Below are 51,681 nucleotides of genomic sequence, written 5' to 3' on the forward strand. Positions count from 1 at the left end.
AGCTCTTTGTTGGTGTGCCCTACTGGGTCAGCAAACACCTGCTCGGTGATGTAATCCGGCACAAGGTCGCGATAATGAACGGGCGTCAGACCTTTTTTCTCTCGCAGGGAAAAGCAGTCCTTACGTTGGTAGTCGACATACATATCGTCGGGATACGGGATTGGTCGCAAGTCAAAGCTCTTAGGCTTAAAGATATTCACTTTCTCGCCACCACTGCCGCCGCTCCCCGTATCCAGCGCGAGCACGTATTCAGTCAGTCGCTCTACTTTGTTCACAGAGCTACCTTCACCAATGATTTGGAGAATCTTTGCTGCAATTTCTGTTTCAATCATTAGTAACAATCCATAACGTAAGCGCTATCGGTCGCCGCGCCTGTTAGCTCAACGACACCCGAGTATTCAAGCTCAATGGTCTCGCTTGGTGACAATGGGTAAGCACCATTCACAATCACATCACCGGTGTTATTCGCATCCGCTTTGATGGTGATTTTGATACGAGTCGAGCGGTAAGGAATGGACATTGGCAAGTTACCGCCACTCGCCCGAGCTCGGCTCGCTTTCTTCAACGTTACAGGTCGAGTACCGAGTGAAACCGCCATGTATTGATTCGATGCAATCTCAACTGGCGGTAGCGATTCGATTTTTACCGACTGACCGGACTCCAATGTCAAAGCAGGTACGCTCCCCAAATCGACGCTTTGGTTTGGCGCTATCTCCAAAGGTGGCGCTGATTCAATCACGACTCTTTGACCGTCCGTTGGTGGCTGAAAGTCGCCCTTACCAAATTGAATATCAATGATTTGGTCTTGCGGTGAATGAAGAAGAACACGCCCCAAGAGCGCATCGTTTTTCACCACTGAACCTTTAGGAATGGAAACGCGCTCACCGCTATTGGTTTCCATCACGATTTCAGCCGTTGCGAACTTAAGCCACACCCACGTGCCCGAAATGGTCACTGGATAAGGCTGATTTGCTTTCAACTCAAAGTTCATCGTTTCTTCAGTGCCATCATGGCCACCGCTCCTAGAATCAAGGCAATGACCACCAACATGATGAGCTGCTCTTGGCGCGTCTTGCTTTGGCCGTTGTCTTGTTTGAATTTCGCCAGTTCCATAACGGAATCGAGGCTTTGTTTGTTTTGCTCGGCTTGGTTACCCGCAAGCCCTGCCAACATTTGCAGGTTCTCCGAGTTGGCCGAGCTCATATCGTCTAAGGCATCCCCCGCAAACGACAGCGAGCCATTCATTGCATTTTCAGCAAATAACAGGCTTTTCTCGATGGCCCCGTGGTCGGTCGCCGTGACATTAATCGTTGATTCGTTAATGCCACTGATGGCCGTGCCAAGGTTATTGCCTGAAATGGCATTTTGACCGCTGACGTTACTGGTCGAGGTGACGTTCTTAGAGCTGGATTGACCACCCATAGTTACACTCTCATCGTTAGGTGCGTGGTTTTAGTAAGGGCTTTTTCTGTGGTGTTCAGGCGCTTAACCAAGCGTGCTAACGCAGGGAAATACGTCTCAGCAGAAATACTGGTCAGCCCTACGTTTTTCACATACTCAGTTAATTCTTTGATGCCTTTCACCACACCCACACCAGACACGCCCCATAGGTAATAGCTCTCTCCAATGATTTGTCCTGCCACTGTGATGTCGTAGCCCTCCCCCGTTAATTGATAGAGGCTCACGCGCCCTGTCTGGACTTCGGCTTTTAGCTCCTCAAAGTCCTGCGGACAGGCACGAAAGGCGACTTTCAATCGGGCTAGGGCTTCGGGGCTCTTAGTGACACAAACAATCATTTCTTACGCAGCACCAGAAAAGCCAAGACGATAACTACGCCACCAATCAACCAAGGGTTAACCCCTGTCGGGCTCCCCATGTTGATAGCGCCCACGCTCTGACCACTGTTATGGGAACACCCCAAAAACAAAAAAGCCGGATACATAAGGTATCCGGCTGGCGGGTATTCCGTTTCGTTTTACTGGAATGCGCTGTCCAGAATACGGCGGGTAACCTCAGGTGTTATGGCCTGGTGTTCGCCAATCGCCACCATTCCGTTCTCCTCCAGTTTGGTAATAACCGCATCAATCGCCTGCGCTTTTGTCATATCCGGTGCGACAAACTGGGTATCCACGCCCAGTGATTGGTAGAAACTTTCAATCGCATCAATGGTCTTGGCAGCCAGATCGTCAGCGTCGGCAAATCCAAACACATTGCGACCCATTTGTTCGAGCTTGGCGCGTTTGGCGTCAAGTTGGTCACGCAGTAGTGAGGGCTGGACGATGGCGAGGGAACGCGCGTGGTCAACATTCCAAAGCGCCGTGAGTTCATGGCCAATCATATGGGTTGCCCAGTCATGTGGAATACCGGAAGCCAGCATGCCATTGAGCGCCTGGTTGGCTGTCCACATCAGGTTTGCACGCCACGCATCATTGTCGCGCTCACCGAACTGTGCGCCCAGTACCAAGAGGTTTTTAAGCAGGCTTTCAGCGTATCCTTCCTGCACCATATTGCCCGTTGGATAGGTCAGGTACTGCTCACAGATATGCACCCAGGCATCAACAATGCCATTGAGCAATTGATGCTCTGGCAGGGTTTTCATCACGTCAGGGTCAAGCACGGCAAATTTGGGCTGTACCGCTGGCGAGAAAAAGCCACGCTTTGATTGCTCTGCGGCATAGGTCACTACCGCTGCACTGTTTGATTCAGAGCCTGTCGCCGGCAACGTCAGAATTGCACCAACTGGCAAAGCTTCAGACACCGTGTGTTTACCGGTCATGATGTCCCAACTGTCACCGTCATATTTCGCCGCTGCCGCGACAAATTTGGAACCATCAATCACTGAGCCGCCGCCCACGGCAAGAATAAAATCCACGCCTTGTTCTTTGACGATAGCAACAGCTTTGTCCATGGTTTCGCGGGTCGGGTTTGGTTCTACCCCGGAAAACTCCAGCCATTGATGGCCTTCCAACGCTTTGGCAAGTTGCTCATACACGCCGTTGCGTTTGATCGAGCCACCACCGTAAATCACCAGCACTTTGCTGCTGGCTGGAATGGCACTTTGGATTGCACTGATTTGGCCTTTGCCAAAATGAATTACAGTTGGATTGACGAATGTAAAATGCATGTCCTTTCCTAACAAGTCGACCCTTGAACAGTAGGTACTACCTTAGACCCATCCAGTTTGTGATACCAGAGCGGTTAAACCCGAAGTCTCTTTCGCAATACAACTACTGCACAGTTTTTGCTTCGCTGCGTTCCCATTAGCAGGCTTTAAACATACCAAACACCGACGTTAAAACCGTCAAAATGAGTGACGCGAATCGCAGACATCCTGGGCGTGCCGCACCTTTTCTCATGCATTTATTTAACCCCATCAACCTTGTTTTCCCGCCACCTGAGTAAATGACAAACCCATAGATTCAGCATAAACAGCTGAAAGGTAACGCATTTATTGTATTTTTTGTTCTTTTTATATTGTTTCATGAAATAAATCAGTGAGTTATGGAATACATTCGAGGCGAGCCTGTTAACAAGTAATGAGCGTTTTCAACGCTTTTGGCTGTTTTGGACCTAACAGACGATTTATTAAATGGAAATAAAAACAATGAATAAAAACTTACTCGCTATTGCTATCGCCTCTTCTGTTTTCACTTCTCAAGCGGTTGCAGTCGAGCTTTATAATGCAGACGGTTCTACATTCGCGATTGGTGGCCACGTCTCTGTCGCGCTTCACGACTCAGAAAACGGTGAACTGGAAGTAATTTCAGCGTCGCCACGTCTGAACTTCAACGCAACCCACGACATGGGCAATGGTTTTGTTGCTGATGCCAAAGGCGAATGGGCACTGAACTACCTGACCAACGGCGCAAACGCATTCACTACCCGTCTGGGTTACATCGGTCTGACGCATGAAGATGCTGGCCGAGTTGTTGTAGGTACCCAGTGGGCTCCTTACTACAACGCCGTTGCGCCAACCGATAAGCCTATCGCGTACGCCAACGACTTCACCTACAACGACCACGCGAACCTGGGTACTGGCCGCGCGGATAAAATGGTGAGCTACACCAATACGTTGGAACTGGGTGAGTCACAATCACTGACACTGGCAGCGGGTTGGCAGGGTCAGCACGTAGTCGAGAAAGAAAAAGTTAAAACAATTTACGACACGCGCCTGCAGGCAGCGATCAGCTACAACGTATCAGCGATTGGCCTGAACTACGCCTTCACTACAGGTGATGTGGGCATCCACACTGCAGAATCTCACATCTTCAGTGCAAGCTACGGTTCATGGGGCAAAGGCCTGTACCTGGCAGGTGTGTACTCCATGGGTGAGTACATGATTGAAGATCTGGCAGAAACCAATGCAATGGAGTTTCTGGCAGGCTACGCACTGAGCAACGGTGTCAACCTGAGCGTGAACTACGAAGCCGTGACTGACGAAGTGAAAGACAGCACTGTTTACGCAACCTCTGCAATCCAGGCTGAATACAAGTTCACACCTAAGTTTGTTACTTTCGCAGGTTACCAGTTCGGTCTGGACGGCACCCAGGAAGACAACAACGAGTGGAAACTGGGCGTACGTTACTACCTGTAACCTGACCGGTTTTTTAAGCAGACACGCTTAACAGACAAAAATCCCTGAGCCAGGCTCAGGGATTTTTTTATTTCAGGCGGCTTAGCCATTTGGGAAATCCATCGTGGGCACCAAAACCGCAAAGCCTTTGTGTGTTTCGGCGTGTCGGGCTATTTGCCCAGTGATTTGATAAGCACCGAGGTATCCATACGGCCAAGTCCCTGCTGCTGCAGATCTGCATAACGGCTGTCCACACTTTCGGTTAGCGACAGGGATAACCCATGCTTTTTTGCCTCTTCAAGACAAATCCCCAGATCCTTTCGCATCCAGTCGATAGCAAAACCAAAATCGAACTTACCCTCAGCCATGGTGACTGCACGGTTTTCCATTTGCCAGGAACCCGCGGCACCATGCTTAAGCACATCCACTACCTGCGCCACATCAAGGCCGGACTCTTTCGCCAGCAACACAGCTTCACCCAGGCCACTCAAGATCCCGGCGATGCAGATTTGGTTGACCATCTTGCAACGTTGTCCCTGGCCATGCGTGCCCATCAGGGTCGCCTGCTTGCCATAGGCTTTCAGCAGCGGGGCAATTTGCCCGAAAATATCAGCATCACCACCACACATAATGGTCAGGGCACCGTTCACGGCGCCTGCCTGACCACCGGAAACCGGCGCATCAATAAAGTGAATGCCTTTTTCCTGACAGGCTGCTGCCAGCTCTTCAGCCAGTTCAGCTGACGTGGTAGTGTGATCCACCAGCACACTGCCAGCCACCATGCCTGCCAAAACGCCCTCTTCTCCGTATACCACGCTGCGCACGTCATTATCGTTACCCACGCACATTGCGACTACCTGCGCGCCCCGAGCCGCCGCTTTCGGGGTAATGCCAACATCACCGCCATATTCCTGTACCCACTGCTGCGCCTTGGCTGTGGTTCGGTTGTACACGCGGGTACTGAACCCGGCATTGGCGAGATGTCCTGCCATGGGATACCCCATCACGCCCAGACCAATAAACGCAACCTGACTGACTTCCATGATATTTCTCCGTAATTTTTGGCGTATTATCCGATATGTTACTTGGAAGGCGGACAGCTTGAAAGCAAGTAAAACGAGCGGGAAAGATGCGGGATCAACACAGCATCCCAACACCGTCCCATCTCATTTTCTCCCGGCCGCGGACTACCCAGGTCACGCTTTGTGGTGAAAAAAGCTCAAAAAATCAGCAAGTGCACGGAAATTCATATCGACCTTCCACTACAATGGTAGAAAGGCGAACCGTGGTCACGGGCTTGCGGGTGCTTGTTTTGTTTGCTGTGATAGAATGACGGCTTCAGCCTGATTTTTGAGGTCTTATGGCCAATCTTTCACAACTCATTGCCCGGGCCCAGTCGCTCTGTGAGCAACGCGGTGTGCGTCTGACGGCACAGCGTGAGAGGGTGTACGAAATCATCGTCCAGAGTAAGCGTGCGATCAGCGCCTATGATCTGCTGGACGTGTTAAGAGAGACTGAGCCACAGGCTAAACCCCCGACGGTTTACCGTGCGCTCGATTTTTTGCTTTCTCAGGGGTTTGTGCACAAAGTAGAGTCAACCAACAGTTTTATCGCCTGTTGTTTGCCGGGGCATGAGCAACATTGCTCCCAGTTGTTGGTATGCGATACCTGTGGCACTGTGGAAGAGTGTCACGTTGATACACTCTCAGCAGCCCTTGAGATTGCCGCTCATCAGGCTGGCTTTGCAGTGAATCATCACGTTATTGAAACACATGGAATTTGTCACGCCTGTCAGGTGGCGACACAAAAAATGTAGTAGGACGGAAAATAACAATTATGCGCGCTGAATTCGTAAATCCTTTTTTAACGTCGCTGGTGAATGTTCTGACCACCATGGCACAACTGGAAGTGACGCCTAAAAAGCCTCAACTCAAAAAGACCGAAGTCGCCAAAGGTGATGTTTCCGGTCTGATCGGGATGATTGGCCCACAAACCAAGGGCTCTTTTTCTATTACGTTTGAAGAAGAGCTGGCGCTTGAAATCATGAGCCGCATGCTGGGCGAGCGCCCTTCCGGTATTGATGCTGACGTGACGGACATGGTCGGCGAGATCACCAACATGGTTACCGGCGGTGCTAAGCGCATTCTGGCCGATAAAGGTTTCGACTTTGATATGGCGACCCCGATTGTGGTTTCCGGCCGTGAGCACACCATTACCCACAAAAGCGAAGGCCAAATCATTCTCATGCCATTCGAATCTGAATACGGCCGCGCCTACATCGAAATCTGCTTCGACGACTGATCGTCGAATTCTGGATACAAAAAACGCCGCTATCGCGGCGTTTTTTTCATTTATTCAACAACTTATGCACGCCATTGTTTGAACGTGTTGATCAGACCGTTGGTTGAGCTGTCGTGGCTCGTCACTTCGTCCTGATCTGCCAGTTCAGGCAGGATTTGGTTCGCCAGTTGTTTGCCCAGCTCAACGCCCCACTGATCGAAGCTGTAGATGTTCCAAATCACGCCCTGTACGAAGATCTTGTGTTCGTACATAGCAATCAGCGCACCCAGGGTGCGTGGGGTGATTTGTTTCACCAGAATGGAGTTGGTTGGACGGTTACCTTCAAACACTTTGAACGATGCCAGCTCGGCGATTTCTTCTGCCGACTTACCAGCAGCCACAAATTCTGCTTCAACCTGCTCACGGGTCTTACCGAATGCCAGTGCTTCGGTTTGCGCGAAGAAGTTCGCCATCAGTTTTGGATGGTGATCGCTCAGCGGGTTGTGGCTGATCGCAGGCGCAATGAAGTCACATGGGATCAGTTTGGTGCCTTGGTGGATCAGCTGGTAGAACGCGTGCTGGCCGTTGGTGCCCGGCTCGCCCCAGATGATTGGGCCAGTCTGGTAATCAACAGGGTTGCCGTCACGGTCAACATACTTACCGTTAGATTCCATGTTGCCTTGCTGGAAGTACGCTGCGAAACGGTGCAGGTACTGATCGTAAGGCAGGATAGCTTCCGATTCTGCGCCGTGGAAGTTGTTGTACCACACGCCAATCAGTGCCAGCAGCACAGGCAGGTTTTCGGTGAACGGTGCGCTCTGGAAGTGGTTGTCCATGTCGTGTGCACCGGCCAGCAGCTCAATGAAGTTGTCGTAGCCAATAGACAGACAGATAGACAGACCAATCGCAGACCACAGTGAGTAGCGGCCGCCAACCCAGTCCCAGAACTCGAACATGTTGTCGGTGTCGATACCGAACTCAGACACAGCCTGACCGTTGGTAGACAGGGCAGCGAAGTGCTTCGCCACGTGCGCCTGATCTTCTGCCGTTGCCAGGAACCAGTCACGCGCAGACAGTGCGTTGGTCATGGTTTCCTGGGTGGTGAAGGTTTTTGATGCGATCAGGAACAGGGTGGTTTCCGGGTTCAGACCTTTCAGGGTTTCTGCAATATGGGTACCGTCAACGTTGGACACGAAGTGCAGGTTAAGACGGGTTTTGTACGCCGCCAGCGCTTCGCTCACCATGTAAGGGCCCAGGTCAGAGCCACCGATACCGATGTTCACTACGTCAGTGATTTCTTTGCCGGTGTAACCTTTCCACTCGCCGCCAATCACACGGTCAGAGAAGCTCTTCATCTTCGCCAGTACCGCGTTAACCGCTGGCATTACGTCTTCGCCATCAACCACGATTGGGCTGTTGCTGCGGTTGCGCAGAGCAACGTGAAGTACTGAACGGCCTTCAGTGTGGTTGATTTTGTCACCGCGGAACATCGCTTCAATCGCGCTTTTCACTTCGGTTTCATCCGCCAGCGCGAACAGTTTGTCCAGCGTCTGCTCACTGATCAGGTTTTTCGAGTAATCCAGCAGGATATCGTCACCGAACTGAACCGAGAATTTGTCAAAACGGTTTTCGTCGTTGGCAAACAGCGAGGTTAGGGTCAAATCCTGCGCATCTTCAAAGTGAGCGGTCAGTGCTTTCCATGCCGCGGTTTGCGTCGGATTGATGGACTTCAACATAGTTATTGTTCCTTTGTAGACAGAGTCTGTTATCGCGGGCACTGCCCTCCCGCGTCTTACAGAGGTCGGCAGCCACAGGGCTACCTCCAGAATTGCGTCATGTTACGACGTTGATCGCATCAACGCTAGGGCGTGACATGTTGTCATGTTTATATCGCTACTATTTTGCGCTAGGTCAGTGTTCGAGAGATAACCAGTTATTGCGTTGCCCAGCATTTGGCTATCATGGTTGTCCTGAACTTTACGCAATTTCCGTGAGGATGGTTGTTTTAAATGTGGACACAAAAAAACATTACCCTTCGCGCCCGTCCGCGCGGCTTTCACCTTGTGACAGATGAGCTGTTACAGCAGCTTCCCGAGCTTAAATCCTTGTCAGTGGGACTGGCGAATTTCTTTATCCAGCACACCTCGGCCAGCCTGACCATTAATGAGAATGCGGACCCGACAGTGCGCAGTGATATGGATGCCCATTTCGACCGCGCTGTGCCTGAGCGAGCGCCGTATTACCAACACACCTACGAAGGCGACGATGACATGCCGGCGCATATCAAAGCCTCACTGCTCGGCGCCAGCGTAACGGTTCCCATCACCAATGGGCGATTGGCATTGGGCACCTGGCAGGGCATTTACCTTGGGGAGCACCGTGACCATGGTGGGTCGCGGCGCATTGTTGTCACGCTGCAGGGCGAATAAAGAAAGGGCGGGATGGACAGTCCCGCCTTCATATTCAGAAGGGCTGGTTTATCATCACCCGGAACATGCCCTCTTCACTGCCGACGGCCATTTCCGATCGCACAACGATCCCTTCTACCTGGAAACGCATCGCCGCCCCGGCGCTCCATTTCATGTCCTGATGCAGTGTCGCCAAATCGTAGTCGTCGGCCACACGCCCCACATCCGCAAACAGTACCCATTGCCACCATGGCACCTGATACCAGTTAAACACCGGCAGGTCGCCCAGCGGTTGCCATTCCGGGATGACCCGGTATTCCGCACTGTAGCTCAGTGCGGAACGGTCGGCGTAGCGGCCGGACTGGAAGCTGCGTAGGCGGTACAATCCACCAAGCCGTGCTGCAGCAAACTCCGGCGGACGGCGGAATTCAAGCTGGCCGTTGATTGTCGAGGTGTCGTTCCAGCTTGGGGTATCTGCCGTGTAAACATTGAGTGCAAGCACCTGCTCTTTTGCGATACTGTCCCACTCGCCCACATCCCAGAACCAACTCTGGTTTGCTTCCCACTTCCACCAGCTCACACTGTCATCACTACCAGGGTCAAATGACACGATCAGTTCACTCGCACTGCCTGTCGTCGGACGGTTGCTGCTGTCTCGGTTGTCCCATTTAAAGCGGGTTTCCAGGCCACGAACCGACGTCGCATCTGAAAACGCACTGGGTGCATTCACGCCCTCTCCGGTCAGGGTGCGGGAATGATAGAAAGGGCGGAACTCAACTGAGGAAACCCCGCTTTCCCGCGGTGCTGAGCCAGTCACCTCTCGTACTGGCGATAACGCAGCACGGATAGGGTTTTCGGTTGCGGCGCCCCACGGCAGGATGTAACGGAACGACAGGTGATGCTGGGCATCCCGGCTGTCTGCGGTTGTCCGCCCATTGTAAGGGGAGTCATTGGCCGCGGCATGGCCGAGGTAGAAATCAAACTGTTTGAAATCCGCCTCGTAAAACTGCCCTCCGAGCAACCAGCGGCTGTCTGCCGACAACTGGTAGTTATTCGCGGCCACAAAGCCCATCCAGGTGCCTTTGGTGGTACCAAGACCGGCAGCAAACAGGGAGGCCTGGGGCTGTCCTGCTCCTTTCCAAAGCCCGGCCATGCCGGCAGAAAAGCCCATCACTTCAGTGGAAAATGCCAGAGGCACCACTTCGATATCCGGTGGCGCATCGGAACGGTTATCGGCAAATGCAGGCTTCCCTGCAAGCGCACAAAAAAAAGCCGCAACCAAGGTTGCGGCCTTAGAATTCAATGTTCTTTTCACTACCTACAACTTACTTCAGGTCGTTTGGGTATATACAATCTCAACGCGTGAGGTCAGGTTGGTCACCAGCTCATAGCCGATGGTACCGACATGTTGCGCAATTTCCTCCACTGGGAGGTCTTCTCCCCAGAGGATCACTTCATCACCGACACGGTCTGTTGCCTCCGGCCCCAGATCCACGGTCAGCATGTCCATGGAAACGCGGCCAGCTATGGTCACGCGGCGGCCGTTGACCAGCACAGGCGTACCATTCGGCGCCACGCGCGGATAACCATCCCCATAACCAATCGCGACAACGCCAAGCTTAGTATCACGCTCCGCTGTCCAGCGCGCGCCATAACCAATCGACTCGCCCTTTTTCGCTTCACGGACGGCGATAAGGCTGGATGTCATGGTCATCACCGGCTTGAGGCCAAACGATTTCCCCGTACGTTCAGCCATTGGCGAAATGCCATACAGGCTGATCCCCGGACGGACAAAATCAAAGTGACTGGCTGGAATGGTAAGGCTACCTGAAGAGGCAGCCAGAGACTTGAACCCAGGCTGACCGTCTGTCAGTTGTGCAAACAAATCGATTTGCTGTTGGGTCAGCGGCTTTTCCGGTTCATCGGCACATCCAAAGTGGCTCATAAAATGCAGCGGTTTTGCCACGTTAGGACAGGCATTGAGGCGCTCGATAAACTCATGCGCCTGCTCTGGACGAACCCCAAGGCGATGCATGCCTGTATCGAATTTGAGCCAGACCTGAAGCGGATGCTCAAGATGCGCTTTTTCAAGTGCCTCAAGCTGTTCAATACAATGCACTGCCGTTTGCAGGTTGTGGGTACTGACGGCTGGCAGGTCGCTGGCAGAATAAAACCCTTCCAGCAACAGGATGGGCTTCGTAATTCCGCCTGCCCGTAGGGCTACGGCTTCCTCCAACCGGGCAACGCCAAAGCCATCCGCCTGTGAAGACAAGGCCTTGGCAACCGGTACCAGACCATGGCCGTAACCATTGGCTTTCACGGCTGCCCAGACACGACTGTTTGGAGCCAGGGCGCGGATAACGTCAATGTTATGGTTCAGCGCCGCTGTATGGATGATGGCCGTGGCCGCTTTCATACTACCTCGCGGTTATTCTTCATCAAACGCAGGACCTGCGTAGTTATCGAAGCGGGAGTATTGTCCCTGGAAGGTGAGGCGCACGCTGCCGATAGGGCCGTTACGCTGCTTACCGATAATGATTTCCGCTATTCCCTTAAGCGGGCTTTCCGGATGATATACCTCATCACGATAGATGAACATGATAAGGTCGGCATCCTGCTCGATCGCCCCCGATTCACGCAAGTCAGAGTTAACTGGGCGTTTGTCGGCACGTTGCTCCAGCGAGCGGTTAAGCTGCGACAGGGCAACCACGGGCACATTCAATTCTTTCGCCAGCGCTTTAAGCGAGCGGCTGATCTCGGCGATTTCCAGGGTACGGTTATCTTGAAGGCCAGGCACACGCATCAGCTGGAGGTAGTCGACCATGATCATCGACAGACCACCGTGCTCACGCGCCACACGGCGGGCACGGGAGCGCACGTCCGTTGGGGTCAGGCCGGAGCTGTCATCGATGTACATATTCTTCTTCTGCATCAGAATACCCATGGTCGACGAAATACGCGCCCAGTCCTCGTCATCAAGCTGACCGGTACGGATTTTGGTCTGATCAACGCGGGAAAGCGATGCCAGCATACGCATCATCAGCTGTTCAGCAGGCATCTCAAGGGAGAAAATCAGGACTGGCTTTTCCTGATCCATGGCGGCATTTTCACACAGGTTCATCGCAAAAGTGGTTTTACCCATCGACGGACGCGCCGCCACAATGATGAGATCCGAGCCCTGCAGACCGGCGGTTTTCTTGTTCAAGTCGGCAAAACCGGTGGACACACCCGTCACACCGTCCTGTGGCGATTTGAACAGGATTTCAATACGTTCAAGGGTTTTGGACAGCACGCTGTCAATGTTCTGCGGGCCTTCGTTTTCCGAGGTACGCGATTCGGCAATGGCGAATACCTTGCTTTCCGCCATGTCGAGCAAATCTTCTGAGGTACGGCCATCTGGCTCGTAACCGGCATCGGCAATCTCGTTCGCCACGCTGATCAGGTTACGCACCATGGCGCGCTCGCGGACAATATCCGCATAAGCCACAATGTTTGCCGCACTCGGGGTATTTTTCGCCAGCTCAGCCAGGTAGGCAAAACCGCCCACTTCATCCAGTTGGCTGTGCTTTTCAAGGTGCTCAGAAAGAGTGATAAGGTCAAGCGGTTGACCGGATTCCAGCAGTTGTTTGGTGCCTTCAAAAATCAGGCGGTGCGGACGGCTGTAAAAGTCGGACGCGACCACTTTTTCTGCGACGCTGTCCCAGCGCTCGTTATCCAGCATCAAGCCACCGATCACCGACTGCTCGGCTTCGAGCGAATGCGGCGGTACCTTGAGGGCATCCACCTGACGGTCTCTGGGTTTGCTGGAGTTAAATTGCTTGCTGCGTTGCTCTGCCATATCACTTATTACCTTGTCATTTCGCCCGCCATTATACCCAGAACCTTTCCAGAATAACTATCGGTACGACGGGTGCGGAAGCGACAACTTTTTACCTGCCAATTTAACTTGTTGCTGACCATTTTCAGGCGGTTTCCGCTAGAATGCGCGTCTTGTTGTTGTAATGGTAACCCATATGACGTCGTCGCAGTTAAACGCGTCTCTGTTTTGTCTGGTCATACTGCCTTTGTTTGCCCATGCGGAAGTGGATGATCCGTGGCAGTCTCAGGTAGAACTCGGGCTTCAGGCGCTTGCCGGTAACTCGGACTCCCTAACCCTGAACAGCCGCCTTGGGGTGAATTATACCGAAGGCCCTTACCGTCATACCTCCGAGGCAAAATTCCTTCTGGTTGAAAAAGACGGCGAGGAAGACAAGCGCAAAAGCGAACTGGAAAGCCAGGCCAACTACAAGTTTGACCCTAAACGCTATGTGTGGGGAAACATCACCTTTACCGACGACAAATATGGCCCTTATTTCGAGGACATGATTGTTGCGGTCGGCTTGGGTTATCAAGCTTTGTGGCGGGAAGATTTGTCTTTGCTGCTGGAGCTTGGCCCTGGTTTTCGTTACCAGACCCCCAACCTCGACGAAATCGATGACGATGATCTGATCCTGCCCAACGACGTGCGCGAATTCATTGCCCGCGGACAGGCTGCGCTGACGTGGCAGATGACAGACTCTGCTTTGTTTGAAGGACGTATTACAGCGATTTACGGCCCCAGCAACACCAGCTTTGAAGCACGGGCTGCGGTGTCTACCCGTTTGATTGGCGATCTGGCCATCAAGGTCAGCACCACCCAAAACTACATCAATGAAGTGCCACCCGGGCTGAAAAACCGCGATTCAATTTTCACTGTGAGTATGGTGTACAAGTTCTAGGTCCTGGGTACTGGGTACTGGGTACTGGGTACTGGGTACTGGGTACTGGGTACTGGGTACTGCAAGATTTTGGATGGTATCCGCATAGAGGCAGCTAATTGCTCTTTCCTAGGACCTTCTTGTCCTAGGAACCAGGGCCGCTTTTGCTTTTCCTAGGCTCACTTTCCCAAATTCCAGGCACAAAAAAACCGGCCATAAGGCCGGTCTTTTCAAAGCTACGTGCTTCTGAATTACTCAGCAACAACGTTAACTTTAACAGTAGCGAATACTTCAGAGTGCAGTTGCAGGCTGATTTCGTATTCACCAGTGTTACGCAGTGCACCTTCTGGCAGGCGAACTTCGCTCTTCGCTACAGCAACGCCAGCTGCAGTTACAGCGTCAGCGATGTCACGAGTACCGATAGAACCGAACAGTTTACCTTCGTCACCAGCTTTAGAAGCGATTTCAACCACTTCCAGTGCAGCAACTTTCTCTGCGCGTGCTTCTGCAGCAGCCAGAGCTTCAGCTACTTTCGCTTCCAGATCCGCACGACGTGCTTCAAAGTGCTCAACGTTAGCTTTAGTTGCCATTACTGCCTTACCTTGTGGGATAAGGAAGTTACGTGCGTAACCAGACTTAACAGTTACCTGATCACCCAGACCACCCAGGTTAGCGATTTTATCAAGCAGAATAACTTGCATTATCTATTCCTCTATTAACTTGGACAGTGCCGATTACTGATGTTTGTCAGTGTATGGCAGCAGAGCCAGGTAACGTGAACGCTTGATAGCGCGTGCCAGCTGACGCTGGTACTTAGCACGGGTACCAGTGATACGGCTAGGTACGATTTTACCAGCTTCGGTGATGTAGTTTTTCAGAGTCGCTACGTCTTTGTAATCGATCTCTTGTACGCCTTCTGCAGTGAAACGGCAGAATTTACGACGACGGAAGAAACGTGCCATGGGCTTATCTCCTGATCTAAATATCTATGATGTTGTCGGCATGTAACACTAATTTACCTGCGCCATTTCGGCCGGTCTGATAAGCGAGAAAACCACTTACCTTAATGTTACTGCCAAGAGCTAAATGCTGTGTTTTGCTTTGCGACCCTTGCCCGCTCACTACTACCGGTAACCGGCAGTAGACTTGCCGCGACAATCCAGCTTCCTGTTGTTCCGAACGATGCTCAAGCACAAAGTGACAATGAGGTATTCCGGCAGGACTCTGTTTTCGAATCGGGCCTTGGGTGAGAACACCGGCCAGCTCAATCCGATTGGTCATCAAATCAAATTACTCAGCTGCTGCTTCGTCTTCAGATTGTGCTTCAGCACGCTCTTCGCGACGTGGTGCGCGCTCTTCTTTAGCCTTCATCATTACAGATGGCTCAGTGATAGCGCCTTTGGTACGCATGATCATGTTACGGATCACAGCGTCGTTGAAGCGGAACGCAGTTTCCAGCTCATCAACAACTGATTGCTCAGCTTCAACGTTCATCAGAACGTAGTGTGCTTTGTGCAGTTTGTTGATTGGGTAAGCCAGTTGACGACGGCCCCAGTCTTCCAGACGGTGGATCTGACCACCTGACTCTTTGATAGAACCAGTGTAACGCTCGATCATGCCAGCAACTTGCTCGCTTTGATCAGGGTGCACCATGAATACGATTTCGTAATGACGCATTGGTTGCTCCTTACGGATTATTCAGCTTCCACGCTTGGCCCAGTCATCCAGCGGAAGCAAGGAACGAAAGTAAAAGACCGGGAATTTGGAGGCAGGATAGTACAGAGAATCGACGATTGAAGCAAGTGAAATGTTTTCTATAGCAACTCATTGATGGCGATAAAAAAGACAAAAGGCAGCGTCTGCTGCCTTTGGTAAAACCGCAATCACGATTGCGCTCAGTCGTCTAACTCAACACTCACGGCCAACAAGGCATCCGTTGCTTCTATCTCCAGCGTATCACCCACGGAAATATCACCGATAGCGGAGATACCGCCACTGTAGGTGGTGCTGCCATCGACCGTGAGAGTCAACCCCAACAGACTGATGCTGCTGCCAGATACCGCTGTCACTTTGCCTTTGATTTCCGGGTTGTCGTTGTCATCGTTTTTACGCTCAAACAATGCGGCGACGTAATCCCCGCTGCTGCTTTCAAACCCTTTCACTTTCACAAAGTCACCAACACTGACATCGTTGATATCGAAAAAGCGTTCATTGTCAGAAGAGTCATCTTCCATTTTGGTTTGATTGGTAATGACAAATTCGACCCCGAGCACGCTAACAGTGCTTGCACCGATATCAATCGCTGTCACATTGGCTTCGAGTCCAACTTTACTGGCGTTGTGCAGCTTAATTTTGCTGGCGACGAGTTCACCATCACTGTTGAAGCTGCCAAACACTTTCACCCGCACATTCAAGGCGAGTCCCGCGGCACTGCCGTCATCGTAACGGGTCGAGGATGTAGTAGTCACCGCGACCCCATTGACCTCAAAATCACTGACTGAGGTGAAAGCGGTGATATACCCTTCAAGGCTTCCCCGTTCACCATCCTCATAGCTTTCTTCTTTGGATTTAACCTGATTGACGGTAAAAGTGCTGGTGCCGGAGTTAAAGTTTGCTGCATCACCTTTCACCCTAACAGCCATACCGTTGACCAGTGCTGAGGCGGAGGTTTGAACGAAACTCGCTGAAGAATAGTTAATGATGAGTCCGCCAAGTACAAAGGTTTGCGCACCATTGTTGAGGCTGCGGATATTGCCCTGCACCTTATATGTCGAAACTGAACCGGTTTCTTTCTCGATCCGGGTGGCATACAGGGTATTGTCTGCACGGGTAAAGCCGCTGATCTCAAGGAAATCACCGTTAACCAACGTACTCAGATCCAACGAACCAATGGAGGTTAAATCATCATAAATAATGGTTTGTCCCAACACCGTAAACGTCCGGTTGGCTATATCCACCGTCCCAACCAGAGGCCCTTTGAGCTGTTCTTCATAGTGAATTGAGGTTGCCTCACCCGTCACGCCATCATCATTGACTGTGCCATCGATGGTCACCACCATCCCCACTTCAAGCTCACTTTCCGTCGCCCCGGCATTGTCATCAGTCGATATCGAAGTATTGGTTGTTTCGTACTCGACGCCATTGATAAACACACTGCCAAAACCGGTTATTACCCCGCTGGTTGCAGTCGTTGAGTTACTGCTCGCTCCCGAACCATCCGAGCCACCACCACAGCTTGCCAATGGCAAGGAAACCAACAATACCCAGCCTAATTTTCGTCATTCAATCCATTGCATTTTAGCGCCCTCAAAACTGCTGTCTCACTTTTGACTATAGTCACACAAACTGTAAGGGCACAAAAAAAACCGCCTTCATTGAGGCGGTTTTTCACGTTTGGATAAACTGTTTGTTATTATCCGCGGCGCTGGCGCACGGCTTCAAACAGACAGATACCGGTGGCGACTGACACGTTCAGGCTCGATACGCTGCCTGCCATCGGGATGCTGATCAGGTCGTCACAGGTTTCACGGGTCAGGCGGCGCATGCCGTCACCTTCCGCGCCCATCACAATTGCCAACGGACCGGTCAATTTCGCATCGTACACATCGTGCGTTGCTTCACCGGCAGTACCAACAAACCAGACACCTTTTTCCTGCAGTGCGCGCATGGTGCGGGCCAGGTTGGTCACACGAACCAAAGGCACCACTTCTGCTGCGCCAACCGCTACTTTACGTGCCGTTGCATTCAGCTGCGCCGACTTGTCTTTCGGCACGATCACTGCACAAACACCTGCGGCATCAGCATTACGCAGACATGCCCCCAGGTTATGAGGGTCAGTCACGCCATCGAGTACCAGCAGCAGCGGATTTTCTTTACCATCGAGGATGATATCCAGATCGTTTTCATTGTACTGGCGACCCGGTTTCACACGGGCAATCAGCCCCTGGTGTGATGCCCCCTTCGCTTTGTCATCCAGTGCTTTGCGCCCCATCTCCTGCATGGTGATGCCAAGACGGGTCAGTTCGTTCAATACAGGCAAAACACGGTCATCCTGACGGCCTTTCAGTACGAACACCTCAATAAAGCGCGACGGGTCAGATTCCAGTACGGCTTTAACGGCGTGAATGCCGTAAATCATTTCATTGCTCATGGGTTACTTCTTATACTTGCCTGCTTTAACGGGTTTGCCTTTCTGCGCCTTTTTCTTGCGCGCCTTTTCCGCCTTGGTTTTCTTACGGGCCGGGTTTTCCCCCTTGCCCTTGCCTTTACCGCCACGCTTGCCGTCTGGGGCTTTGTCGCCTTCCGCTTTCGGAATCGCGCCACGCTTCAGTTGCTGGCGCACCGACGTGCGCTCCTGGCGTGCTTCCGGGTTCTTACCCGACTCTGCACGGCCTTTCTTGGCTTTGTTGCGCGCGGTTTTACCTGCACCACGGGCTGTGCGGGTGGTCCCTTCCAGCGCGAAATCGATCATCCTTTCATCAAGGTTGACGGATAATACTTTGACCGTGACCTGATCGCCAAGTCGGAAAATGCGGCCGGAGGTTTCACCCACCAGCTTTTGTCCGACCATATCGTAGTTGTAGTAGTCGTTATCCAGGTTTGAAATGTGCACCAGACCGTCGATGTGAAGCTCGTTCAAACGCACGAAGAAACCAAAGCCAGTGACGTTGGCGATGGTACCTTCCATCACTTCGCCCACGTGATCCTGCATGTACTCACATTTCAGCCAGTCAGACACATCACGGGTCGCATCGTCAGCGCGGCGTTCGGTCATCGAACACTGCTCGCCCATCACATCCATGTCATCAGTGGAGTAATGGTAACCGCCAGTCGGCGTCCAGCGATCTGTGTTGCGGCCTTCTTGCTTGGCAATCAGGTATTTGATTGCGCGGTGCAGCAGCAAATCCGGGTAACGACGGATTGGTGAAGTAAAGTGCGCATATTGCTTCAGTGCCAGACCAAAGTGACCGGAGTTGTCTGCCTGATACACCGCCTGCTTCATTGAGCGCAGCAGCATGGTCTGGATCAGCTCCTGATCCGGACGGCCATTGATGGCGTGCGCCAGTTTGGCGTAATCGGTCGGTGAAGGTTCAAGACCACCATCCAGAGCCAAGCCCAGTTCCTTCAAGAAGTCTTTAAAGCCGGTCAGACGCTCTTCACCCGGCGCTTCGTGCACACGGTATAGCGCCGGCTCTTTGGCTTTTTCAACAAAGCGCGCGGAAGCGATGTTGGCCAGGATCATACATTCTTCGATGATCTTGTGGGCGTCGTTGCGCTCAACCGGCACGATGCGCTCAATTTTGCGCATGGCGTTGAAAATGAATTTGGTTTCCACGGTTTCAAACTCAATCGCACCGCGTTGTTCGCGCGCAGCTTTCAGCGCTTTGTACATGCGGTTGAGTTCTTCAATGTGCGGCACCAATGGCGCATAGCGCTCACGCAGCTCTTCGTCGCCTTCCAGCATCGCCGCGACCTTGGTATAGGTCAGACGTGCATGGGAGTTCATCACCGCTTCATAGTGTTTAAAGCCAGACAGATTGCCGCTTTCGGAGATGGTCATCTCACACACCATGCAGAGGCGATCAACCTGAGGGTTCAAGGAACACAGGCCGTTAGAAAGCACTTCCGGCAGCATTGGGATCACCTGCGATGGGAAGTAGACCGAGTTACCGCGGTTGACGGCTTCTTTGTCGAGCGCAGAGTCCGGACGCACGTAATAGCTCACGTCGGCAATCGCGACCCAAAGGCGCCAGCCGCCGGATTTCTTCTTCTCACAGAATACGGCGTCATCAAAGTCGCGCGCATCTTCACCGTCGATAGTCACCAGCGGCAGCTCGCGAAGGTCAACGCGGCCTTCTTTGGCTTCTTCCGGCACCTGCTCGGTGAATTTTTTAATCTGTTTTTCGACCTCTTTCGGCCAGACGTGTGGAATATCATGAGTGCGCAGGGCAATTTCGATTTCCATGCCTGGTGCCATGTTTTCGCCCAGCACTTCAACCACGCGGCCTACCGGATTGTATTGGCGGGTTGGGCGCTGGAAAATTTCCACTACCACGACGTTACCCATGCGCGCGCCTTTGCGCTCATCCTGCGGAATGACAATGTCCTGACCCAGGCGCGAGTCGTCCGGCACCACAAAGCCCTGACCGTTTTCCACAAAGTAACGGCCAACGATCTGGCCTTTGCGCTCTTCCAGCACACGCACAACACGTGCTTCTTTGCGGCCACGTTTATCGGTACCGGCAGGTTGCGCCAGAATAAAATCACCGTGCATCACCTGTTTCATCTGATGATGTGGCAGCAGCCAGTCTTCACGGTTGCCCTTCCCTTCTGGGCGCAAGAAACCAAAGCCATCGCGGTGACCAATCACGGTCCCTTTGACCAAGTCCAGACGCTCAGGCAGGGCATAACATTGACGGCGGGTAAAAATCAGTTGGCCGTCGCGCTCCATCGCACGCAGGCGGCGGCGCAGGCCTTCGTATTCTTCGTCGCTGCGAAGACCTAGCACTTCAAAAAGCTGGTCGCGGTTTACCGGTGTGGTAAAGCCTTTAATCACTTCAAGAAGATGCTCGCGGCTCGGCACAGGGTTGTCGTATTTTTCTGCTTCACGCCCCAGGTATGGGTCGTTGCTGTGTAGGTTTTTGTCTTGAGACATAAAAGATTCCCGTTAGCGACATGTGTTAATCAGTATATCGCTTTAAATAAAAGAAATTGGGTGCCCGTTGGAATTGCCGGAAAAAACTGGCAAGCCGTCTCAAATGCTGAGAATTAAAGCGGGCGAACTGGGATTAGAAGGTGAGCCAGGTCATCGTTACCTGACACCATGTCGTGAAGTGTGTGTTTATCCATCTCTGCTAAAAATGCCTCCATTGCCTGTGCAATGGCGGATTTCAGGCGGCAGGCTGACGTGATATGGCAGTTTTGCGGCGCGCAGTTGACCACTTGCAATGGCTCAAGCGCACGGATCACCTCACCAATCACAATCGTTTCTGCTGGCTTGCCGAGTCGAATCCCCCCGTTCTTCCCTCGCACGGCTTGAACAAAGCCGGCCTGACTCATACGGTGGATAATTTTCACCATATGGTTTCGGGATACCCCATATTTCTCCGTGACCACGGTAATACTGGTCAACTCTCCGGGAGGCAGCATAGCCAGATACATAAGCGCCCTGAGGCCATAGTCTGTAAAGCTGGTTAATTGCACGTTTTCAAATCTCCTCCGCGGCATTGTACTCTTATCGGCAATAAATAGCGCGTACTCTCTGATTTTCTTTTCCTTTCCCCCAAGCCGTCCTATCAGACCCCGTGGGAAATTTTTTTGTTGCGATAAAGATTCATTTCAGATACAACTTTAAAGATGCATTTTAAATGAAATTTTAAATACAACAAAAAAAGGCAGCCCACTATGCTCAACCCAACCACTATAGAAATTGTAAAATCCACCGCGCCACTTATCGCTGAAACAGGGACTAAACTTACCGCCCATTTCTACGATCGCATGTTCAGCCACCACCCTGAGCTGAAAGATATCTTCAACATGAGCAACCAGTTCACCGGTGCCCAGCGCGAAGCCCTGTTCAATGCGGTCTACGGTTACGCCGCCAATATCGACAACCTGCCAGCCTTGCTGCCTGTGGTGGAGAAAATCGCCCAGAAGCACACCAGCTTCAACATCACCCCAGAGATGTACGCCATTGTCGGTGAAAACCTGCTGGCGACCATTGATGAGCTGCTTTCTCCCGGTCAGGCGGTGTTGGATGCCTGGGCGGAGGCCTATGGCGTGCTGGCAGACGTATTTATCACACGCGAAGAAGAAATCTATCAGCAGAGCGAAACAGCCCAAGGCGGTTGGCGAGGCACCCGCACCTTCAAGCTGGTAAGTAAAACGCCGGAAAGCGCGGTGATCACCAGCTTTGTCTTCGAGCCGGTGGATGGTCAGCCAGTCGCCGGATTCCTGCCGGGGCAATACATCGGTATTTACCTGCAGCCTGAAGGGTTCGCCAACCGCGAAATCCGCCAGTACAGTCTGTCGGCGGCACCTAACGGAAGGAGCTACCGCATCTCGGTCAAACGCGACGAAAAGGGAACAGTTTCCAATTATCTGCACGACCACCTGAATGTAGGCGACACCGTTGAACTGGCGCCACCAAGCGGCGATTTCTTCTTCCAGTCAGATTCAGACACGCCTGTTGCCCTGATTTCTGGCGGAGTGGGCCTCACCCCCATGCTGGCAATGCTGGAGTCGCTGAGCGGTCAGCATGGTGCACATATTCACTGGCTGCACGCCGCTGAAAATGCAGAGACACTGGCCTTTTCCGATCATGTGAGCCAGTTGGTTGCGACGCACCCAAATGCTACCCAAACAGTGTGGCTGCGTGAACGTTCCGAGAGCGACAATGCGCATCATGAGGGTTTGATGGACATCACCAAGGTAGCGGAACTGACGGACAACGCCGAACGTGAATTCTATCTCTGTGGCCCGGTGGCGTTTATGCAGTATGTCGCCAGGCAACTGCTTGAAGCCGGCGTGGATAAAAACCGTATCAAGTACGAATGTTTTGGCCCGCACAAGATCATCTAACGCCTCAATCATCGAATACAAAAATGCCCGCTTGTGCGGGCATTTTTATGAAATTCGGTTTACCAATAAGTGTCACGCTTTTTGGCTCTCGCAATCACATTCCTTGGCATTTTGTCTTCAAGGGCGCGGCGAAGAGAGGCGATACGATTATGGGTCGATTGATCAGCAGTGATGGTGTGGTAAAGCCAGCGGTAGGCATCTTCATAATCCAACGGACTACCATAGTCGGCCACCAGCAATTCTGCCAACTGCAGCCTTGCCCGGGTGTTGCCCAGTGACGCAGCCTCACGCAGATACGGAATGGCACGTTCTTTATCCTGCTGCACCAAAGTGCCCACAGAATAGTAACGCCCTAGCTGTTCCAGTGCTGCCGGCAAGCCTTGCTGCGCGGCTAACTGCATGTAGAAAACGCCCTGCTCAACATCACGCTCAACGCACACGCCCCATGCCAGCATGTCGCCATACAGGAACTGGTATGAGGGAGACTCCACCCGGATTGCTCGCGCTTCAATATCTTGCAGCAACTGGCAGTCATCAGCTTTGACTTTTTTCAGGTGGGTATTGGTTTCAAACAGTCTGAGCAGCTGCGAATCGTCATATACAGGCAACGCCGGTCCCACTTCCGCTTTCGCGAAGGAACTGGCTAGCATCATGGATATAAACAAGGTTCGCAGTTTCATGCATTCCCACTAAGCAAGGTGTTATTGATGACGGTATGTCTTGCCTAACTTTTATCGGCAAGGATTTGCCGAACTTTACCTTTTTTACGGCGAATTTTTTCCACGCCGTGCTACCAACAGTATAGGCAGCGATGGGCAAAAAAAAACCAGCCCGGAGGCTGGTCTTTTTTCATCGAAAACCGATTAAGACGCGAAAGGATGAACCTTGATGATGGTCTCGTTACGATCTGGGCCAGTAGAGATGATGTCTACAGGCACGCCAGTCAGCTCTTCGATACGCGCGATGTAATCCAGTGCTGCTTGTGGCAGTTCTTCGATTGATTTCGCACCGAAGGTTTTTTCAGACCAGCCAGGAACGGTTTCGTAGATTGGCGTGATGTTTTCGTACTCATCAGCCGCCATTGGAGAAACAGTCAGAACAGTACCGTCAGCTTTCTGGTAACCGGTACAGATCTTGATCTCTTCCAGACCATCCAGTACGTCCATTTTGGTCAGACAGAAACCAGAGATAGAGTTGATCTGGATTGCGCGGCGCATTGCCACTGCATCGAACCAACCAGTACGGCGCAGACGACCGGTAGTCGCACCAAACTCGTGGCCAACCGTACCCAGGTGTTTACCCACTGGATCTTGTTTCTCTTGACCGTCGTACAGCTCAGTCGGGAAAGGACCTGAACCTACGCGGGTGCAGTATGCTTTCGCAATGCCCAGGATGTAACCCAGGTGACGAGGACCAAAACCAGAACCTGCTGCTACACCACCTGCAGTAGTGTTAGAAGAAGTTACGTACGGGTAAGTGCCGTGGTCGATGTCCAGCAACGTGCCTTGTGCACCTTCGAACATGATCTTGTCGCCACGCTTACGCGCTTCGTCCAGCTCTTGGGTTACGTCGATAACCATGCTGGTCAGGATGTCCGCTTGCTCCATTACGGTAGCCAGCGTCTCTTCGTAGCTAACTGGTTCAGCTTTGTAGAAATGCTCCAACTGGAAGTTGTGCAGTTCCATCACTTCTTTCAGCTTCTCGGCAAACGCTTCTTTATCAAACAGGTCGCCAACGCGCAGACCGCGACGTGCAACTTTGTCTTCGTACGCAGGACCGATACCACGACCGGTAGTACCGATTGCTTTCGCGCCACGTGCTTTCTCACGCGCCATGTCCAGCGCTACGTGATAAGGAAGAATCAGCGGACAAGCTTCTGACAGGAAAAGACGCTCACGTACAGGAATACCGCGTGCTTCCAGACCGCCCATCTCTTTCATCAGTGCGTCTGGAGACAGAACTACACCGTTGCCGATGATGCATTTTACGTTGTTGCGAAGAATGCCAGAAGGAATCAAGTGAAGAACGGTTTTCTCACCGTCAATGACAAGAGTATGACCTGCGTTGTGGCCGCCTTGGTAGCGAACGACGTACTGAGCGTCTTCAGTCAACAGATCAACGATTTTACCCTTACCTTCGTCACCCCATTGGGTGCCGAGAACGACTACGTTATTACTCATCTTTTCCAGTCAGTTGATGATTAAAACGGGATTCTAGCACCATCAAAAAAAGGATGCAGTCATTTTTTAACCGTCGTCCTGTTTATGGTCATCTGGGTGTCACAGTTTTTTGCTGATTCGATTTACTTGGACGGCCACATCATATATGCGATAACCGCACCAGCGACGACCAGACATCCCCCGATACGGCGAAGGTTGGCATCCGATAACTGACTCATTTCCCGCACCATTTCACGCCATTTGTTGGGCAGTAACATCGGCCCTAGACCTTCAAAAACCAGCACCAAACCAATCGCCAGCCACAATTCCTTACCCATGATTTCTCTCATCTATTCGGGGTAAAAAAAAGACAAGGCGCGATGCCTTGTCTTTCATTTTTAACAATAGCAATGTGCTTAATTGACGTTGCTGTTTGGCTCTTTCATGTACTGGAAGAACTCGCTGTTTGGATCCACAACCAGGATATCACCCTTGTTGTTGAAGCTCTTCTCGTACGCTTGCAATGAGCGAAGGAATTTATAAAATTCTGGCTCTTTGTTGAACGAGTTCGCATAGATATTTGCAACTTGAGCATCAGCTTCACCGCGCGTTACACGGGCAGTTTTTTCTGCTTCAGCCAGCACGGTTGCCACTTCCAGTTCAGCCTGAGCGCGGATAACTTCCGCTTTCTCACGACCCTGCGAGCGGTGACGGCGAGCAACGGTTTCACGTTCAGCACGCATACGCTGGTAAATCGATTCGCTGATTTCATCCGGCAGGTTGATCTTCTTAATGCGAAGGTCAATCACTTCAATGCCGATGTCATTTGCACTTTCCTGGAGCTCAGTCAGTACATCAGCCATCACCTGCTCACGTTTCTCAGACACAATCTCTTTGATGGTCTTCGAACCGATCTCTGCACGCAGGCCATCCGCAACCTTACGTTGCAATAGCGCTTCCGCCGTCAAACGATTGCCACCACCTGTGGACAGGTAGTATTGACCGAAATCTTTGATCTTCCACTTCACGTAGGAGTCGATGATCACGTCTTTTTTCTCTGACGTTACAAAGCGGTCAGACTGATCGTCCATGGTCTGGATGCGGGCATCCAACAGTTGTACGCGGTCAAACAATGGCACTTTGAATTGCAGGCCTGGGCCATAGATTCTTGCCATGTCGTCATCAGTTTTCAGCACTCGGCCGAAACGGATCACAATACCGCGTTCGCCTTCTTTGACCACGAATACGGACATCAGGCCAACAACAATCGATACGATAATTAGAGGAATTAATAATTTACGCATAATTAATATCTCCCCTGACGCGTGGTCGACTGACGGGTGTTAGCGTTCGGTGCGACCGGCTGCGAGGAGCGCTCGAGCTCGATACCATAATCAGATGCATTGTCACCGCTTGAAGAACTATTGCGCTGTTGCGCTGGCGCCTGATTCATCAGTTTGTCCAGAGGCAGGTATAGCAGGTTGCTGCCACCTTCCTGAGAATCAATCAGCACTTTACTGGTGTTGCCATAGACATTTTCCATGGTTTCCAGATACAGGCGGTTACGCGTGACTTCCGGCGCAGCCTGGTATTCTGGCAGCAGTTTCTCGAACTGAGCCACGTCACCTTCTGCTTCGTTAACGGTTTTCTCTTTGTAACCCAGCGCTTCTTTCTTCAAACGCTCCGCTCGACCGGTTGCCTTAGGCAGGATGTCGTTGCGGTACGCTTCCGCTTCACGGATAAAACGCTCTTCATCCTCTCGCGCTGCGATAGCATCATCGAAAGCGTCTTTCACTTGCTCTGGCGGACGTGCGGTATCGAAGTTGACGTCAACCACCAGCAGACCCATGTCATAACGGTCTACGATGCGGTTAATTTCCACTTCTGTACGTTCACGGATTTGTTGACGGCCAGAGGTCAGGATTTCATCCATCTCAGCATCACCAACTACCGCACGCAGTGCAGAATCAGTCGCCTGACGCAGGCTGTCATCCGCATTGGTCACAGAGAAGAGGTATTTTTCAGGATCTGCTACGCGGTATTGCACGTCCATTTCAACGCGCACCACGTTTTCGTCTTTGGTCAGCATCTGGCCAGAGCCACGCAGTGAACGGATAGCTTGTACGTTAACCGGCTCTACTTCATCGATAAACGTTGGCTTCCAGTTCAGACCCGGCTGTACAATGCGGTCATATTCACCGAAACGCAGCACAACACCACGCTCCGCTTCACCGATAGTGTAGAAGCCTGAGATACCCCAAATCGCCAATCCCACAACGGCAATAATGCCTAAACCGGCAGCACCGCCTGCACCAAAAGACGGCCCTTTCTTACCGCCAAACAAGCCGCTCAGTTTGCGGCTCAGCTTGCCAAACACCTCATCAAGGTCTGGCGGTCCCTGGTCACGGCCACCGCGGTTCCCCCACGGGTCCTTATCCTGACCGCCGCCATTGTTTCCTGGCTCATTCCACGCCATTAGAGAACTCCATCAGTATGATATGACGATAGTTTTTATACTGTATCAGGCTGTTAGCTGACGATAAAGCCGCCAATCTCATTGCCTTCACGTTTTTTTAACCTCAGCCAATCTGCCTGAGGTAAGCGCACATCGATCAGTAAATGCCCGTCCTGATCGTATTCTTCATGTAAGACACAACGTAACTGGCAGAACTTACTATGCATTCTGCCAATCGAAGCAGGAGGAATACGCAAGCGATAGCTTACCATAGTCCCTGCCAGCCTTTCGGTCAGCGCCTCAAAAAGCAGATCTATGCCCTGATCTGCCAGTGCCGATACCCAAACGATTTGCGGTACACCCTCTTCGTCGCGCTCAATGCGCGGCGCGGCGTCTTCCATGTTGTCGATTTTATTCATCACCAACAGGGTAGGCACTTCGTGAGCATCGATTTCTTCCAGCACAACGTTCACCGCGTCGATATTGTCGCGGAATCGTTCATCACTGGCGTCAATCACGTGCAGCAACAGACTGGCTTCCTGCGTTTCCTGCAAGGTCGCTTTAAATGCAGCCACCAGATCGTGCGGCAAATGACGGATAAATCCGACGGTATCCGCCAGGATCGTATCGCCAACATCCGCAACCTCGATTTTACGCAAGGTCGGATCCAGTGTTGCAAACAGCTGATCAGCTGCATACACACCCGCTTCGGTAATACGGTTGAACAACGTCGACTTACCGGCGTTGGTGTACCCAACCAAAGATACAGTTGGCACTTCTGCTCGGCTACGGGCACGACGCCCCTGCTCACGCTGTTTCGCCACTTTCTCCAATCTACGCAAAATCGCTTTCACGCGATCACGCAACAAACGGCGGTCGGTTTCGAGCTGGGTTTCACCCGGACCACGCAGACCGATACCGCCTTTCTGGCGTTCAAGGTGCGTCCAGCCGCGAACCAGTCGGGTTGACAGGTGACGAAGCTGTGCCAATTCAACCTGCAGCTTACCTTCGTGAGTGCGGGCACGTTGGGCAAAGATATCCAGGATCAGGCCGGTACGATCAAGCACCCGGCATTTGAACAGACGTTCGAGGTTGCGTTCCTGCGCCGGAGACAGCGCATGGTTGAAGATAACGACGTCAGCCCCTGTCATGTGGACTGCATCTGCAATTTCTTGGGCTTTACCTTCACCAACGAAGTATTTGGAATGCGGGGATTGTCGGTTGGCCGTAATGGTCTGCAACCGAGTCACCCCCGCTGACGATACCAGCAGCTCACATTCGCTGAGATCATCCCACTCGCCTTCTTGGGTGAAGTTGATATGAACGATAATAGCCTGTTCACCGGCTTCATAACGGTCAAACAAGCGATCAACTCCTCACCAAGGATCGTTACTCCTCGGTTTTGTCTTGCTGGCGTTCGTTTGAAGAACGTTCAGGGTTGTTGTGGTGATGATTCACAGGGCGCGCTGGTACAACAGTAGAAATCGCGTGTTTGTAAACCATTTGATTCACAGTGTTTTTCAGCAGGATCACGAACTGGTCAAAAGATTCGATCTGGCCCTGAAGTTTAATACCGTTTACCAGATAGATAGAAACAGGTACACGTTCACGACGCAGTGCGTTCAGAAATGGGTCTTGTAGAGATTGCCCCTTAGCCATTTTTAATTTTCCTTATTGGTTTGTAGTTGTATTAGCAACAAAAACGTCAACAACGCTGCATACAACGCCAAAGAGTATACCTGTCTCTCAGTCAAATCAGGTTAAACACTTTGTGACGGTTTGTAACGATAGCCCAGCGTTGTCGCTATCAAGCCAAGTCAAATCATCCCAGCTGCGAAGCCAGGTGATCTGACGCTTGGCTAACTGACGGGTTGCGCAAACACCGCGATAAACTGCATCGTCAAGCGAACAGCTACCCGCCAAATAATCCCACATTTGTCGGTACCCCACGCAGCGGATCGACGGCACATCCGGGTTCAGATCGCCACGATCATACAGCGCACGTACCTCCTCCTCGAAACCAGCATCCATCATTTTCTGGAAACGCAGTTCAATTCGGTGATGCAGGTCTCCCCTTTCCTTAGGGGCTATAGCAAACTGGTGAACCTCATATGGCAACGGTTCACCCTTAGTTTCAGTTAACTCAGTGAGAGTTTTACCTGAAATACGAAAAACTTCCAGCGCTCTTGAGAGCCGCTGCGGATCATTTGGATGGATCCGTGCGCCGGCTACCGGATCGATACGGCACAATTCGTCGTGTAGCGCCTGCCAACCGTGCTCTTTTGCTTCCAGTTCAATTTTAGCGCGAATCACTGGATCCGCTGATGGTAAAGGTGACAGACCTTCCAATAATGCTTTGAAATAAAGCATGGTACCACCAACCAAAAGCGGAATTCTCCCTTTTGCGACAATCTCTTCCATTTCACGCAGGGCATCGGCCCGGAAATCGGCGGCAGAATATGCCTCGGAAGGATCGCGGATATCGATCAAACGGTGCGGCGCTTGTGCCAGCTCTTCTGCTGTGGGCTTAGCGGTACCAATATCCATATCCCGGTAGATCAGTGCACTGTCCACACTGATAATATCCACTGGAAATTGCTTACGAAGGGCAATCGCCAGATCGGTTTTTCCCGATGCAGTTGGCCCCATCAAAAAGATTGCCTTAGGCAATGGCTTAGTCATTGTTAAATGCTTCTACTGCCGCTGCCACGTCAACCGGACGCAACAACGTTGAATAATGATCTGCCAGCGCTTCCTGCCAGCAGTTTTCTAAATCCGAAATAAGTGTAACGGCCTGCGACAACCCATAGGCGTCTGTTTTTTGCATCACATGGTCGCTTAGCCATTCTGACAGCGCGTGGGCATCCAGCGCATCATGTTGCTCAGCCATAAATGCCATCAATGCCGGGACGATTTGCTGCAGGTTTTGGTGGCGAAGTGGCTGGCACACCGCCATCACCATCGCCTGTGTCGCCGACTTCTGGCGCAATACAATACCAAATTGCTGCAACAACGCCTCATGTCTGCCAATCAGCACAAGCTCGCTGGCAGAAACAGGCAGTGCCTGCGGAATTAACAGCGGCTGCGCTTTCAACCCTTCACCGTGTGCGGCCGCCTGAAACTGCCCTAACAGGGCAAGACGGGATGCCGCATCCAGATCCAGCAACGCTATGTCATCTGCGCGCTTAAGCAAGAGGTATTTGGCGGCGACAATTGCCAGCGCTTTCCCCAAACCTGTAGCAGCGTGGCCGACAGAAACCGGCGCACTGTTAACGGGGGTTTTGTTAAAGGGCACCGGCGCTTCGTTAACCTGCGAAGGTGGCGGGACGACGGGCGTTGTCATCAGTGCCTGATACACTTTTTGTTCACGCTGTGTCGGGGCACTGTCGCTGTCCGCCCGATAGCCTGAGCTGCCGCCTCCTGAATAACCACGAGACGATGACTGGCTGAAACCGGACGCTCGCGTATTGCCTGATGGCTGTGACCGCCATTCCGCATATTCAGCCTGCGAGCTATGGCCGCTTCCGGCTTTGGCTGGCCGCGTTTCACTCTCGGTTGCGCAGTCTTCAGTGACCATGTCAGGCTCTGTAACCACGTCGAATTCCGGTTGCGATGCCTGTTCAGCAGCCACTTGCATCAAGGCATCGGCTACCGCCTGATAAATAAAATCATGCACCAGCCGTGCCTGGTGAAAACGCACTTCGTGTTTGGCCGGATGGACATTGACATCGACCTGGTGTGGATCAATATCGATATACAGCACATAGGCTGCGAACTGATCGGGCCGCAAAGACGCCTCATAGCCCTGACGGATAGCATGGTTGATGAGCTTGTCTTTCATCATCCGCTGATTCACAAAGCAATGCTGGATATCATTTTGTGCGCGGGCACCTCCAGGGGTGCAAATCCAGCCCTGAAGTGTCAGCCCCTGATGTTCAAGGCTAACCGCCACAGCGGTTTTGACAAACTGGTGGCCACAAATCGCCGCGAGACGTTTCTCTTTCTGGGATTCATTCGATGCAGCGCGGTACTGACGCACAATGGTGCCGTTGTGGCGAAGGGTAATGGCAACATCAAACCGGCTGAGCGCAATGCGCTTTAGCAGCTCATCGATATGACCAAATTCGGTTTTATCAGTACGCAGAAATTTGCGACGGGCGGGCGTATTAAAGAATAAATCCACCACTTCTACCGTAGTACCTACCGGGTGTGCGGCCGGTTTTACCTGCACCGCCATATCACGCCCTTCTGCGTAGGCTGACCAGGCTTCAGACTGGGTCACGGTGCGCGAAGTCAGGGTCAGGCGGGAGACCGAGCTGATACTTGCCAGTGCCTCGCCGCGAAACCCCAGACTGACGATAGCTTCAAGATCGTCAAGACAGCTGATTTTTGACGTTGCATGACGGCTCAGTGCCAGTTCAAGCTCTTCTTTGGCAATCCCCGAGCCATTGTCGCGGATGCGGATAAGCTTGCTGCCACCTTTTTCAATATCGACATCAATGCGGGTTGCCCCCGCATCAATACTGTTTTCCACCAGCTCTTTGACTACCGATGCCGGCCGCTCAACCACTTCGCCCGCAGCTATCTGGTTGGCCAGTCGCGCAGGTAGAATCTGAATTGCCATGCTCAGCTCCCGGGGATAATCAAGGTCTGGCCAACAGCCAGTTCGTCAGAACGCAATTTGTTGGCTCTACGGATACTGTCTACCGTGACGCCATAATTGCTGGCGATTTTACCCAGATATTCTCCGCGTTTCACTTTGTGCTGTTTATCCTTCGGCTTCACACCCACAATTTTGAGCTTCTGACCGATAGCCAATTCATCCGAGCGCAGCTTGTTGGCACTGCGGATGCTGGAAACACTGACATCATATTCCTGCGCAATCTTCCCGAGAAATTCACCGCGCTTTACAACATGGGTCAGCGTTTTCCCCACAGCAACAGGTTGGCTTGCAGGAGAGGATGAATGGCTGTCAGCCGCTGGAGAAGATACTGACGCCAGCGCGTTCAGGTTTACATTCGGCACCGTCAGAACCTGTCCAATGCGCAGGCTGTTAGACTTCAGGCTGTTGGCTGCTTTAATCGCATCGACTGAACTGCCGTATTTTTTCGCGATCACAGACAGGGATTGACCTGATGTCACGGTATGCTTGATACCGTTTTTGCGCGCTGCCATCAGGGTGCCATCCGGCGGAAATTCTTCGAAGTAGGTCAACACGCCTTTGTACACCGCGTTGGCTATCTTGTTCTGGTGGTTTGAACTTAGCAGCAGCTTTTCTTCTTCCGGGTTGGTAATAAAACCTGCTTCCACCAGCAACGAGGGAATATCGGGAGATTTCAATACCGCCAGGCTTGCATGTTCCGGATTCGGTTTGTGCAACTTGGTCACGCGGCCCATTTCTTTGAGCACACGAACAGCGACGTCATACCCTTCCTTTTGCGAGTTACTGAACTGCAAATCCAGCACCGCACGACTGAGATACTCATCTTGGTTATCGTTCAGCAGTGCGCCGCCGCCGAGCAGATTGGACTGCTCTTCATGTTTTTCAATCCAGCGACCGATTTCACTATTGGCACGGCGGCGAGACAGAACCCAAACCGAAGCGCCACGCGGCTGCGGCTTATGAAATCCGTCCGCATGGATAGACACCAACAGGTGCGCGCCCTGTTTGCGGGCAATGTCTGAGCGTTTGTTCAGATCAACAAAGTAATCACCGTTTCGGGTCAGTACTGCTTTAATGCCGGGTACCTTGTTAAGCTTCGCCGCCACCTGACGTGAAATCGCCAGCGTCACGTGTTTTTCGTATTTGCGGCGGGGACCGACTGCGCCGGGATCGTTACCGCCATGACCTGGGTCGATTGCGATAATGATGTCATCCGTGCCAAAAGGCAGCGCGGCCTGTGTTTCTATTTTTTCAGCGGGTTTCGACGGTTTCGCTTTGGCGACTTCCGCTTTATGCGGCAGGTCAATCACCAGCCGGTGGCCATATTCGCCACCCGGTGCCAGCGCGAAGATTTGCGGAATGCTTTTATCCGTCAGTTCGAAAACCAGACGGTAGGTACCATCTTCCGGCGGGTTGCTTTTGCGGATTTTGGTGAGGATTGCACTGTCTTTGACCTGGTGCGGCAGTGTCATCCCCAGCGAAGTGTTTTTTAGATCAACCACCAGCCGGTCTGGCTTGGTCAGGGTAAAAAACGAATAAGCCGGCTCTGCCGCCATATCCATTACGACGCGGGTTTCATCCGGTGCTGGCCAGATTCGTACATTTTCCAGAGCGTTGGCCAAAGCGGGACTTACCGAAGCGAGCCAACACACCACACCTGCTAATACGCGCCGCCAATGCATACTGTTATTTCCACTCCAGTTGATTGATGAGTGCTTCGCCTACTGGCGTGTTGGCTTTCACCTGCACAGTGCGTTGCTCACCGTCATACTTCAGTGTGATATCGATATCCGGTTGTGGCAGCAGGCCCTCGCCTTTCTCTGGCCACTCCACCAGACACAACGCATCCGGCGTGAAGTAATCACGGATCCCCATAAACTCAAGCTCTTCCGGATCGGCAAGACGATAGAGGTCGAAGTGGTAAACCTGCCAGCTAGCCAGCTGATAAGGCTCAACAAGCGTATAGGTAGGGCTTTTTACCTTACCGGCATGACCCAGTGATTGGATGAAACCACGGGAAAATGTGGTCTTCCCGGCACCCAAATCGCCGTGAAGATAAATGGTCGTTTGTGCTGTACATGCTGCAGCCACGGCCGCACCAAAATCAACCGTAGCCTGCTCATCGGCAAGCGCGGTAGAAAAAATCTCGGTCATCTTTCTCACTGCTTTTTCCGGCTGAGTGTTCCTCAGCACTGCATTTGTTTTATGTTTTTGCCCAGCCACGGGAGGAGATCACTGGCGAGTAGTCCCCGCTCGCCGGCCTGCGAAGCGTTGTCGGCGGCAAAACTGTGTATAAATGTACCAAACGTCGCCGCTTTCGACGGAAATCGTGTCTGGGACAATGCGCTGGCAATCACACCCGTTAACACATCACCCATTCCACCGCTTGCCATACCGGGATTTCCGGCATGGATGACAAATGTATCAAGGCCATCATAAACGATTGTGCCCGCTCCTTTAAGCACCACCACACCGCCATAGCGTTTCTGTAACTCTTTGACGGCAGAAAAACGATCCTGTTCAATTTTTGCTGTGCTGACACTCAATAATTTTGCGGCCTCTCCCGGATGGGGCGTCAGCACCCAATTTTCCGCGTAACGGGGAGAAGCGGCCAGGAGGTTTAACGCATCGGCATCAACCACCATCGGCTTGTTGGCGGACATAGCGGCGGCAAATAACGCCTTGGACCATTCGGATTGCCCAAGCGCCAACACATCAGCCCATGCCAAGCTCTCAGTTAGGATCTGTGCGTCTTGGGACGAGTCCCACTCACGGGTCATCAACTCGGGCTGTCGGCTCAACGCCGCAGTGAGATTCGAGCCATCGGTGAGCAATGCCACCAGCCCAGCCCCCGTTCTCAGCGCCGCCTGACCACACAGGATAACCGCACCACCCATGCCGCGTTGACCGCCAATGCACAGCACACGCCCCACATTGCCTTTATGTACCACCGGGCTTCTTGGCGGTAATAAAGCCTCTGCCCACTCAGCATCAACTCGGATTGCTGCAGGTGGGAAGCTGGATTCAAACGCTTCTCCAATTCCCAGTCCATCAAAAACACATTCACCACATAGTGCCCGCGCCTGACCGGTAAAGAGCCCTTGTTTCAAAGCAACAAAAGTCACCGTCACGCTTGCATGAACCGCTTCCCCCCAGATGGCGCCGGTATCCGCATCCAGCCCACTGGGAATATCAACAGCAAGTACAGGACAAGCCTGGTGGTTAATCCATTTCACCGCCTCAAGAAACTTCCCAGCCACAGTTCGGCAAAGGCCAGTTCCCAGTAAGGCATCAACTACCACTTCGACTTCCGTTTGCGCTGGCTTGTCACGCGTTATCGCACCGCCTTTCTGGAGATAGCGCTCCTTTGCTGTGAGGGCATCACCTGTGAGCTTGCTAGGATCAACGACTGACCATAACGTCACGCTTAAACCGGCCTCAATTGCCAGACGGGCAATCACATAACCATCCCCACCATTGTTGCCGCCACCACACAGCACCAGGATCTTTGAGGTTGCTGGCCAGCGGGATCGCATCGATTGGTAGGCAGCCAAGCCCGCCGATTCCATCAGTGTGTACATTTCAACACCAAGATCCGCAGCGATCTTGCGTTCTCCATTGCGGACTTGATCCGCTCTGTATAACGAGTGTGGTAGACTTGCGCCCATGTTCCCTGTCCTTTATCGATCCTATGTCTGAACCACGATCCTTCCAGTCGATCAATGTAAACCAACTTGCTGAAAATATCAGGCAATGGGGGCGCGAATTGGGCTTTCAGCACATTGGGATCACCGATGTGGATCTTTCCCAACATGAAGCGCTGCTACAGAAATGGCTGGATAACGGTTACCACGGCGAAATGGACTGGATGGCGCGCCATGGCATGATGCGGGCACGTCCGCAAGAGCTGGTAGAAGGCACAGTGCGCGTGATCAGCGCACGCATGAATTATCTGCCCCCGGACGCAGGCTTCGCACAGACGCTGGCCGATCCTTCCCTTGCCTATATCAGCCGCTATGCACTTGGCAGGGACTATCACAAACTTATCCGCAACCGCCTGAAGAAACTGGGGGAGCGCATCGAAGCTGAAGTGGGCAAGTACGGCTACCGGCCTTTTGTCGATTCAGCGCCTGTTCTTGAGCGGCCACTGGCAGAGAAAGCCGGATTGGGCTGGACAGGAAAGCATTCCCTGTTACTCAGCGAAGATGCAGGTTCCTGGTTTTTCCTGGGAGAACTACTGATTGATTTACCTTTGCCAGTCGACCCGCCCGCGCAAGACAAGTGCGGGAAGTGTGTCGCCTGCATGACCAGTTGTCCTACCGGTGCCATTGTCGGTGAGACTGTCGTCGATGCACGCCGTTGCATTTCCTACCTGACTATTGAGCTTGATGGCATTATTCCAGAAGAGTTCCGGGAGGCGATGGGAAACCGTATCTACGGTTGCGATGATTGCCAGTTGGTCTGTCCCTACAACCGCGCTGCAGAGCTGACGCAGGAAACGGATTTCCATAGCCGGGAAAGTTTGGCCCAACAGCCATTAACCGTTCTTTTTAGCTGGGATGAAAACACGTTTCTGAAACACACAGAAGGTTCTGCCATTCGCCGTATCGGTCATGAAAAATGGCGGCGAAACCTGTCAGTTGCCATGGGGAATGCACCGTATGACCCGGAAATTATTGCGCAGCTTGAGGCAGCCAAAGGCAGCTCAGTAACATTGGATGAACATATTGAATGGGCCATAAGGAAACAGCGTCAACGCCGCCAGGATATGGCAATAGAGGTTCTTCCCTCTTCTACCAAGCGTTTGGTCAGAATTATTCAAAAAGGGTTATCAAGAGATGCGTGACTAGCGCATTTTTTCAAATTCCGCCTACACTTCTGCAGGGTAAAAACTCAAAAACAAGACACAGGTTCAGTTCTGCCGCTAAATGTGGAAAACCTTTTCAGTACGCCATAAATAGGTGCAAACCAGGAGAGTTAAACACACTCTGTGAATAAAGTCAGATGGACATCACGGAAAGTGATGAAGCTGGGGATAAACATTTGAAAACTTTACCGATGAATATATTTAATCCATATAAAACATATAGTTATGGATATTTTCATTCACAGCATGGTGTTTTTAACTGATCACCTTCCGACCAGATAACCCTGCGGCAAGTCACACCTTCAAATATTCATCAACGACTTTACCCACAGTCAATACGCTGTGGATAACTCTGTTGAGAAACATAAAGAAACAGCGCCAGAACAGCGCAGAAGCCGATTTCGCGACGGTAAATTTCAGATTGTATCGGGCTAGACCTTGCCCTGAGATAATGCTTCACAGCATTAAAGACAACGACCCGCAGCACCCGATGTTAATCGGTACTTTATCTGCGTAGTGTTGATGCTTACAGATGATCCTCTGTAAGAAATTTGGAGCGATACATGAGGTTCCTGCTTTCAAGGTAAAAGGTGTGACCTCAACCTTGGCAATAAACTGAATGTAGCGCACTTCCAAATGGAAGTTTGGAGCGACACACGAGGTTCGAACTCGTGACCTCAACCTTGGCAAGGTTGCGCTCTACCAGCTGAGCTAGTGTCGCATAAAAAGAGCGTCCGATAGGAATCGGCAAAATGAGGCGTCATGCATCGTTGTGCATTGCGCACTTCCTTTCGGAAGTTTGGCTTTTCCGCTAAGGAAAAGTGGAGCGACATACAAGGTTCCCGATCTTCAAGGATTAGGCGTGACCTCAACCTTGGCAAGGTTCCTTGCGTATCAGGCTTCCGATAAATCGAAAGCTTTAATTTGGAGCGACACACGAGGTTCGAACTCGTGACCTCAACCTTGGCAAGGTTGCGCTCTACCAGCTGAGCTAGTGTCGCATCGTTCATCCGACTTTCGTCAGAATCTTTTTTCAAATTTTGGAGCGACACACGAGGTTCGAACTCGTGACCTCAACCTTGGCAAGGTTGCGCTCTACCAGCTGAGCTAGTGTCGCATCGTTCATCCGACTTTCGTCAGAATCTTTTTCAAATTTTGGAGCGACACACGAGGTTCGAACTCGTGACCTCAACCTTGGCAAGGTTGCGCTCTACCAGCTGAGCTAGTGTCGCATCGTTTATCCGACTTTCATCGGAATCTTTTTCAAATTTTGGAGCGACACACGAGGTTCGAACTCGTGACCTCAACCTTGGCAAGGTTGCGCTCTACCAGCTGAGCTAGTGTCGCATCGATCATCCGACGATCAATCGGATCATTTCAAATTTTTGGAGCGACACACGAGGTTCGAACTCGTGACCTCAACCTTGGCAAGGTTGCGCTCTACCAGCTGAGCTAGTGTCGCTTTATCAAAGACATTTGTCTCTGTCAGGGCTGCGAATTATACGAAGAAAAATCGCGGATGCAATACTCTAAATCCAGAAAAATTGATTTTTCTTCGTATCGATTAATTTCGCGTCAGATCGTAAAGATCTTGCTGCGATAGAAACGAAGTTCTTCAATAGATTCGCGAATATCGTCAAGCGCCAGGTGAGTACCCTGTTTTTTCACGCCAGACAAAAGATCCGGCTGCCAGCGACGTACCAATTCTTTGATAGTGCTGACATCGACAGTGCGGTAATGGAAAAAGCGTTCCAAATCAGGCATGTGCTGATAAAGAAAACGGCGATCCTGTCCGACACTGTTGCCACAGATTGGCGATACACCGGCAGGTACCCAGTTTTGCAGGAATGCGATAGTTTGCTTGATCGCATCTTCTTCACTCACGGTACTTGCTCTGACACGATCCACCAGCCCACTGCGCGTGTGTGTATTGGTGCACCATTCGTCCATTTTCGCCAGTTCATCGTCCGACTGGTGAATAGCAAGAACAGGCCCTTCAGCTAACACATTAAGTTCAGCATCTGTAACAACGGTTGCGATCTCAATGACTTTGTGGATTTCAGGGTCCAGGCCGGTCATTTCAAGATCAATCCAGATTAAATTCTTATCGCTGAAAGACATCCAAATTGCCTATTTTACAAGTAAACCATGTATCATACTTAGCCTGACTTGAAAGCCAACTAAACTAGCGACATTTCTCGTGGCAAAAAAGAAAAAGCTCACAAAAGGCCAATTGCGCCGAGTACGGACAAACCAAAGAAAACGCATCGACCGCCAGCAGGATGAAGTCCAGTGGGATGAATCCTTGCTGGAAGCTGCCCGTGAAGGGGTTGTGATCACCCGCTTTGGACAACACGCCGATATTGAAGATCGTCAAACCGGCATCATTCACCGTTGTAACCTTCGCCGCTCCATTGAGAGTCTGGTGACCGGAGATACCGTGGTATGGCGTCCGGGCGTGGAAACACTGCAGGGCATCGCGGGTGTGGTTGAAGCTGTCCACGAACGCCACTCAGTACTTACCCGTCCCGATTACTACGACGGAGTCAAACCGGTCGCGGCAAATATTGATCAAGTAGTGATCGTTTCCGCGATATTACCCGAATTGTCTACCAACATTATAGACCGTTACCTCATCGCTACCGAACAGGTCGGCTTCAAACCACTTATCGTGATCAATAAAATCGATCTGGTTGATAGTGAAGGTGTTGAAATCATTAAAAATACCCTCTCTGTTTACCAGAGTATCGGTTACGACGTTTTGATGGTGAGCCAGAAAACAGGCGAAGGTATTGATGAACTTAAAGCCCGTCTTGCCGATGTGACCAGCATTTTTGTTGGCCAGTCCGGTGTGGGCAAATCAAGCCTGGTCAATGCGCTGTTGCCTGAGGTGAATGCCGACACCGGCGAAGTGTCTGAAAACTCGGGGCTTGGTCAGCACACCACAACCACTGCACGCCTTTACCACTTCCCTGACGGCGGCGATCTGATCGATAGCCCTGGGGTACGTGAGTTCGGTCTATGGCATTTAGAGCCAGAGCAAGTTACCCAAGGTTTCAAAGAGTTCCGCGAATTCCTGGGTGGTTGTAAGTTCCGAGACTGCAAACATAAAGATGATCCGGGCTGTTTGCTGCGTGAAGCAGTGGAGCAAGGCAAGATCAGCGTTGAACGCTTTGACAGCTACCACAAGATCATCGAAAGCATGTCTGAGCAAAAGGCAAACCGCCAATTCTCACGCAGCAAAAACGAATAACCTTCCCCAGTACACCAGCGCCCTTGTTAAACAGGCGCTGGTGAGTCGCTTGTTTATTTTGTAAACTGAGCCGCTTTTTAGAATTCCCGCCCATGATTGACGGGCAAACGACGAGTTAGGAATAAAACCGTGTCTAACGATTTGAAAATTGGTCTGCAATACTGCATGCCAAAACATCTGCTTACCCGTCTGGTAGGTAAACTGGCCGCAGCAAAGGCTGGCTTTCTCACCACCGCCGTGATCAAATGGTTTATCCGCCAATACAAGGTGGAAATGAGCGAAGCGAAAAATCCGGATCCAACAAGCTACCCGACCTTCAACGACTTCTTCGTGCGTGAGCTGAAAGACGGTGCCCGCCCTTTGAATGATGAAGTAAACGTGATCAGCCACCCTGCCGACGCCTGTGTCAGCCAGGCTGGACCGATTGAAAAAGGTCGCCTTATCCAAGCCAAAGGCCACACGTTTGATGCCTGTGAACTGCTGGGCGGTGATGCCAAACTGGCAGAAGAGTTCGCTGAGGGTGATTTTGCCACTCTTTACCTGTCGCCACGCGACTACCACCGTGTGCACATGCCGTGTGACGGCACTCTGCGCCAAATGATTTACGTACCGGGCGATCTGTTCTCCGTAAACCCGCTGACAGCAGAAAACGTGCCTAACCTGTTTACGCGAAATGAACGTGTCGTGTGTATTTTTGATACCGCGTTTGGCCCAATGGCGCACATCCTGGTGGGTGCGACCATCGTCGGCAGCATCGAAACCGTATGGAGTGGCACAGTGACCCCTCCTACCGGCCAGAGCATCCGCCGCTGGGATTACCCGGCAGAAGGCGATCAGGCTATCTTCTTGAAAAAAGGCGAAGAGATGGGCCGCTTCAAGCTGGGGTCAACCGTGATCAACCTGTTCCCGAAAGGCGCAATTACGTTTGATGAGGCGATCATTCCAGGCAAACCAACCCGCATGGGTGAAGCCTACGCGCGCCAGAACAGCGCAGAAATCGCAGCCGAATAATTAAACTGTGATCCATGACGAAAAGGGCAGCATTGCCCTTTTTTTGTGCCCAAAGTTTATTCAAACACAGAGTAATTTCCTGCCGGCTCCGTATCCTTGAGTGCGTACAGCACATCTCAAGCTGATGAAAACAAAGCGATTGGGTGTGCCCCCTTTTGTTCACTGCGGATGGAACCTCAGATATGCCGAAGTTGTCTCGTGCTGATGTTTTAAAGTTTGTTGTGGCGTTTGGTATTCCCCTGGGCGTGTTGATGATGCCAATAGATTGGATCCCTCTCGATGATCTGACTGTGGTTCAACACCGCCTGCTCGCCATCTTCCTGCTGGCTGCCCTGCTTTGGGTATTAGAGCCTGTGCCTGTGTTTGCCACCTCGATCCTGATCATCGCCCTTGAGCTCATTATGATCTCGGATAAGGGTCTGACGGTTTTCCGCGATGCATCCCCGGGGCATGATATCGGCGCCCTGATCAAATACACCGATATTTTCAGCGCATTTTCTTCCCCTATCATCATCCTGTTTATGGGCGGCTTTGCCCTTGCTATCGCCGCCTCAAAATATGAGCTGGACAACAACCTCGCCCGCGTCCTGCTTAAACCCTTTGGCACCAAACCCAGCCATATCATGCTGGGGCTGATGCTTATCACCGCTGTGTTCTCGATGTTTATGTCTAACACCGCGACGACAGTGATGATGCTGGCGCTGCTAGCCCCTATCGTGGCGACGGTCCCGAAGGGTGATACCGGCGTAAAAGCGCTGGTACTTTGCATCCCAATCGCCGCTAACACCGGCGGTATCGCAACACCTATCGGTACACCGCCCAACGCCATCGCTCTGCAGTACCTGACAGGGGAAAATGCCATCAGCTTCCTCGAATGGATGACCATGGGCTTACCCTTTGTGGTGGTGCAACTGACCTTTGCCTGGTGGTTGTTGCAAAAACTGTTTCCCGCCAGCCAGAGCGAAATGACGCTCAGGCTTGATGGCACTTTCCAGAAAAGCTGGCGCGCCTACACGGTTTACGCCACTTTTGCAGCCACCATCCTGCTGTGGATGACCACCAGCCTGCACGGCATGAATACCTATGTGGTGTCTATCATTCCCCTGGCCGTCTTTACACTGACCGGCATCATGGGCAAAGAAGAGCTTAAACTCATTAACTGGGACGTGCTCTGGCTGGTCGCCGGTGGTATCGCGATTGGCCTGGCGCTGGACAAAACCGGCCTGGCCGCTGCGCTCGCCCATGCGGTGGATTATGATGCCTTATCGCCGCTTGCCGTTGTGCTGACCCTTTCGCTGATCTGCTGGGTGATGGCAAACTTTATGTCCAACACCGCCACCGCTAACCTTTTGATGCCTATCGCCGCCGCAGTGGCCACCTCCATGGAAAGTCTGGCCTCCGTCGGCGGTATTCAGGGGTTGTTGGTTGTGGTCGCTTTCTCGGCTTCGCTGGGCATGATTTTGCCTGTCTCTACCCCACCTAACAGCCTGGCCTATTCAACAGGTCTGATTGAAAGTCGGGATATGGCGAAAGCCGGCGTGATTGTTGGCGTCGTCGGCCTTGCTATCGTCTATATCGCCCTGCTCATCCTGAATTGATCCTGCTATTTGCGGGGAAAGTGCATTGAGCGCTTTTCCCGCAATTCGTCAGCAGATAAACTCGCGCTCCTTTCCTGCTTTTTCTTTTTTGAGGGTGCCATCTTGGGTTACGAATGGCTTGCGCTTGCTGCTGCCTTTTTGTGGGGTATTTCCAGTCTGATCTCGGTGACGCCGGCGCGTCACCTCGGCAGTTTTGCCTACAGCCGTTGGCGTATGGCATGTGTCTCGGTGATGTTGTCAGTGCTGGCACTGTTGACCGGCGGCTGGGCAACCATCTCTTCCGATATCCTCTGGCCCATGGCACTGTCCGGCCTGATCGGTATCTTCATTGGCGATACAGCCCTGTTCGGTTGTATGAACCGAATTGGCCCGCGACGCTCAGGCCTGCTTTACTCCTGCCATGCGGTATTTTCAGCGCTGCTGGGCATGTGGCTGTTTGGGGAAACGCTGGAAGGCTGGCGCTTGCTCGGGGCTATTCTGGTTTTTTCCGGCGTCATGATCGCGGTGTTTTTCCGCCAAAGCGGCAATGCCCATACGTGGGAAGAAACCAAGGGCAATATCTGGATTGCCGTGGGTCTCGGCCTGACAGCGGCACTTTGTCAGTCACTCGGTGGTGTCATCGCCAAGCCTGTGCTGACTAACAATGTTGACCCTATCGCCGCCTCTGCCATCCGCATGATTGCGGCCTTCCTTGCCCACGGCGCGCTGGTATTGCTGCAGGTACGTGTCGCTCAGCCGGTCAACCCGATCAACTGGCGTATTTTCGGCATGGTTGTAGTCAACGGCTTCCTTGCCATGGCGGTGGGCATGACGCTGATCATGTACGCACTGAAGTGGGGCGAAGTAGGTATGGTTGCTCTGCTCTCTTCCATGACACCAGTAATGATCCTGCCGCTGATCTGGCTGTTCACCAAAGTGCGTCCGGCACCGAGCGCTTGGTTGGGTGCCGCGGTTGCGGTTTCCGGCGCGGCGCTTATCGTGTCGCAGGGATAGAAAAAACGCCGCTGATGCGGCGTTTTTTAAGGGCTTTCCCGGTCAGGCTCGGCCAACCGGGAAGGCAATCACTTCATCAATATGTGTTTTGCCCAAGGCAAGCATGATCAGACGATCAATACCCAGTGCAACGCCCGCACAATCCGGCAGACCGTGACGGATAGCCTCAATCAGGTGATGGTCGATGGGTTGAGATTTCAGCCCCATTCTTTCACGTTTACAGTTATCTTCCTCGAAACGCGCCAGCTGCTCCTCGGCGTTGTCCAGCTCATAAAAACCGTTCGCCAGCTCAATCCCCTTGAAGTACACCTCAAAGCGCGCAGCGACACGCGGATCGTCTTCACACACCCGTGCCAACGCCGCCTGAGATGCTGGGAAGTTATAGACAAACGCAGGCACATCCTGGCCAATCTTCGCCTCGACACCCACGCTAAAAAGCAGTTGTAACAGGGTGTCGCGGTCATCTTCAATATCCGCGATATCTGACAAACCCAATGGCGCAGCGACAGCCTTCAACTCAGCCATTGAGCCCTCTAGCGGACACACGCCAAGCACCCTGATGAAGGCATCCTGATAGGTCATCCGCTCTGCCACGCCAGCCTTTAGGATAAGCTGCAGCAGCGCATCCATTTCATCCATTAACGCGTGGTGGTCAAAGCCCGGACGGTACCACTCCAACATGGTGAATTCCGGGTTGTGATTTCGCCCCGCCTCTTCATTGCGAAACGCTTTGTTGATTTGGTAAATCGCGCCACTGCCCGCAGCCAGCAGGCGTTTCATGTGGAACTCAGGGCTGGTCATCAGGTACAGGGGGATGCCCTGCGCAAAGCCCGGGCCGACAAACTCGGTTTTAAATGTGTGAAGATGAATATCCGTCACCGTTGCTTGACTCATTGACGGTGTATCCACTTCCAACACCTCGCGATCAGCAAAAAACTGACGGATTTGTCCCATCAGCGCGGCACGAGCGCGTAAAGTTTGTATCTTTGCAGTAGGGCACCAATCTGCATTCATGGCGGAAACTCTCTCGGTTAAATCTGGCGGCATTTTATCTGCCACATCACAGAATAGAAACCCGCGCTTTCCGTGCTTACTGAAGCACATCTCTTCTCAATGACACAGATGTATGCTTTTTTTTCTTTTCGCCGCCAATGGGGAAAATGAACAATAAAAGTCCAAGTATTCCAATGAAAAGCATTCTCGTTTTCATAAAAATACCTTTTGGAAATAATTAGTTAAATGCAAACAAAGAAAAGCAGGTTTTACGTGTTAGAAACATGAAAAAACACCCGTTAACCTGCTCGTAACATCGTAATTTCTTGCAGTCTAACGACCCAGATCACAAAAATACTGCTTAGCCCTCAAGTCAGCCACGAAGTCGGAAGAAATACCCTGCCAAGTCAAATTTTGCCGCATTTAACTTTACTAAGATGGGGGCAGTTTTTGAGTTCGATGCAAGGTTGCATCTTTTTAATTTTTAACAATCCTCCGGAGGATAGCTGTGAAAACCATTACCACAGATATCGCTGTTATTGGCGCTGGCGGTGCAGGCCTACGTACTGCCATTGCTGCGGCTGAAGCAAACCCTGAACTGGAAATCTCACTGGTTTCCAAGGTTTACCCGATGCGTTCACACACTGTGGCCGCAGAAGGTGGCTCTGCAGCCGTTATCAAGGATGAGGATAGTCTCGACAACCACTTCAACGATACCGTTGGCGGTGGCGACTGGCTATGTGAACAGGACGTTGTTGAATACTTCGTGGAAAACTCGACCCGCGAAATGATCCAGCTGGAACAATGGGGCTGCCCATGGAGCCGTAAGGAAAACGGTGAAGTGAACGTGCGCCGTTTTGGCGGTATGAAGGTGGAACGCACCTGGTTTGCGGCTGACAAAACTGGCTTCCACATGCTGCACACTCTGTTCCAGACGTCGATCAAGTACCCACAAATCAAGCGTCTCGACGAGTACTTCGTGGTAGATCTGCTGGTTGTCGATAATGAAGTTCAAGGCCTGATTGCTATCCACATGGCTGAAGGTGAACTTGTCTGCATCAAAGCAAAATCTGTGGTGCTGGCAACGGGCGGTGCAGGCCGCGTGTACAACTGCAACACCAACGGCGGCATCGTAACCGGCGACGGTATGGCAATGGCATTCCGCCACGGCGTAGCACTGCGCGACATGGAGTTCGTTCAGTACCACCCAACCGGCCTGCCAGGTACCGGTATCCTGATGACCGAAGGTTGTCGTGGTGAAGGCGGTATCATCGTTAACAAGAACGGCTACCGTTACCTGCAAGATTACGGCATGGGACCGGAAACCCCGGTTGGCCAGCCAAAGAACAAATACATGGAACTGGGCCCACGTGACAAAGTGTCGCAGGCGTTCTGGCACGAGCAGCAAAAAGGCAACACCATCAAGCACCCACTGGGTGATGTGGTTCACCTTGACCTTCGCCACCTGGGTGAAGAGTACCTTAACGAGCGTCTGCCGTTTATCTGTGAACTGGCGAAAGCGTACGTTAACGTTGACCCAGCGAAAGAGCCAATTCCAATCCGCCCAACCGTGCACTACACCATGGGCGGTATCGAAACCGATTCGCGCACTGAAACCAGCATCAAGGGCCTGTTCGCTGTCGGCGAATGTTCTTCTGTAGGTCTGCATGGCGCAAACCGTCTGGGTTCTAACTCTCTGGCTGAGCTGGTTGTCTTCGGCCGCGTGGCGGGTGAAGGCGCAGCAGAACGTGCGGCAGAGTTCACTGGCTGGAATGACGACGAAATTGCTCGTCAAATCAAAGCGGTTGAAGATCGCATCGCCACACTGATGAACCAGCAAGGCGATGAAAATTGGGCAGATATCCGCACTGAAATGGGTCACTCCATGGAAGCGGGTTGTGGTATCTACCGCCGCGAAGATCTGATGCAAGAGACCATCAACAAGCTGGCTGAGCTGAAAGAGCGTTACAAGCGCATCAGCATCAAAGACAAAGGCAAAGTGTTCAACACCGACCTGCTGTATGCGATCGAAGTCGGCTACGGCCTGGAAGTGGCAGAAGCGATGGCGCACTCTGCAGTACTTCGTCGCGAGTCACGCGGTGCGCATCAGCGTCTGGACGATGGCTGTACCGAGCGTGACGATCAGAACTTCCTGAAACACTCTCTGGCGTTCTACAACCCAGAAGGTGCACCAATCATTAAATACAGTGACGTGAAAATCACCAAGTCTCAGCCTAAAGCACGTCTGTACGGTGCTGCTGCGGAAGAAGCAGAAGCTGCGGCGAAAAAAGCAGAGAAGGAGCAGGCATAATGTCAGCAAACCGCATTCAGAAAGTCAGCGTTCTCCGCTACGACCCGTCGAAAGACAGCGAACCTCACCTGCAAACGTTCAGCGTACCGTTTGATGAAACCATGTCGGTACTGGACGCACTGGGCTACATCAAAGACCATCTGGACAAAGATCTGTCTTACCGCTGGTCTTGCCGTATGGCGATTTGTGGTTCTTGCGGCATCATGGTTAACAAGGTGCCGAAGCTGGCATGTAAAGCCTTCCTGCGTGACTACCCAGATGGCTTAACCATCGAGCCACTGGCAAATTTCCCGATTGAGAAAGACCTGATTGTCGATATGACGCCGTTTATCGAGCGTCTGGAAGCGATCAAACCTTACATCATCGGCAACGACCGTAAACCGGAAGACGGCCCTAACAACCAGACTCCAGAGCAAATGGCGCGCTACAAACAGTTCGCTGGCTGCATCAACTGTGGTCTTTGCTATGCGGCCTGTCCGCAGTTTGGCCTGAACCCTGAGTTCATTGGCCCAGCGGCACTGACACTGGCACACCGCTACAACCTCGACAGCCGCGACAATGGCGCAGAAGAGCGTATGAAGCTGATCAACGGTGAAAATGGCGCTTGGGGCTGTACCTTCGTAGGTTACTGCTCAGAAGTGTGTCCGAAGCACGTTGACCCGGCAGCGGCGGTTAACCAAGGTAAGATTGCGTCATCTCAGGATTTCGTGATTGCCATGCTCAAACCTGATGGTTCGAAGAAAGTGGAGGCTTAAGGATGTCTAACCGTAAACCTTACGTTCGTGAAATGAAACGTACCTGGTGGAAAGACCATCCTTTCTACCGCATGTATATGCTGCGCGAAGCAACCGTGCTGCCACTGATTTTCTTCACCCTGTGTTTGACCTTTGGTCTGGGCAGCCTGGTGGTCGGTGAAGCTGCTTGGAATGGCTGGTTGAGCTTTATGGCAAACCCAGTGGTTATCGCCATCAACATCGTGGCATTGGCAGGCAGCCTGTTCCATGCACAGACTTTCTTCAGCATGATGCCGCAAGTGATGCCTATCCGCATCGGTGGCAAACTGCTGGATAAGAAAATCATTGTGTTGGCGCAGTGGGCAGCAGTAGCTGCGATTTCTGCAGTAATTCTGTTTCTGGTTTAACCCCGACATCTGAGGAGAGATAACGTGGTCGATTTAAATCCAAAACGTTCTGACGAACCGGTATGGTGGGGTCTGTTTGGTGCTGGCGGTTCTTGGTTTGCGATGATCACCCCGGTCACCATTTTGGTTCTGGGCATCATGGCGCCAATGGGTATGCTGGATGCAGACGCACTGAGCTATGAACGTGTAACCGGTTTTGTTACCAGCTTCATCGGTGCCCTGTTCACTATCGGCACCCTGTCGCTGCCAATGTGGCACGCTATGCACCGCCTGCACCACGGCATGCATGACCTGAAATTCCACACAGGCACCGCAGGTAAAGTGGCATGCTACGCAGCAGCCTTCCTGGTGAGCGCCCTGTCTGTGATCTTCATTTTCATGATTTAGTCGCAGCAACCTTGAAAAAGCACCTTCGGGTGCTTTTTTATTGCCTGTAAAACGCAAAAAGCGCCCCGAAGGACGCTTTTCAGCACAAGGCGTATGAATTACTTCACACGGCTTACGTATTCACCAGAACGAGTGTCAACTTTGATCACTTCGCCAATCTGGATGAACAGAGGTACACGCACAACTGCACCAGTAACCAGAGTTGCTGGCTTACCACCGGTACCTGCGGTATCACCTTTCAGGCCAGGGTCAGTTTCAGTCACTTCCAGCTCAACGAAGTTTGGTGGAGTCACTGCAATTGGGTTACCGTTCCACAGGGTCAGGGTGCAGCGATCGTTCTCTTTCAGCCATTTGATGTTGTCGCTTACAGCTTTGCTGTCTGCAGCGATTTGCTCAAAGGTTTCTGCGTTCATGAAGTGCCAGAACTCACCGTCAGTGTACAGGTAGTCCAGTTCCACATCGATTACGTCAGCAGCTTCAACAGAGTCGCCAGACTTGAAAGTCTTCTCCAGCACTTTGCCTGAAAGCAGTTTACGGATCTTCACGCGGTTGAACGCTTGGCCTTTACCCGGCTTCACGAACTCGTTTTCGATAATGACACAAGGCTCGTTATCGAGCATAATTTTCATTCCGCCGCGGAATTCATTGGTGCTAAAAGACGCCATGTCTATCCTCTTAACATCTTCGAAGTTGTCATAAATGCCGGACATAATAACCCGAAACGCGTCGCCTGTTGAGCAAAACTGGCTCAAAGAAATGGCAAATGCGGTTTCAGATCCCCAAAAGCTTCTGCAACAGCTTGATATCGAACCTTCGGCATGGACGTCCGGCTTTTCTGCACGTGAGCTGTTTGCACAGCGTGTGCCGCAAAGTTTCATCGACAGGATGGAAAAGGGTAACGCTAACGATCCCCTCCTGCGCCAGGTGCTGCCTGTCGCCGCAGAGTTTGATGAGGTCGAGGGTTTCTCTACCGATCCGCTCGAAGAGCAGGAAAACGACATTCCAGGCCTGCTGCACAAATACAAAAACCGCGTACTGATGATCGTTAAAGGTGGCTGTGCGATTAACTGCCGCTACTGCTTCCGTCGTCACTTCCCGTATGCAGACAATAAAGGTGGTAAAAACGTCTGGCGCGAAGCGGTTACTTACTTACAGGCGCATCCAGAGATAGACGAAGTCATTCTGTCAGGTGGTGACCCTCTCATGGCCAAAGATCATGAGCTGGAATGGCTGATTGAGGCTATTGAATCCGTCCCGCATATCAAGCGTCTACGTATTCACACCCGCCTACCCGTTGTGATCCCATCACGGGTGACGTTAGCACTTACTCACATGTTGAGTAGAACGCGGCTTAATGTGGTGATGGTGACCCACATCAACCATGCTAACGAAATTGACGATAGCCTGAAAACGGCTATGGCGCAGCTCAAGCAAGCTAGTGTGACACTGCTCAATCAGGGCGTACTGCTCCGTGGTGTAAATGATTCCGTCGATGCGTTGAAAAACCTCAGCAATGCACTCTTCGACGCAGGCATTCTTCCTTACTACCTGCACGTACTGGATAAGGTAAAAGGCGCAGCACATTTCCTTGTTAATGACGACGAGGCAAAAGTGCTGATGTCTGGACTTATCAAAGAAGTCTCAGGCTATCTAGTGCCGCGCCTGACCCGTGAGATCGGTGGTCGCGACAGTAAAACACCCTTAGATCTCCATTTAGAGTAAGTGGTTACCAACAAAAAACCATTTGCTTAGCAATCAGTTACAGGCAATGATGAAAAGTCCCCCTGGCATAACCAAGGAGTGACCATGCCTGTAACTGTTCGTCCCGCAGAACCCCGCGATATTCCCGCTATTCAACAACTCTATTCCTGCCCCAATGCGCAGGCTGGCACATTACAACTGCCTCTCCCTTCGTTGGCTCTATGGGAAAAACGGCTCAGCAACCTGCCGGATGACGTTTACTGCCTGGTTGCCGAAGAAGACGGCAAGGTTGTCGGTCAGTTAGGCTTTGAAGCTAACCGACGGGCTCGCAGACGCCATGTTGGTGAATTCGGAATGGCGGTGCATGATGACCACACCGGAAAAGGCGTCGCCAGTGCATTACTCAGCGCAATGGTAGATTTGGCTGACAACTGGCTGAATCTGCGCCGAATCGAGTTAACCGTCTATAGTGACAATGACGCCGCAATTGCCTTGTATCAGAAGTTTGGTTTTAGGCAGGAAGGTGTGGCAGTTGATTACGCCTTTCGAAATGGAAAATACGTCGATGCACTGTTTATGGCGCGTCTTAACAAGCAATAATCCAGATGACAAAAGATCCGATCATCCGGATCTTTTATCTAGTCCATGAACTCAAGTTGATGAAGGTCGACAAGTGGACCCAATTCCAGTAAATCGACTTCATTTCGCTCTTCAATCCATTCTTTGATTGATTCTCTATCCTGCTCTGTCGCAGATCCATACCTAAGAGCAGAACCAATAACCAACTCGATATTACTCATACCACCACCGCCGACAAGTAAATGTCGCGACTCAGCAAAGTCTGCAAGGGACTCTATGAAGGTATCCAACTCGTCGTCGCTGTCTGTATTTAGCTTCAGACTAATCAAAAAGCCAAAAACCGCAAATTCATCCAGATACAGTTTCTTTCTCAATCGCTTAGAACGTTGTGATGGCATAGCTTAGGTTCCTGTCGGATAACAAGTGCTGACAGTGTAAAAGCAAGTCTAGAAGTTGTCGGTAGCAAATTTGAAAAAACGGGAGCGATGGTGAATTTGAAAATGCACAGACGCAAAAAAGCCCTGACCAGATGGTCAGGGCTTTTTCTGCTTTTTGTCTTCACTTTTTAAAAAGTGAAAGAAAATTAGAAGCCTGGCGATGTCCTACTCTCACATGGGGAGACCCCACACTACCATCGGCGCTGTTACGTTTCACTACTGAGTTCGGCATGGAGTCAGGTGGGTCCATAACGCTATGGTCGCCAAGCAAATTCGTTAAAATCAGGAAAGCTGTGTTTTGTTCTTAGTTCTCAGTACACATTCAATGTTCTTTTCGAGTCCGTCAAAACCCCTTGGGTGTTGTATGGTTAAGCCTCACGGGCAATTAGTATCAGTTAGCTCAACGCCTCACAGCGCTTACACACCTGACCTATCTACGTCGTAGTCTCCAACAACCCTTTAGAGAGCTTATAGCTCTAGGGATGACTCATCTTGAGGCTCGCTTCCCGCTTAGATGCTTTCAGCGGTTATCGATTCCGAACTTAGCTACCGGGCA

At 51.9% G+C, this 51,681-nt stretch carries 52 protein-coding genes, 6 tRNA genes and 2 rRNA genes (1 of these 60 running past the window's edge); 17 read left to right on the forward strand and 43 right to left on the reverse strand.

Going from position 1 to position 51,681, the window contains the following annotated elements; translation table 11 throughout:
* The 6 genes in view from KU854_RS13650 to KU854_RS13675 are tightly spaced (at most 33 nt apart) and all read right to left on the reverse strand, a layout consistent with a single transcriptional unit that may run on beyond the window.
* Positions 1–332: the start of a hypothetical protein gene (locus KU854_RS13650; protein WP_218359054.1), read on the reverse strand. Its footprint begins 490 nt before the window's first position; 332 of the gene's 822 nt are visible here — the first part of the coding sequence; its start codon is at positions 330–332; its stop codon lies beyond the left edge, outside the window.
* Positions 332–991, reverse strand: a complete 660-nt coding sequence (locus KU854_RS13655) for a hypothetical protein (protein ID WP_218359055.1) — start codon at positions 989–991, stop codon at positions 332–334. Before KU854_RS13655 ends, KU854_RS13650 begins: the two co-directional genes overlap by 1 nt.
* Positions 988–1,422, reverse strand: coding sequence for a chemotaxis protein (locus KU854_RS13660; protein WP_159739254.1), 435 nt, complete (start codon positions 1,420–1,422; stop codon positions 988–990). Before KU854_RS13660 ends, KU854_RS13655 begins: the two co-directional genes overlap by 4 nt.
* A gap of 2 nt (positions 1,423–1,424) precedes the next feature.
* Positions 1,425–1,796: a DNAase gene (locus KU854_RS13665; protein WP_218359056.1), complete on the reverse strand. Its 372-nt coding sequence runs from the start codon at positions 1,794–1,796 to the stop codon at positions 1,425–1,427.
* A complete protein-coding gene (locus KU854_RS13670; protein ID WP_218359057.1) occupies positions 1,793–1,942 on the reverse strand; it encodes a hypothetical protein in 150 nt (49 codons plus the stop codon). Before KU854_RS13670 ends, KU854_RS13665 begins: the two co-directional genes overlap by 4 nt.
* Positions 1,943–1,975: 33 nt before the next feature.
* On the reverse strand, positions 1,976–3,124 hold the full coding sequence (locus KU854_RS13675; protein WP_218359058.1) for an iron-containing alcohol dehydrogenase: 1,149 nt from the start codon (positions 3,122–3,124) through the stop codon (positions 1,976–1,978).
* A gap of 480 nt (positions 3,125–3,604) precedes the next feature.
* Between KU854_RS13675 and KU854_RS13680 the strand changes: the two genes are divergently transcribed.
* Entirely contained in the window at positions 3,605–4,594 is a 990-nt protein-coding gene (locus KU854_RS13680) for a porin (RefSeq protein WP_218359059.1), read from the forward strand.
* A gap of 149 nt (positions 4,595–4,743) precedes the next feature.
* Here the strand turns inward: KU854_RS13680 and KU854_RS13685 are convergent, their stop codons facing one another.
* On the reverse strand, positions 4,744–5,616 hold the full coding sequence (locus KU854_RS13685) for an NAD(P)-dependent oxidoreductase (RefSeq protein WP_218359060.1): 873 nt from the start codon (positions 5,614–5,616) through the stop codon (positions 4,744–4,746).
* 317 nt (positions 5,617–5,933) lie between these two features.
* Here KU854_RS13685 and zur point away from each other — a divergent pair, with 317 nt between their 5' ends.
* Together zur and KU854_RS13695 are read left to right on the forward strand one after the other, a co-directional pair.
* A complete protein-coding gene (gene zur, locus KU854_RS13690; RefSeq protein ID WP_218359061.1) occupies positions 5,934–6,389 on the forward strand; it encodes a zinc uptake transcriptional repressor Zur in 456 nt (151 codons plus the stop codon).
* A 20-nt stretch (positions 6,390–6,409) separates the two neighbouring features.
* Positions 6,410–6,874: a chemotaxis protein CheX gene (locus tag KU854_RS13695; RefSeq protein WP_054779531.1), complete on the forward strand. Its 465-nt coding sequence runs from the start codon at positions 6,410–6,412 to the stop codon at positions 6,872–6,874.
* A 62-nt stretch (positions 6,875–6,936) separates the two neighbouring features.
* On the opposite strand, the gene pgi is transcribed toward KU854_RS13695, so the two are convergent.
* The gene (gene pgi / locus KU854_RS13700; RefSeq protein WP_218359062.1) at positions 6,937–8,589 is read right to left on the reverse strand and encodes a glucose-6-phosphate isomerase; all 1,653 of its coding nucleotides are present in this window, start codon (positions 8,587–8,589) and stop codon (positions 6,937–6,939) included.
* Positions 8,590–8,862: 273 nt separating this feature from the next.
* Between pgi and KU854_RS13705 the strand changes: the two genes are divergently transcribed.
* Entirely contained in the window at positions 8,863–9,282 is a 420-nt protein-coding gene (locus tag KU854_RS13705; RefSeq protein WP_218359063.1) for a secondary thiamine-phosphate synthase enzyme YjbQ, read from the forward strand.
* A 34-nt stretch (positions 9,283–9,316) separates the two neighbouring features.
* Here the strand turns inward: KU854_RS13705 and KU854_RS13710 are convergent, their stop codons facing one another.
* From KU854_RS13710 to KU854_RS13720, 3 genes are read right to left on the reverse strand one after another with little or no spacing between them, the layout of a single operon-like run.
* Entirely contained in the window at positions 9,317–10,564 is a 1,248-nt protein-coding gene (locus KU854_RS13710) for a BamA/TamA family outer membrane protein (RefSeq protein ID WP_255555559.1), read from the reverse strand.
* Positions 10,565–10,591: 27 nt separating this feature from the next.
* A complete protein-coding gene (gene alr / locus KU854_RS13715; RefSeq protein ID WP_218359064.1) occupies positions 10,592–11,677 on the reverse strand; it encodes an alanine racemase in 1,086 nt (361 codons plus the stop codon).
* A gap of 12 nt (positions 11,678–11,689) precedes the next feature.
* On the reverse strand, positions 11,690–13,099 hold the full coding sequence (locus KU854_RS13720; protein ID WP_054779529.1) for a replicative DNA helicase: 1,410 nt from the start codon (positions 13,097–13,099) through the stop codon (positions 11,690–11,692).
* 175 nt (positions 13,100–13,274) lie between these two features.
* Between KU854_RS13720 and KU854_RS13725 the strand changes: the two genes are divergently transcribed.
* Positions 13,275–14,018, forward strand: coding sequence for a DUF481 domain-containing protein (locus KU854_RS13725; RefSeq protein ID WP_218359065.1), 744 nt, complete (start codon positions 13,275–13,277; stop codon positions 14,016–14,018).
* 230 nt (positions 14,019–14,248) lie between these two features.
* On the opposite strand, the gene rplI is transcribed toward KU854_RS13725, so the two are convergent.
* From rplI to nsrR, 8 genes are all read right to left on the reverse strand, one after another.
* Positions 14,249–14,698, reverse strand: coding sequence for a 50S ribosomal protein L9 (rplI, locus tag KU854_RS13730; protein WP_054779528.1), 450 nt, complete (start codon positions 14,696–14,698; stop codon positions 14,249–14,251).
* A gap of 33 nt (positions 14,699–14,731) precedes the next feature.
* Positions 14,732–14,959 (reverse strand): 30S ribosomal protein S18, encoded by a 228-nt coding sequence (gene rpsR / locus KU854_RS13735; protein ID WP_002539422.1) that lies wholly within the window; start codon positions 14,957–14,959, stop codon positions 14,732–14,734.
* A gap of 16 nt (positions 14,960–14,975) precedes the next feature.
* Positions 14,976–15,278 carry a primosomal replication protein N gene (priB, locus tag KU854_RS13740; protein ID WP_218359066.1) on the reverse strand — a complete coding sequence of 101 codons (303 nt, stop codon included), beginning with the start codon at positions 15,276–15,278 and terminating at the stop codon, positions 14,976–14,978.
* Positions 15,279–15,287: 9 nt separating this feature from the next.
* Positions 15,288–15,674: a 30S ribosomal protein S6 gene (gene rpsF, locus KU854_RS13745; protein WP_054779527.1), complete on the reverse strand. Its 387-nt coding sequence runs from the start codon at positions 15,672–15,674 to the stop codon at positions 15,288–15,290.
* A gap of 218 nt (positions 15,675–15,892) precedes the next feature.
* On the reverse strand, positions 15,893–17,257 hold the full coding sequence (locus tag KU854_RS13750; protein ID WP_218359067.1) for a DUF5666 domain-containing protein: 1,365 nt from the start codon (positions 17,255–17,257) through the stop codon (positions 15,893–15,895).
* A 152-nt stretch (positions 17,258–17,409) separates the two neighbouring features.
* The gene (rlmB, locus tag KU854_RS13755) at positions 17,410–18,147 is read right to left on the reverse strand and encodes a 23S rRNA (guanosine(2251)-2'-O)-methyltransferase RlmB (protein ID WP_067419448.1); all 738 of its coding nucleotides are present in this window, start codon (positions 18,145–18,147) and stop codon (positions 17,410–17,412) included.
* A 3-nt stretch (positions 18,148–18,150) separates the two neighbouring features.
* A complete protein-coding gene (gene rnr, locus KU854_RS13760) occupies positions 18,151–20,652 on the reverse strand; it encodes a ribonuclease R (protein ID WP_218359068.1) in 2,502 nt (833 codons plus the stop codon).
* A 113-nt stretch (positions 20,653–20,765) separates the two neighbouring features.
* On the reverse strand, positions 20,766–21,200 hold the full coding sequence (nsrR, locus tag KU854_RS13765) for a nitric oxide-sensing transcriptional repressor NsrR (protein WP_054779567.1): 435 nt from the start codon (positions 21,198–21,200) through the stop codon (positions 20,766–20,768).
* 201 nt (positions 21,201–21,401) lie between these two features.
* Between nsrR and hmpA the strand changes: the two genes are divergently transcribed.
* Positions 21,402–22,577: an NO-inducible flavohemoprotein gene (gene hmpA, locus KU854_RS13770; RefSeq protein WP_218359069.1), complete on the forward strand. Its 1,176-nt coding sequence runs from the start codon at positions 21,402–21,404 to the stop codon at positions 22,575–22,577.
* Between the two features lie 59 nt (positions 22,578–22,636).
* On the opposite strand, the gene motX is transcribed toward hmpA, so the two are convergent.
* The 12 genes from motX to KU854_RS13830 all read right to left on the reverse strand — a co-directional run bounded on the left by motX (position 22,637) and on the right by KU854_RS13830 (position 35,522).
* Complete coding sequence (motX, locus tag KU854_RS13775) at positions 22,637–23,257, reverse strand: flagellar protein MotX (protein ID WP_054779525.1); 621 nt, start codon at positions 23,255–23,257, stop codon at positions 22,637–22,639.
* 183 nt (positions 23,258–23,440) lie between these two features.
* Positions 23,441–24,757 carry an adenylosuccinate synthase gene (locus tag KU854_RS13780; protein WP_054779524.1) on the reverse strand — a complete coding sequence of 439 codons (1,317 nt, stop codon included), beginning with the start codon at positions 24,755–24,757 and terminating at the stop codon, positions 23,441–23,443.
* Positions 24,758–24,879: 122 nt separating this feature from the next.
* Complete coding sequence (locus tag KU854_RS13785; RefSeq protein ID WP_218359070.1) at positions 24,880–25,074, reverse strand: DUF2065 domain-containing protein; 195 nt, start codon at positions 25,072–25,074, stop codon at positions 24,880–24,882.
* Positions 25,075–25,152: 78 nt separating this feature from the next.
* Complete coding sequence (gene hflC, locus KU854_RS13790; protein WP_054779523.1) at positions 25,153–26,040, reverse strand: protease modulator HflC; 888 nt, start codon at positions 26,038–26,040, stop codon at positions 25,153–25,155.
* A 2-nt stretch (positions 26,041–26,042) separates the two neighbouring features.
* Positions 26,043–27,212: an FtsH protease activity modulator HflK gene (gene hflK / locus KU854_RS13795; RefSeq protein ID WP_218359071.1), complete on the reverse strand. Its 1,170-nt coding sequence runs from the start codon at positions 27,210–27,212 to the stop codon at positions 26,043–26,045.
* A 53-nt stretch (positions 27,213–27,265) separates the two neighbouring features.
* Entirely contained in the window at positions 27,266–28,555 is a 1,290-nt protein-coding gene (gene hflX, locus KU854_RS13800) for a ribosome rescue GTPase HflX (protein ID WP_218359072.1), read from the reverse strand.
* A gap of 25 nt (positions 28,556–28,580) precedes the next feature.
* Complete coding sequence (gene hfq, locus KU854_RS13805; protein ID WP_218359073.1) at positions 28,581–28,850, reverse strand: RNA chaperone Hfq; 270 nt, start codon at positions 28,848–28,850, stop codon at positions 28,581–28,583.
* 96 nt (positions 28,851–28,946) lie between these two features.
* On the reverse strand, positions 28,947–29,873 hold the full coding sequence (gene miaA, locus KU854_RS13810) for a tRNA (adenosine(37)-N6)-dimethylallyltransferase MiaA (RefSeq protein WP_218359074.1): 927 nt from the start codon (positions 29,871–29,873) through the stop codon (positions 28,947–28,949).
* Entirely contained in the window at positions 29,866–31,815 is a 1,950-nt protein-coding gene (gene mutL, locus KU854_RS13815) for a DNA mismatch repair endonuclease MutL (protein ID WP_218359075.1), read from the reverse strand. Before mutL ends, miaA begins: the two co-directional genes overlap by 8 nt.
* A 2-nt stretch (positions 31,816–31,817) precedes the next feature.
* Entirely contained in the window at positions 31,818–33,536 is a 1,719-nt protein-coding gene (locus KU854_RS13820; protein ID WP_218359076.1) for an N-acetylmuramoyl-L-alanine amidase, read from the reverse strand.
* Between the two features lie 4 nt (positions 33,537–33,540).
* A complete protein-coding gene (tsaE, locus tag KU854_RS13825; RefSeq protein WP_218359077.1) occupies positions 33,541–34,008 on the reverse strand; it encodes a tRNA (adenosine(37)-N6)-threonylcarbamoyltransferase complex ATPase subunit type 1 TsaE in 468 nt (155 codons plus the stop codon).
* 32 nt (positions 34,009–34,040) lie between these two features.
* Positions 34,041–35,522: an NAD(P)H-hydrate dehydratase gene (locus KU854_RS13830; protein WP_218359078.1), complete on the reverse strand. Its 1,482-nt coding sequence runs from the start codon at positions 35,520–35,522 to the stop codon at positions 34,041–34,043.
* 50 nt (positions 35,523–35,572) lie between these two features.
* Between KU854_RS13830 and queG the strand changes: the two genes are divergently transcribed.
* Positions 35,573–36,700: a tRNA epoxyqueuosine(34) reductase QueG gene (gene queG, locus KU854_RS13835; protein ID WP_218359099.1), complete on the forward strand. Its 1,128-nt coding sequence runs from the start codon at positions 35,573–35,575 to the stop codon at positions 36,698–36,700.
* Positions 36,701–37,366: 666 nt separating this feature from the next.
* Here the strand turns inward: queG and KU854_RS13840 are convergent.
* The 7 genes from KU854_RS13840 to orn form a co-directional block, all read right to left on the reverse strand.
* Positions 37,367–37,442: transfer RNA gene (locus tag KU854_RS13840), tRNA-Gly, on the reverse strand.
* A gap of 204 nt (positions 37,443–37,646) precedes the next feature.
* Positions 37,647–37,722 (reverse strand) — tRNA-Gly (locus tag KU854_RS13845).
* Between the two features lie 40 nt (positions 37,723–37,762).
* Positions 37,763–37,838, reverse strand: a tRNA-Gly gene (locus KU854_RS13850).
* Positions 37,839–37,877: 39 nt separating this feature from the next.
* Positions 37,878–37,953, reverse strand: a tRNA-Gly gene (locus tag KU854_RS13855).
* Positions 37,954–37,992: 39 nt separating this feature from the next.
* Positions 37,993–38,068 (reverse strand) — tRNA-Gly (locus KU854_RS13860).
* A gap of 39 nt (positions 38,069–38,107) precedes the next feature.
* Positions 38,108–38,183, reverse strand: a tRNA-Gly gene (locus KU854_RS13865).
* A gap of 113 nt (positions 38,184–38,296) precedes the next feature.
* A complete protein-coding gene (orn, locus tag KU854_RS13870) occupies positions 38,297–38,842 on the reverse strand; it encodes an oligoribonuclease (protein ID WP_218359079.1) in 546 nt (181 codons plus the stop codon).
* A gap of 79 nt (positions 38,843–38,921) precedes the next feature.
* Between orn and rsgA the strand changes: the two genes are divergently transcribed.
* The 4 genes from rsgA (at position 38,922) to KU854_RS13890 (ending at position 43,576) form a co-directional block, all read left to right on the forward strand.
* A complete protein-coding gene (rsgA, locus tag KU854_RS13875; protein WP_218359080.1) occupies positions 38,922–39,974 on the forward strand; it encodes a small ribosomal subunit biogenesis GTPase RsgA in 1,053 nt (350 codons plus the stop codon).
* A gap of 129 nt (positions 39,975–40,103) precedes the next feature.
* Complete coding sequence (asd, locus tag KU854_RS13880; RefSeq protein WP_218359081.1) at positions 40,104–40,985, forward strand: archaetidylserine decarboxylase; 882 nt, start codon at positions 40,104–40,106, stop codon at positions 40,983–40,985.
* A gap of 182 nt (positions 40,986–41,167) precedes the next feature.
* Positions 41,168–42,583: an SLC13 family permease gene (locus KU854_RS13885; protein ID WP_218359082.1), complete on the forward strand. Its 1,416-nt coding sequence runs from the start codon at positions 41,168–41,170 to the stop codon at positions 42,581–42,583.
* A 102-nt stretch (positions 42,584–42,685) separates the two neighbouring features.
* On the forward strand, positions 42,686–43,576 hold the full coding sequence (locus tag KU854_RS13890; RefSeq protein ID WP_218359083.1) for a DMT family transporter: 891 nt from the start codon (positions 42,686–42,688) through the stop codon (positions 43,574–43,576).
* 42 nt (positions 43,577–43,618) lie between these two features.
* Here the strand turns inward: KU854_RS13890 and epmA are convergent, their stop codons facing one another.
* A complete protein-coding gene (epmA, locus tag KU854_RS13895) occupies positions 43,619–44,590 on the reverse strand; it encodes an elongation factor P--(R)-beta-lysine ligase (protein ID WP_218359084.1) in 972 nt (323 codons plus the stop codon).
* Between the two features lie 487 nt (positions 44,591–45,077).
* On the opposite strand from epmA, the gene frdA reads away from it, so the two are divergent.
* The 4 genes from frdA to frdD are packed head-to-tail and all read left to right on the forward strand — an operon-like array spanning position 45,078 to position 48,408.
* Complete coding sequence (gene frdA, locus KU854_RS13900; RefSeq protein ID WP_218359085.1) at positions 45,078–46,880, forward strand: fumarate reductase (quinol) flavoprotein subunit; 1,803 nt, start codon at positions 45,078–45,080, stop codon at positions 46,878–46,880.
* Positions 46,880–47,635, forward strand: coding sequence for a succinate dehydrogenase/fumarate reductase iron-sulfur subunit (locus tag KU854_RS13905; RefSeq protein WP_218359086.1), 756 nt, complete (start codon positions 46,880–46,882; stop codon positions 47,633–47,635). The genes frdA and KU854_RS13905 overlap by 1 nt, the downstream gene beginning before the upstream one ends.
* Before the next feature lie 2 nt (positions 47,636–47,637).
* Positions 47,638–48,021: a fumarate reductase subunit FrdC gene (gene frdC, locus KU854_RS13910; RefSeq protein WP_218359087.1), complete on the forward strand. Its 384-nt coding sequence runs from the start codon at positions 47,638–47,640 to the stop codon at positions 48,019–48,021.
* A gap of 24 nt (positions 48,022–48,045) precedes the next feature.
* A complete protein-coding gene (gene frdD / locus KU854_RS13915; protein WP_218359088.1) occupies positions 48,046–48,408 on the forward strand; it encodes a fumarate reductase subunit FrdD in 363 nt (120 codons plus the stop codon).
* A 98-nt stretch (positions 48,409–48,506) separates the two neighbouring features.
* Here the strand turns inward: frdD and efp are convergent, their stop codons facing one another.
* Complete coding sequence (efp, locus tag KU854_RS13920) at positions 48,507–49,073, reverse strand: elongation factor P (RefSeq protein ID WP_054780682.1); 567 nt, start codon at positions 49,071–49,073, stop codon at positions 48,507–48,509.
* Positions 49,074–49,107: 34 nt separating this feature from the next.
* Here efp and epmB point away from each other — a divergent pair, with 34 nt between their 5' ends.
* Positions 49,108–50,130, forward strand: a complete 1,023-nt coding sequence (gene epmB / locus KU854_RS13925; RefSeq protein ID WP_218359089.1) for an EF-P beta-lysylation protein EpmB — start codon at positions 49,108–49,110, stop codon at positions 50,128–50,130.
* A gap of 84 nt (positions 50,131–50,214) precedes the next feature.
* Positions 50,215–50,709 carry a GNAT family N-acetyltransferase gene (locus KU854_RS13930; protein ID WP_218359090.1) on the forward strand — a complete coding sequence of 165 codons (495 nt, stop codon included), beginning with the start codon at positions 50,215–50,217 and terminating at the stop codon, positions 50,707–50,709.
* Positions 50,710–50,747: 38 nt separating this feature from the next.
* Here KU854_RS13930 and KU854_RS13935 read toward each other — a convergent pair whose 3' ends face one another.
* The 3 genes from KU854_RS13935 to KU854_RS13945 form a co-directional block, all read right to left on the reverse strand.
* Positions 50,748–51,086 carry a 50S ribosome-binding protein YggL gene (locus KU854_RS13935; protein WP_218359091.1) on the reverse strand — a complete coding sequence of 113 codons (339 nt, stop codon included), beginning with the start codon at positions 51,084–51,086 and terminating at the stop codon, positions 50,748–50,750.
* A gap of 191 nt (positions 51,087–51,277) precedes the next feature.
* Positions 51,278–51,393, reverse strand: a 5S ribosomal RNA gene (rrf, locus tag KU854_RS13940).
* A gap of 96 nt (positions 51,394–51,489) precedes the next feature.
* A 23S ribosomal RNA gene (locus KU854_RS13945) occupies positions 51,490–51,681 on the reverse strand; the annotation flags it as partial.

The organism is Enterovibrio paralichthyis (genome assembly GCF_019209835.1).
GTDB lineage: Bacteria > Pseudomonadota > Gammaproteobacteria > Enterobacterales > Vibrionaceae > Enterovibrio > Enterovibrio paralichthyis.

Coding starts and splice junctions, on each gene's coding strand:
- zur (WP_218359061.1), top strand. CDS start 5,934: ATGGCCAATCTTTCACAACTCATTGCCCGGGCCCAGTCGCTCTGTGAG.
- tsaE (WP_218359077.1), bottom strand. CDS start 34,008: ATGACCGAGATTTTTTCTACCGCGCTTGCCGATGAGCAGGCTACGGTT.
- mutL (WP_218359075.1), bottom strand. CDS start 31,815: ATGGCAATTCAGATTCTACCTGCGCGACTGGCCAACCAGATAGCTGCG.
- alr (WP_218359064.1), bottom strand. CDS start 11,677: ATGAAAGCGGCCACGGCCATCATCCATACAGCGGCGCTGAACCATAAC.
- KU854_RS13905 (WP_218359086.1), top strand. CDS start 46,880: ATGTCAGCAAACCGCATTCAGAAAGTCAGCGTTCTCCGCTACGACCCG.
- KU854_RS13885 (WP_218359082.1), top strand. CDS start 41,168: ATGCCGAAGTTGTCTCGTGCTGATGTTTTAAAGTTTGTTGTGGCGTTT.
- epmA (WP_218359084.1), bottom strand. CDS start 44,590: ATGAATGCAGATTGGTGCCCTACTGCAAAGATACAAACTTTACGCGCT.
- epmB (WP_218359089.1), top strand. CDS start 49,108: ATGCCGGACATAATAACCCGAAACGCGTCGCCTGTTGAGCAAAACTGG.
- pgi (WP_218359062.1), bottom strand. CDS start 8,589: ATGTTGAAGTCCATCAATCCGACGCAAACCGCGGCATGGAAAGCACTG.
- rpsR (WP_002539422.1), bottom strand. CDS start 14,959: ATGGCACGTTTCTTCCGTCGTCGTAAATTCTGCCGTTTCACTGCAGAA.
- KU854_RS13660 (WP_159739254.1), bottom strand. CDS start 1,422: ATGGGTGGTCAATCCAGCTCTAAGAACGTCACCTCGACCAGTAACGTC.
- efp (WP_054780682.1), bottom strand. CDS start 49,073: ATGGCGTCTTTTAGCACCAATGAATTCCGCGGCGGAATGAAAATTATG.
- rlmB (WP_067419448.1), bottom strand. CDS start 18,147: ATGAGCAATGAAATGATTTACGGCATTCACGCCGTTAAAGCCGTACTG.
- KU854_RS13820 (WP_218359076.1), bottom strand. CDS start 33,536: ATGCATTGGCGGCGCGTATTAGCAGGTGTGGTGTGTTGGCTCGCTTCG.
- KU854_RS13675 (WP_218359058.1), bottom strand. CDS start 3,124: ATGCATTTTACATTCGTCAATCCAACTGTAATTCATTTTGGCAAAGGC.
- KU854_RS13785 (WP_218359070.1), bottom strand. CDS start 25,074: ATGGGTAAGGAATTGTGGCTGGCGATTGGTTTGGTGCTGGTTTTTGAA.
- frdC (WP_218359087.1), top strand. CDS start 47,638: ATGTCTAACCGTAAACCTTACGTTCGTGAAATGAAACGTACCTGGTGG.
- motX (WP_054779525.1), bottom strand. CDS start 23,257: ATGAAACTGCGAACCTTGTTTATATCCATGATGCTAGCCAGTTCCTTC.
- rpsF (WP_054779527.1), bottom strand. CDS start 15,674: ATGCGTCATTACGAAATCGTATTCATGGTGCACCCTGATCAAAGCGAG.
- KU854_RS13720 (WP_054779529.1), bottom strand. CDS start 13,099: ATGGCAGAGCAACGCAGCAAGCAATTTAACTCCAGCAAACCCAGAGAC.
- KU854_RS13665 (WP_218359056.1), bottom strand. CDS start 1,796: ATGATTGTTTGTGTCACTAAGAGCCCCGAAGCCCTAGCCCGATTGAAA.
- hflK (WP_218359071.1), bottom strand. CDS start 27,212: ATGGCGTGGAATGAGCCAGGAAACAATGGCGGCGGTCAGGATAAGGAC.
- KU854_RS13930 (WP_218359090.1), top strand. CDS start 50,215: ATGCCTGTAACTGTTCGTCCCGCAGAACCCCGCGATATTCCCGCTATT.
- KU854_RS13725 (WP_218359065.1), top strand. CDS start 13,275: ATGACGTCGTCGCAGTTAAACGCGTCTCTGTTTTGTCTGGTCATACTG.
- rnr (WP_218359068.1), bottom strand. CDS start 20,652: ATGTCTCAAGACAAAAACCTACACAGCAACGACCCATACCTGGGGCGT.
- KU854_RS13670 (WP_218359057.1), bottom strand. CDS start 1,942: ATGTATCCGGCTTTTTTGTTTTTGGGGTGTTCCCATAACAGTGGTCAG.
- hfq (WP_218359073.1), bottom strand. CDS start 28,850: ATGGCTAAGGGGCAATCTCTACAAGACCCATTTCTGAACGCACTGCGT.
- KU854_RS13680 (WP_218359059.1), top strand. CDS start 3,605: ATGAATAAAAACTTACTCGCTATTGCTATCGCCTCTTCTGTTTTCACT.
- miaA (WP_218359074.1), bottom strand. CDS start 29,873: ATGACTAAGCCATTGCCTAAGGCAATCTTTTTGATGGGGCCAACTGCA.
- KU854_RS13935 (WP_218359091.1), bottom strand. CDS start 51,086: ATGCCATCACAACGTTCTAAGCGATTGAGAAAGAAACTGTATCTGGAT.
- KU854_RS13685 (WP_218359060.1), bottom strand. CDS start 5,616: ATGGAAGTCAGTCAGGTTGCGTTTATTGGTCTGGGCGTGATGGGGTAT.
- KU854_RS13695 (WP_054779531.1), top strand. CDS start 6,410: ATGCGCGCTGAATTCGTAAATCCTTTTTTAACGTCGCTGGTGAATGTT.
- priB (WP_218359066.1), bottom strand. CDS start 15,278: ATGACCAATCGGATTGAGCTGGCCGGTGTTCTCACCCAAGGCCCGATT.
- KU854_RS13830 (WP_218359078.1), bottom strand. CDS start 35,522: ATGGGCGCAAGTCTACCACACTCGTTATACAGAGCGGATCAAGTCCGC.
- hmpA (WP_218359069.1), top strand. CDS start 21,402: ATGCTCAACCCAACCACTATAGAAATTGTAAAATCCACCGCGCCACTT.
- orn (WP_218359079.1), bottom strand. CDS start 38,842: ATGTCTTTCAGCGATAAGAATTTAATCTGGATTGATCTTGAAATGACC.
- KU854_RS13780 (WP_054779524.1), bottom strand. CDS start 24,757: ATGAGTAATAACGTAGTCGTTCTCGGCACCCAATGGGGTGACGAAGGT.
- rplI (WP_054779528.1), bottom strand. CDS start 14,698: ATGCAAGTTATTCTGCTTGATAAAATCGCTAACCTGGGTGGTCTGGGT.
- hflC (WP_054779523.1), bottom strand. CDS start 26,040: ATGCGTAAATTATTAATTCCTCTAATTATCGTATCGATTGTTGTTGGC.
- KU854_RS13705 (WP_218359063.1), top strand. CDS start 8,863: ATGTGGACACAAAAAAACATTACCCTTCGCGCCCGTCCGCGCGGCTTT.
- KU854_RS13655 (WP_218359055.1), bottom strand. CDS start 991: ATGAACTTTGAGTTGAAAGCAAATCAGCCTTATCCAGTGACCATTTCG.